General features: G+C 62.2%; 43 protein-coding genes and 1 pseudogene (1 of these 44 running past the window's edge). 30 read left to right on the plus strand and 14 right to left on the minus strand.

The window, feature by feature from the left end; all coding sequences use genetic code 11:
• Positions 1–241, minus strand: a pseudogene (locus tag ACIQ2A_RS07220) (SMP-30/gluconolactonase/LRE family protein); the annotation flags it as partial.
• 255 nt (positions 242–496) lie between these two features.
• Here ACIQ2A_RS07220 and ACIQ2A_RS07225 point away from each other — a divergent pair.
• Positions 497–1318 carry an NAD-dependent epimerase/dehydratase family protein gene (locus tag ACIQ2A_RS07225; RefSeq protein WP_398477328.1) on the plus strand — a complete coding sequence of 274 codons (822 nt, stop codon included), beginning with the start codon at positions 497–499 and terminating at the stop codon, positions 1316–1318.
• A gap of 178 nt (positions 1319–1496) precedes the next feature.
• Positions 1497–3203 (plus strand): IlvD/Edd family dehydratase, encoded by a 1707-nt coding sequence (locus ACIQ2A_RS07230; protein ID WP_398477330.1) that lies wholly within the window; start codon positions 1497–1499, stop codon positions 3201–3203.
• Between the two features lie 107 nt (positions 3204–3310).
• Here ACIQ2A_RS07230 and ACIQ2A_RS07235 read toward each other — a convergent pair whose 3' ends face one another.
• Complete coding sequence (locus ACIQ2A_RS07235) at positions 3311–4204, minus strand: sugar kinase (RefSeq protein WP_398477332.1); 894 nt, start codon at positions 4202–4204, stop codon at positions 3311–3313.
• Between the two features lie 246 nt (positions 4205–4450).
• Here ACIQ2A_RS07235 and ACIQ2A_RS07240 point away from each other — a divergent pair, with 246 nt between their 5' ends.
• Positions 4451–5293, plus strand: a complete 843-nt coding sequence (locus ACIQ2A_RS07240; RefSeq protein WP_398477334.1) for a VOC family protein — start codon at positions 4451–4453, stop codon at positions 5291–5293.
• On the opposite strand, the gene ACIQ2A_RS07245 is transcribed toward ACIQ2A_RS07240, so the two are convergent.
• The 3 genes from ACIQ2A_RS07245 to ACIQ2A_RS07255 all read right to left on the minus strand — a co-directional run bounded on the left by ACIQ2A_RS07245 (position 5290) and on the right by ACIQ2A_RS07255 (position 6633).
• The gene (locus ACIQ2A_RS07245) at positions 5290–5457 is read right to left on the minus strand and encodes a hypothetical protein (protein WP_398477336.1); all 168 of its coding nucleotides are present in this window, start codon (positions 5455–5457) and stop codon (positions 5290–5292) included. The genes ACIQ2A_RS07240 and ACIQ2A_RS07245 overlap by 4 nt on opposite strands.
• A 106-nt stretch (positions 5458–5563) precedes the next feature.
• Positions 5564–5791, minus strand: coding sequence for a hypothetical protein (locus ACIQ2A_RS07250; protein WP_398477338.1), 228 nt, complete (start codon positions 5789–5791; stop codon positions 5564–5566).
• An 80-nt stretch (positions 5792–5871) separates the two neighbouring features.
• Positions 5872–6633 (minus strand): sulfite exporter TauE/SafE family protein, encoded by a 762-nt coding sequence (locus tag ACIQ2A_RS07255; protein ID WP_398477340.1) that lies wholly within the window; start codon positions 6631–6633, stop codon positions 5872–5874.
• 266 nt (positions 6634–6899) lie between these two features.
• Between ACIQ2A_RS07255 and ACIQ2A_RS07260 the strand changes: the two genes are divergently transcribed.
• The 9 genes from ACIQ2A_RS07260 (at position 6900) to ACIQ2A_RS07300 (ending at position 16810) form a co-directional block, all read left to right on the plus strand.
• Positions 6900–7559 carry a TetR/AcrR family transcriptional regulator gene (locus tag ACIQ2A_RS07260; protein ID WP_398477453.1) on the plus strand — a complete coding sequence of 220 codons (660 nt, stop codon included), beginning with the start codon at positions 6900–6902 and terminating at the stop codon, positions 7557–7559.
• Positions 7560–7777: 218 nt separating this feature from the next.
• The gene (locus ACIQ2A_RS07265) at positions 7778–8587 is read left to right on the plus strand and encodes an ABC transporter permease (protein WP_398477342.1); all 810 of its coding nucleotides are present in this window, start codon (positions 7778–7780) and stop codon (positions 8585–8587) included.
• Positions 8588–8657: 70 nt separating this feature from the next.
• Entirely contained in the window at positions 8658–9647 is a 990-nt protein-coding gene (locus ACIQ2A_RS07270) for an ABC transporter substrate-binding protein (RefSeq protein ID WP_398477345.1), read from the plus strand.
• A gap of 146 nt (positions 9648–9793) precedes the next feature.
• The gene (locus ACIQ2A_RS07275; RefSeq protein ID WP_398477347.1) at positions 9794–10651 is read left to right on the plus strand and encodes an ABC transporter ATP-binding protein; all 858 of its coding nucleotides are present in this window, start codon (positions 9794–9796) and stop codon (positions 10649–10651) included.
• 119 nt (positions 10652–10770) lie between these two features.
• The gene (locus ACIQ2A_RS07280) at positions 10771–12162 is read left to right on the plus strand and encodes a hypothetical protein (protein WP_398477349.1); all 1392 of its coding nucleotides are present in this window, start codon (positions 10771–10773) and stop codon (positions 12160–12162) included.
• Positions 12163–12173: 11 nt separating this feature from the next.
• Positions 12174–13325 (plus strand): Gfo/Idh/MocA family protein, encoded by a 1152-nt coding sequence (locus tag ACIQ2A_RS07285; protein WP_398477351.1) that lies wholly within the window; start codon positions 12174–12176, stop codon positions 13323–13325.
• A 9-nt stretch (positions 13326–13334) separates the two neighbouring features.
• Positions 13335–14531, plus strand: coding sequence for a dihydrodipicolinate synthase family protein (locus ACIQ2A_RS07290; RefSeq protein ID WP_398477353.1), 1197 nt, complete (start codon positions 13335–13337; stop codon positions 14529–14531).
• Between the two features lie 2 nt (positions 14532–14533).
• Positions 14534–15397, plus strand: a complete 864-nt coding sequence (locus tag ACIQ2A_RS07295; RefSeq protein WP_398477355.1) for a sugar phosphate isomerase/epimerase family protein — start codon at positions 14534–14536, stop codon at positions 15395–15397.
• 351 nt (positions 15398–15748) lie between these two features.
• Positions 15749–16810, plus strand: a complete 1062-nt coding sequence (locus ACIQ2A_RS07300; RefSeq protein WP_398477357.1) for a dipeptidase — start codon at positions 15749–15751, stop codon at positions 16808–16810.
• A gap of 308 nt (positions 16811–17118) precedes the next feature.
• On the opposite strand, the gene ACIQ2A_RS07305 is transcribed toward ACIQ2A_RS07300, so the two are convergent.
• A complete protein-coding gene (locus ACIQ2A_RS07305) occupies positions 17119–18009 on the minus strand; it encodes a hypothetical protein (protein WP_398477359.1) in 891 nt (296 codons plus the stop codon).
• Between the two features lie 605 nt (positions 18010–18614).
• Here ACIQ2A_RS07305 and ACIQ2A_RS07310 point away from each other — a divergent pair.
• The 4 genes from ACIQ2A_RS07310 to ACIQ2A_RS07325 all read left to right on the plus strand — a co-directional run bounded on the left by ACIQ2A_RS07310 (position 18615) and on the right by ACIQ2A_RS07325 (position 24492).
• Positions 18615–19325 carry a TetR/AcrR family transcriptional regulator gene (locus ACIQ2A_RS07310; protein WP_398477361.1) on the plus strand — a complete coding sequence of 237 codons (711 nt, stop codon included), beginning with the start codon at positions 18615–18617 and terminating at the stop codon, positions 19323–19325.
• A gap of 1 nt (position 19326) precedes the next feature.
• Positions 19327–20520 (plus strand): efflux RND transporter periplasmic adaptor subunit, encoded by a 1194-nt coding sequence (locus ACIQ2A_RS07315; RefSeq protein WP_398477363.1) that lies wholly within the window; start codon positions 19327–19329, stop codon positions 20518–20520.
• An 18-nt stretch (positions 20521–20538) separates the two neighbouring features.
• Positions 20539–23628 (plus strand): MexW/MexI family multidrug efflux RND transporter permease subunit, encoded by a 3090-nt coding sequence (locus ACIQ2A_RS07320; RefSeq protein WP_398477366.1) that lies wholly within the window; start codon positions 20539–20541, stop codon positions 23626–23628.
• 120 nt (positions 23629–23748) lie between these two features.
• Positions 23749–24492: a hypothetical protein gene (locus ACIQ2A_RS07325; protein WP_398477368.1), complete on the plus strand. Its 744-nt coding sequence runs from the start codon at positions 23749–23751 to the stop codon at positions 24490–24492.
• A 122-nt stretch (positions 24493–24614) separates the two neighbouring features.
• Here ACIQ2A_RS07325 and ACIQ2A_RS07330 read toward each other — a convergent pair whose 3' ends face one another.
• Both ACIQ2A_RS07330 and ACIQ2A_RS07335 read right to left on the minus strand, forming a co-directional pair.
• Complete coding sequence (locus ACIQ2A_RS07330) at positions 24615–26078, minus strand: UdgX family uracil-DNA binding protein (protein ID WP_398477370.1); 1464 nt, start codon at positions 26076–26078, stop codon at positions 24615–24617.
• 149 nt (positions 26079–26227) lie between these two features.
• Positions 26228–27469, minus strand: coding sequence for a putative DNA modification/repair radical SAM protein (locus tag ACIQ2A_RS07335; RefSeq protein WP_398477372.1), 1242 nt, complete (start codon positions 27467–27469; stop codon positions 26228–26230).
• Positions 27470–27689: 220 nt separating this feature from the next.
• On the opposite strand from ACIQ2A_RS07335, the gene ACIQ2A_RS07340 reads away from it, so the two are divergent.
• The 7 genes from ACIQ2A_RS07340 (at position 27690) to ACIQ2A_RS07370 (ending at position 42090) form a co-directional block, all read left to right on the plus strand.
• Complete coding sequence (locus tag ACIQ2A_RS07340) at positions 27690–28490, plus strand: ImuA family protein (protein WP_398477374.1); 801 nt, start codon at positions 27690–27692, stop codon at positions 28488–28490.
• The gene (locus ACIQ2A_RS07345; protein WP_398477376.1) at positions 28378–29967 is read left to right on the plus strand and encodes a Y-family DNA polymerase; all 1590 of its coding nucleotides are present in this window, start codon (positions 28378–28380) and stop codon (positions 29965–29967) included. The genes ACIQ2A_RS07340 and ACIQ2A_RS07345 overlap by 113 nt, the downstream gene beginning before the upstream one ends.
• Entirely contained in the window at positions 29964–33296 is a 3333-nt protein-coding gene (locus tag ACIQ2A_RS07350) for an error-prone DNA polymerase (RefSeq protein ID WP_398477379.1), read from the plus strand. Before ACIQ2A_RS07345 ends, ACIQ2A_RS07350 begins: the two co-directional genes overlap by 4 nt.
• A gap of 90 nt (positions 33297–33386) precedes the next feature.
• Positions 33387–34784 (plus strand): CoA transferase, encoded by a 1398-nt coding sequence (locus ACIQ2A_RS07355; RefSeq protein WP_398477381.1) that lies wholly within the window; start codon positions 33387–33389, stop codon positions 34782–34784.
• Positions 34785–35040: 256 nt separating this feature from the next.
• On the plus strand, positions 35041–36177 hold the full coding sequence (locus ACIQ2A_RS07360; protein WP_398477455.1) for an efflux RND transporter periplasmic adaptor subunit: 1137 nt from the start codon (positions 35041–35043) through the stop codon (positions 36175–36177).
• A gap of 36 nt (positions 36178–36213) precedes the next feature.
• On the plus strand, positions 36214–39342 hold the full coding sequence (locus ACIQ2A_RS07365) for an efflux RND transporter permease subunit (RefSeq protein WP_398477383.1): 3129 nt from the start codon (positions 36214–36216) through the stop codon (positions 39340–39342).
• A gap of 195 nt (positions 39343–39537) precedes the next feature.
• The gene (locus ACIQ2A_RS07370) at positions 39538–42090 is read left to right on the plus strand and encodes an HWE histidine kinase domain-containing protein (protein WP_398477385.1); all 2553 of its coding nucleotides are present in this window, start codon (positions 39538–39540) and stop codon (positions 42088–42090) included.
• 118 nt (positions 42091–42208) lie between these two features.
• Here the strand turns inward: ACIQ2A_RS07370 and ACIQ2A_RS07375 are convergent, their stop codons facing one another.
• Positions 42209–43627: a TolC family outer membrane protein gene (locus tag ACIQ2A_RS07375; RefSeq protein ID WP_398477387.1), complete on the minus strand. Its 1419-nt coding sequence runs from the start codon at positions 43625–43627 to the stop codon at positions 42209–42211.
• A 300-nt stretch (positions 43628–43927) separates the two neighbouring features.
• Between ACIQ2A_RS07375 and ACIQ2A_RS07380 the strand changes: the two genes are divergently transcribed.
• Positions 43928–45769, plus strand: a complete 1842-nt coding sequence (locus ACIQ2A_RS07380) for an acetyl-CoA hydrolase/transferase C-terminal domain-containing protein (RefSeq protein ID WP_398477389.1) — start codon at positions 43928–43930, stop codon at positions 45767–45769.
• A gap of 70 nt (positions 45770–45839) precedes the next feature.
• Here ACIQ2A_RS07380 and ACIQ2A_RS07385 read toward each other — a convergent pair whose 3' ends face one another.
• Together ACIQ2A_RS07385 and ACIQ2A_RS07390 are read right to left on the minus strand one after the other, a co-directional pair.
• Positions 45840–46619 carry an enoyl-CoA hydratase gene (locus ACIQ2A_RS07385; protein ID WP_398477391.1) on the minus strand — a complete coding sequence of 260 codons (780 nt, stop codon included), beginning with the start codon at positions 46617–46619 and terminating at the stop codon, positions 45840–45842.
• 76 nt (positions 46620–46695) lie between these two features.
• Positions 46696–47376: a hypothetical protein gene (locus ACIQ2A_RS07390; RefSeq protein WP_398477393.1), complete on the minus strand. Its 681-nt coding sequence runs from the start codon at positions 47374–47376 to the stop codon at positions 46696–46698.
• A 232-nt stretch (positions 47377–47608) separates the two neighbouring features.
• On the opposite strand from ACIQ2A_RS07390, the gene ACIQ2A_RS07395 reads away from it, so the two are divergent.
• The 5 genes from ACIQ2A_RS07395 (at position 47609) to ACIQ2A_RS07415 (ending at position 53104) form a co-directional block, all read left to right on the plus strand.
• Positions 47609–48157, plus strand: a complete 549-nt coding sequence (locus tag ACIQ2A_RS07395; protein WP_398477395.1) for a sigma-70 family RNA polymerase sigma factor — start codon at positions 47609–47611, stop codon at positions 48155–48157.
• Positions 48158–48159: 2 nt separating this feature from the next.
• Positions 48160–48798: an NrsF family protein gene (locus ACIQ2A_RS07400; RefSeq protein ID WP_398477458.1), complete on the plus strand. Its 639-nt coding sequence runs from the start codon at positions 48160–48162 to the stop codon at positions 48796–48798.
• Positions 48799–48960: 162 nt separating this feature from the next.
• The gene (locus ACIQ2A_RS07405) at positions 48961–49941 is read left to right on the plus strand and encodes a hypothetical protein (protein WP_398477397.1); all 981 of its coding nucleotides are present in this window, start codon (positions 48961–48963) and stop codon (positions 49939–49941) included.
• A gap of 129 nt (positions 49942–50070) precedes the next feature.
• Entirely contained in the window at positions 50071–51804 is a 1734-nt protein-coding gene (locus ACIQ2A_RS07410) for a type I secretion system permease/ATPase (protein WP_398477399.1), read from the plus strand.
• Complete coding sequence (locus ACIQ2A_RS07415) at positions 51797–53104, plus strand: HlyD family type I secretion periplasmic adaptor subunit (RefSeq protein ID WP_398477401.1); 1308 nt, start codon at positions 51797–51799, stop codon at positions 53102–53104. Before ACIQ2A_RS07410 ends, ACIQ2A_RS07415 begins: the two co-directional genes overlap by 8 nt.
• A 125-nt stretch (positions 53105–53229) precedes the next feature.
• On the opposite strand, the gene ACIQ2A_RS07420 is transcribed toward ACIQ2A_RS07415, so the two are convergent.
• From ACIQ2A_RS07420 to ACIQ2A_RS07430, 3 genes are all read right to left on the minus strand, one after another.
• The gene (locus ACIQ2A_RS07420) at positions 53230–54213 is read right to left on the minus strand and encodes an NAD-dependent epimerase/dehydratase family protein (RefSeq protein ID WP_398477404.1); all 984 of its coding nucleotides are present in this window, start codon (positions 54211–54213) and stop codon (positions 53230–53232) included.
• Between the two features lie 171 nt (positions 54214–54384).
• On the minus strand, positions 54385–55497 hold the full coding sequence (locus tag ACIQ2A_RS07425; RefSeq protein ID WP_398477406.1) for a DUF2336 domain-containing protein: 1113 nt from the start codon (positions 55495–55497) through the stop codon (positions 54385–54387).
• A gap of 79 nt (positions 55498–55576) precedes the next feature.
• Complete coding sequence (locus ACIQ2A_RS07430) at positions 55577–56725, minus strand: GGDEF domain-containing protein (RefSeq protein ID WP_398477408.1); 1149 nt, start codon at positions 56723–56725, stop codon at positions 55577–55579.
• Between the two features lie 418 nt (positions 56726–57143).
• Between ACIQ2A_RS07430 and ACIQ2A_RS07435 the strand changes: the two genes are divergently transcribed.
• Positions 57144–57671, plus strand: partial view of a sigma-70 family RNA polymerase sigma factor gene (locus ACIQ2A_RS07435; protein WP_398477410.1) — the 5' portion only. Its footprint extends 42 nt past the window's final position; only the first 528 of its 570 coding nucleotides appear in the window; the start codon lies at positions 57144–57146; its stop codon lies off the right edge, out of view.

Consider the following 57671-nt stretch of genomic DNA (forward strand, 5'->3'; position numbering starts at 1 on the left):
CGGTGAAGCTGTTCTTCACCTCGTCGTACTTCATGATCCGGTTGTTGGGGATGTCGCTGACCAGGACATAACGCCCCTCCGGAAAATAGACCGGCCCTTCGGCCCAGCGCATGCCGGTGGCAATGCGCTCGACGGCGCCGAGCTTGATCCAGTATTTTTCGAAGCGGGGATCGAGCGCGGTGATGGCGGGGTCGGGATAGTGGGAGGCAGGCTGCCAGGCGCGGGATGACGTGTCGGACATTGGTGTCTCGTTTGCTGTCGTTTCCTCTGGTGTGTTTGCTAGCATCCACCGCAGAGGCGAGCAACGCCGGTGCACAGACACACGATTGTCGTCACCCGGCTTGACCGGGTGACCCAGTAAACACTGAGGCAACAATGTAGACTGGATCACCCGGTCAAGCCGGGCGACGACAATGTGAGGATGTGATGGCTTGTCGCCGTATCTTCATCAAGCCATACTCCCTGCAACGAACGATCAAAGTTGCGAGGGACGGGAATGCCAAGGATCTTGATGACAGGCGCATCGGGCGGCATCGGCACACGCTTGCGCGAATTGCTGCCACCGATCTATCCGGATCTCGTTCTGAGCGATCTCAACACGCCGCCAAATCTGAAATCCACTGAAACCTTCAAGCAAGCCGATCTCGCCGATCTCTCGGCTGTGGAAGCCATTTGCGAAGGCGTCGATGGCATTCTGCATTTCGGCGGCTTTTCGGTGGAAGGGCCATGGGACACGATCCTGCAGGCCAATATCATCGGCTGCTACAATCTGTTCGAAGCCGCAAGGAAGAAGGGCGTCAAGCGCATCGTGTTCGCCTCGTCGAACCATGCGGTCGGCTTCTATCCGCGCCACAGCAAAATCCCGGCCGATGTCACCGCGCGCCCGGATAGCCGTTATGGTGTCAGCAAGGTGTTCGGCGAGGCGCTCGGCGCGCTTTATGCCGACAAGCACGGGCTGTCGGTGACATGCCTCCGCATCGGCAATTTCGGCGACGCGCCGCTCGACAAGCGCCGGCTCTCGATCTGGCTGAAGCCGGAGGATCTGGTGCAACTTTGTCAGATCGGGCTCGCACATCCCGACATTCATTTCGAGGTGCTTTACGGCGCTTCCTATAACGAACGCGCCTGGTGGGATAACTCGCGCGCCTATGAGCTCGGCTATCGGCCGACGGGGAAGGGCGAGGATCATCTCGAACATGCCTTGGCGGAACAGGCGAAGTTGAAGCCCGATCCGGTCGGCGATTTCTATCAGGGCGGGGCGTTTTGCAGTGCCGAATTCTCGGGTGATTTCAGCAAGGTCTGGGCGCCGAAATCGTAGAATGGGTTGAGCGCAGGCGCGGAGCGCCGGAGAGATAACCCATCGGCGGAGCTTGCGGCGTAGTTCGGCTGATGGGTTTTCGCTCTGCTCAACCCATCCCGCGGCCGCGTGCCCCGCATTGACATCCTTCCCAGTCGCTCCATAAGAACCATTCAAAACAAGTGACGGGAATGCGACCATGGCCGACGGATTGCGCAAGGGGCTCACGAGTTATGGCGATGCCGGCTTTTCGCTGTTCCTGCGAAAGGCCTTCATCAAGGCCATGGGCTATTCCGACGACGCGCTGGATCGCCCCATCGTCGGCATCACCAACACACACAGCGACTACAATCCCTGCCACGGCAATTCGCCCCAGATCATCGAAGCCGTGAAGCGCGGCGTCATGCTGGCCGGTGCGTTGCCGATGGTGTTCCCGACGATCTCCATCGGCGAGAGCTTTGCGCATCCGACCTCGATGTATCTGCGCAACCTGATGGCGATGGACACCGAGGAAATGATCCGCGCGCAGCCGATGGATGCGGTGGTCGTGATTGGCGGTTGCGACAAGACGCTGCCGGCGCAGATCATGGCGGCGCTGTCGGTCGATCTGCCGACGGTGGTGATCCCGGTCGGCCCGATGGTGGTCGGCCATCACAAGGGCGAAGTGCTCGGCGCCTGCACCGATTGCCGCCGCATGTGGGGCAAGTTCCGCGCGGGCGAGATCGACCAGCAGGAGATCGACGCCGTCAATGCGCGTCTCGCGCCCTCGGTCGGTACCTGCATGGTGATGGGCACGGCGTCCACCATGGCCTGCATCACCGAAGCCATGGGCCTGTCGCTGCCCATGAGCGCGACCATTCCGGCACCGCATGCGGAGCGCTTCCGTTCGGCCGAAGCCAGCGGCAAGGTCGCCGCCGAGCTTGCGAAGAACAAGGGGCCGAAGCCGAGTGAATTCCTCACACCCGGTTCGTTCCGCAATGCGCAGGTAGTGCTGCAGGCGATCGGTGGCTCCACCAATGGCCTGATCCATCTCACCGCCATGGCCAATCGCACGCCGAACCGGATCGATCTCAATGCCTTCGACGATCTTGGTCGCGACGTGCCGGTGCTGGTCGATCTCAAGCCGTCCGGCGATCATTATATGGAGCACTTCCACCATGCCGGTGGCGTGCCCAAGCTGATGGAGCAACTCGGCGATCTCATCGATCTCGACGCGAAGTCGGTGAATGGCGAGACACTGCGCGAGATCGTTGCCAGGGCCGAGGACGTGCCGGGGCAGGACGTGATCCGCACCAAGGACAATCCGATCAAGCGCGAAGGCGGCCTCGCGATCCTGCACGGCAATCTCGCCCCGCGCAGCGCTGTCATCAAGCATGCGGCTGCGTCGCCGAAACTGCTGCAGCACACCGGCCGCGCCGTCGTGTTCGAGTCGGTCGAGGACATGACCAACCGCGTCGATGATCCCGATCTCGACGTGACCGCCGACGACGTGCTGGTGCTGCGCAATGCCGGCCCCAAGGGCGCCCCGGGCATGCCCGAGGCGGGCTATCTGCCGATCCCCATGAAGCTTGCGCGCGCAGGCGTGAAGGACATGGTGCGCATCTCCGACGCCCGGATGAGCGGCACGGCGTTCGGCACGATCGTGCTGCACATCACGCCGGAGAGCGCAGTAGGCGGCCCGCTGGCGCTGGTGAAGAATGGCGACATGATCCGGCTGGATGTGGCGAAGCGCAGCATCGATCTTCTGGTGGATGAGGCCGAGCTCGCCAAGCGCCAGGCTGCGCTGCCGAAACCGGTGACGCCGGATTGGGCCAGGCGCGGCTACGCGCATCTGTTTCACACCACCATCACGCAAGCCGATGAAGGCTGCGATTTCGATTTCATGACGGGTGAGGGGAAGGCGTAGTTTCAACTGTCGTCACCCGGCTTGACCGGGTGACCCAGTAAGCACTGGCCAGAGTATACTGGATCGCCCGGTCAAGCCGGGCGACGACAAGTGAAGTGTGCGGCGAACTAAACCTTCGCCTCATACTCCTGCTTCACCGCGGCAATATCCGCCAGCGTCGGCAATCCACTTTCATTCCCTAGCTTCTGGATCTTGAACGTCGAAGCCGCGCGCGCGAACTGGAAGTGCTCCGACCAGCTCGCACCGGGATTAGCGAGATACGAATACACATAGGCCCCGTGAAACACGTCGCCGGCGCCGTTGGTGTCGATCACCTTGTCGCGCGGAATTTTATAGGCGGGCTGTGTATGCACCGTGCCAGCTTCGTCATACCAGAGCAGTCCGCGCTCACCGAGCGTGACGCCGCCGACACGGCAGCCGCGGCCCTTGAGATAGTCCAGCATCTTCTCCGGCGTGAGATCCATCTGCTCGCACAGCCGTTCGGCTACGATGGCGACGTCGATATATTCCAGGAGCTCATGCGTATTGGTGCGCAAGCCGCCGCCATCCAGCGAGGTCAGGATGCCCGCCTCACGGCAAAGCTTTGCATAATGGATCGCCGCATCCGGCTGATGCCCGTCCACATGCAGCGCACGGCAGGCGCCGAGATTGAGCAGCGGGAAGGGATGGATATGCTCGTCGTCGCGGCAACGGACGATGGCGCGCTTGCCGTCCTTTGGCATGATGAAGGACAGCGAGGATGACGCCACCTTGCGCGGATGAATCTCGATATTGTATTTCGCGCTCATGTCCATGAACATGCGCCCGAGCCAGTCATTGGCGATGGTGGCGATCAGGTCGGGCACGACGCCGAGCTTGGCGCAGCAGAAGGCCGCGGTCACAGCATTGCCGCCGAACGACACCGCATAGTCGGAGGCAACATGCTTCTCGTCGCCGGTCGGCATATGGTCGGTGATGAAGGTGACGTCGATATAGGTCTGTCCGATAAAGAGCGCTTTCATGAATCCGTCCGTCGCGTCAGAGTGATGGCGGTGCGGCCGCCGGCATCGGCCGCGTCGACCAGCTTAGCAGCGCCGCGGCCGCCCGCCATCGAAATTGTGCGGTGCCGCAAGATCGTCCCGCGGCTCCTGTCTGTGCCCCGGTCGTGGCCACACTGGGGCAAATCGCGCATTGAGACTGCGTCGTCTTGACCGGTCCGCCGGAAAAGCTGCCATAGTGGCTGGATAAGAAACGGGAAGGAGCAAGCGATGATCACCGGGCTCGATCATGTCGTCATTCTGCTGGACGATCTGGAGGCAGGCATCGCCACCTACCAGACGCTGTTCGCGCGAAAGCCGTCCTGGCGCAGCACCAGCGAGGGCGCAGAGCTCGCGATCTTCACGCTTGCCAATATGTCCATCGAGCTGATGGCGCCGCATGGCGAGGGCACGGCCGCGACCCGCATCCGCGCGGTGCTGCCGGAAAGCGGCGCGACGCTGGCCAGCATCTGCTTCGCCACCTCTGACATCGCAAAAATGCATCGCCGCCTCGATCGCGTCGCGCTGAAACCCGATCCCATCTCCGAGGTTGAAAGCAAGGATCGCGACACCGGCGCGGTGCTGTCGTGGAAGCGCACCCGCGCCGCCACCGATCACACCCGCGGCGTGCGCCAGTTCTTTCTCGAACTGAACGGCGAGCGCGAGGTGTCCACAGCGACCGCCGAGACGCCGATCATCGGCCTCGATCACATCGTCGTCGCCACGCAGGATCCGGAGCGCGCCGCCGCACTCTATGGCGCGCGGCTCGGCCTCGATCTCGCGCTCGATCGCTCCAATCCCGATTGGGGCCACCTGATGTTCTTCCGCTGCGGCGATCTCATCGTCGAAGTGGTCAAGCGCCCGCACGATCAGGGCGACGTCAATCGCGATCAGCTATGGGGCATGACCTGGCGCGTCGCCGATATCGATGCCGCGCGCGAGCGCCTGCTCGCTGCCCATGTCACGGTCTCCGAGGTACGCAACGGCCGCAAACCCGGCACGCGTGTCGCGAGCTTGAAGGATGGGACGCTGGGGATTCCGACGCTGCTGATCGAACGGACGGAGAGGGATTAGGCTCGAGGCCGACGGGCGGCATGGCGGATGGCGTGAATAACGATCTCCGTCGCGCCGGCCCGATAGAGGATCGCGTAAGGATGAGGGTGCAGGTTGACGCGGCGAAAGTCGGGGCGATTGGTCGCTCGGCCGACACCGGGCTGCGCCGCAATCAGCGCAAGCATTTCATCGAGCCGGTCGAGTACGTTGCTGGCGCCTGAGGGGAGTGACCCGCAATATAGTCGAGGATCGCGTCAAGCTGCTTTGCGGCGGGTTTGGTGTAGCGGACGATCACCGGCCATGCTTCGCCCGGATCGCGCGGATCTCCTCATCCGTCGCGAATTCGCCGCGTGCCTCGGCTGCGATCGAGGCGTCGAGTTCGACTTCTTCCTCAGGCGTGAGCAGGTAGGGCGGCTGCTCCTGACCGGCGAGTTGCAGTAGCACACGCGCAAGCGCGTCCTGCTCTTCATCGGGGAGCTGCGCAACTTTCTCCACGGCTTGGTCAAACAAGCGTGTCATGCCGTCGTCCTTACCATCATCGGTTATGATGCACCCGCACCAAGAAAGTCGTCAAGCTCGTACAGGTTCAAGCTTCTGCGCTACCGCACGAAATGCGACACGCCCTGCCACAGCAGCACCAGCGAGATCACCAGCAGCATGGCATAGGCGATGTTGTAGAACAGGTTGGTCGGCGTGCGCTTCACCAGCCAGATGCCGGCGAAATTGGTCGCCACCGCGGCGGGCAACAGCAGCAGCGATGTCGCGAAATTGGCGGTGTTGAACTGGCCGAGCGCGAGATACGGCACGATCTTCAGCGCATTCACGATGGCGAAGAAGATGGTCATGGTGCCGACCAGCACGAGCTTCGGCAATCGCTGCGGTAGCACATAGACTTGGAACGGTGGTCCGCCGGCCTGCGTCATGAACGAGGTAAAGCCCGACACCGCGCCCCAGAAAACACCGGCCGCAGGGCCCATGCGGCGTGGTTCGAGTTGCGCGCGTTTGCGCCAGACATCGATGACAAAGATGAGCCCGATCAGGCCGACGGTAATGCGCACCGCATTGTCCGAAATGATCGATGCGAACAGCCATGCGATCGCCATGCCGATGATGGCACCGGGCAGCATGATCTTGAGGTTCGACGCGTCCCATTCGCGCCGATAGACATAGAGCGAGATCAGATCCTGCGTGATCAACACCGGCAGCAAAAGCGCGGCAGCCTCCAGCGGCGGCAAATACAGCGCCAGCAGCGGCGTGGCTGCGATACCGACGCCGGCAAAGCCGCCCTTGGACAGGCCAAGGAACAACACCGCCGGGATGGCGACGACGTAGAAAAACGGGTCGGTGATGATGGTGGGCACGGCGGGATCCGGTTGGGTCGCGCTGTGATAGCGATGCGATCGCTAAAAGGCGATGGATGTTTGTGCATACGCGCCAGACCGTGCCATTCTCAATGCTGCAACCTCATGCTACAGGCGATGAGGTTGCCGGCGTGATCGATCATGCCGGTCGGCGACAGGGACGACGTTTGGCCAAGAAACAAACAACCACACCAACAACCAGACAGCCGATCAAGAAAAGATCGACCAAGGGCAAGGCCGCGCGGTGGCAGCGCGACCCCGAAGGTATGCGCCTGCGCATCCTCGAGGCCGCCACCAAGGAATTCGCGACGCGGGGCCTCGCCGGCGCGCGTGTCGATCGCATTGCGGCCGCGGCCGGCGCCAACAAGCGCATGCTGTATTACCATGTCGGCAAGAAGGACGATCTCTATCTGGCGGTGCTGGAAGGCACCTATGCCAAGATCCGCGCCGAGGAGCGCACGCTCGATCTCGAACATCTCGATCCGCCGGACGCGATCGAGAGCCTGATCACCTTCACCTGGAACTACTTCATCCGTAATCCGGAATTTCTGGCACTGCTCAACACCGAGAATCTGGAGCGCGCCAAACACATCAAGCGCTCCGACAAGGTGAAGTCGATGCATTCGCCCTTCGTGGAGATGATCCGCCAGGTGGTGCTGCGCGGCGTGGCGTCCGGCGATTTCAAGGTCGCGATCGATCCGGTGCAGCTCTACATTTCCATCGCCGGTCTCAGCTTCTTCTACATCGGCAACAACGCCACTCTGAGCGTGATCTTCGGCCGCGATCTGCTGGCCAAGGACGCCAAGGACGAGCGTCTCGCGCATATGGTGGCGCTCATTCTTGGCGCGTTGACCGGGCGCTCCGCGGCGGAAATGCCCATGGCAAAATCTCAGCCTGTCATCCCCGCGAAAGCGGGGATCCAGTAGACACCGTCGCCCTCATTTACGCACATCCGCTGTCGCATACTGGATCGCCCGGTCGAGCCGGGCGATGACACATGGGCGGGTTTCCAACAGTCTATCTGACTGAATTCACTGCATAAAAATTTGTAATTAATCGCCCAATTGACAACGCAACCCGTCTGGCTAGTATTTATCCAACAAGTTAATTGCGACCGCGAAGCCGGCACAGGGAGACGAAACGCGTGAGTGAGAAGAAAGCGCCGGGTGCAGTGACCAGACTGCTGAATGCTGCCTGGCTGCGCCCGTTCATTTTCCTGCTGTTCATCATCGCCGCATGGGATCTCTCGATCCGCATCTTCGGCATTCCCGCCTATCAGATCCCGGCGCCGTTCGACGTGGTGAAGGTGCTCTACACCGACTGGCCCGAACTGCTGTCGCAGTCCTGGCCGACGACCTATGCGACGCTGCTCGGCTTTCTTGCCTCCGCCGTGTTCGGCATTCCGATCGCGATGCTGATCGCCGGCTCGCGCACGGTGGAGAGTTATGTCTATCCGCTGCTGGTGTTCTCGCAGTCGATTCCGAAGGTCGCCATCGCGCCGCTCTTCGTCGTCTGGTTCGGCTTCGGCATCATTCCGAAAATCATCTCGGCCTTCCTGCTCGGCTTCTTCCCGGTGGTCGTCTCGGCCGTGCAGGGCTTCAAGTCGGTCGATCCCGACATGGTCGATCTCGCCCGCGCCATGAAGGGCAGCCGTGTCCGCGTGTTCTGCGCCGTGAACCTGCCGCATGCGCTGCCGGCGATCTTCTCGGGCCTGAAGGTCTCGGTCACGCTCGCCGTCGTCGGTGCTGTGGTCGGCGAGTTCGTCGGCTCCAATTCCGGCATCGGCTATGTGCTGCAGCGCTCCATCGGCACCTTCGATCTGCCGACCATGTTCGCAGCCCTCGTCATTCTCGCACTGCTCGGCGTGATCCTGTTCTGGATCGTCGATCGCATCGAGCGGATTGCGATTCCGTGGCACGTCAGCCAGCGCGCTGATGTCTTCGTCGCGTCTTGATCAAGACGCCAAACTCCAAATGCGGCCGGACAAACCGGCCGCCTTCACCTGCTTCAATGGGAGGCTGACTATGCTGAAATGGGTTACTGCCGTGTCCACTGCCGCGATCGCCGCGACGATCGCCTTCACTGCGCCGGCCGCTGCCGCCGACAAGGTGACGCTGATGCTCAACTGGTATGTCTATGGCGAGCACGCGCCGTTCTATTACGGCAAGGCCAAGGGCATCTTCGCCGCTGAAGGCATCGATCTCGATATCCAGGAAGGCCGCGGCTCGGCCAACACGGTGCAGGCCGTCGCTGCCAAGACCGTGAACTTCGGCTATGCCGATGTCCCCACCATGATGCGCGCCGCCGTCAAGGGCGCCCCGGTGATCTCGACCGGCGTGCTGCTGCAGACCACGGCCATGTCGGCCATGGGCTTTGTCGAGAAGAACATCAAGAAGGCCGAGGACCTCAAGGGCAAGACCGTCGCCGTCACCCCGGCCGATGCGCTGAGCCAGATCTGGCCGCTGTTCCTCAAGAAGGCCGGCCTCAAGGAAAGCGATCTCAAGACGGTTGCCGGTGACGCGCAGACCAAGCTGAACGCCGTCATCAACGGCCAAGCCGACGTGCTGCTCGGTTACGTCATGGATCAGTCCATGAAGATCAAGGACGCCACCGGCAAGGACGTCAACACGATCAAGTTCGCCGATTACGGCATCCATCTCGTGTCGTCGGGCATCATCGCCAACACCGATTGGGCCAAGGCCAATCCGGATCTCGTCAAGCGCTTCATGAAGGCCTCAACCAAGGCCGTCGAGGAAGCCCAGAAGGATCCGAAGGCCGCCGCACAGGCGATCCTCGATGCCAATCCGAAGGGCGGCAAGATCGACACCCTGACCCAGGGCTTCGAGCTGACCACCCAGTTCTACAAGACGCCGGAAACCAAGGACAAGCCGGTGTTCCGTGTCACCGACCAGAACATGAAGGAGTCGGTGGAGCTGATGGTTGAGTATGGCGGTCTGGAAGCCAAGGCCAAGGACAATCCGAAGGCCTTCTACACCAACGACTACCTGAACTAAGCCCGCCCCGTCATTGCGAGCCCTGACGAATTGCGAAGCAATTCGTTTGGGCGAAGCAATCCAGAAGCAACAAGCGACGACTGGATTGCTTCGTCGCAAGGGCTCCTCGCAATGACGAACTTGAATACGGACCAGGGACTTTTGCGATGACTGCAACGATGAAAGCCACGAGCCACATGAGCGTCGATCAACCCAGCGCGCATCTTCGTGTCGTGTCGGAGCAGCCGCAAAACACGACGTCGGGGATCAATCTCTCCGGCGTCTCCAAGACCTACGGGACCGGCGACGGCAAGGTGCAGTCGCTGCGTCCCCTGGACTTTCACATCAATGACGGCGAGTTCTTTGTCGTGGTCGGCCCCTCCGGCTGCGGCAAGTCCACGCTGCTCAAGATGATCTCGGGCCTTCTCGCGCCGACCACCGGCGAAATCCGCGTCGATGGCAAGAAGGTCACCGAGCCCCACGGCGATGTCGGCATCGTGTTCCAGAACGCACTGCTGCTGCCATGGCGCAACATTCTCAAGAACGTGCTGATGCCCATCGATATGAAGGGCGAGTCGCGCGAGAAATATACGCCGCGCGCCAAAGAGCTGCTGAAGATGGTCGGCCTCGAAGGTTTCGAGAAGAAGCTGCCCTGGCAGCTCTCGGGCGGCATGCAGCAGCGCGCCTCGATCTGCCGCGCATTGGTGCATGATCCCAAGATCATGATGATGGACGAGCCGTTCGGCGCGCTCGATGCCATGACCCGCGAAAAGATGAATGTCGAGCTGTCGCGCATCCAGCGCACCACCGGCAAGACGATCCTCTTGATCACGCATTCGATCCCGGAAGCCGTGTTCCTCGCCGACAAGGTGCTGGTCATGACCGAGCGCCCCGGCGGCATCGCCGCGATCTATGACGTGCCGCTCGGCCGCGAGCGCAATCTCGATGTGATGTCGAACCCGATCTTCACCGATCTGGTCGCCCGCATCCGCAAGCACTTCATGACCACCAGCACGCTGGACTGATGATGCGCACCAACCCATTCCCGTCATTGCGAGGAGCGCAGCGACGAAGCAATCCAGCTCTTGCCTTTCTGGATTGCTTCGCTGCGCTCGCAATGACGGCTGAGAGGTCGTAGCTTCCCATGACAGCCCCACGCATCGCTTTGCGAGACATCACGCTGTTCGAGCGCCCGACGGCGTTCGTGCGGCCGTTTCGCTTCGGCAGCGTGACGGTGCATGCAGCACCACAGGCCTTTGTGCGTGTCGAACTCGACGTCGAGGGCCGGGGCGTCTTCGTCGGTGCCTCCGCCGAGCTGATGGTGCCAAAGTGGTTCGACAAGCGGCCGCATTTGTCGATCGACGACACGGTGAACGAGCTGCGCCAGTCGCTGGCGATTGCGAAGGATCTCTATCGCGCACAGTCCGGTTTCATCACGGCCTTCGGCCTGCATGCCGCCTGTATCGGCGCGCAGATGCAAGCCTGTGCCGAGCACGATATCCCGCCGCTGGCCGCCGCTTTCGGCCCGGCCGAAATCGACAAGGCCGTGCTCGACGCCTTGCTGCGCGGTCTCGGCACCGATTTCTTTTCCGGCATGAAAGCCAATGTCGCCGGTCTCACATCGCGGCTCGCGCCCGATCTCGGCGCCGATGACATCGCGACTTTCCTTGCCAGCCGAGAACGACTTCCGCGCGTCGCGCTGCGCCACACCGTCGGCCTCGATGATGTCATCGAAGGCGAGGGCGGTGTCGCCGATCCCGCGGAGAACAGCGGCGCGCGCTACTTCAAGCTGAAGATGAATGGCGATCCCGAAGCGGATGCCAGGCGCCTGACACGTATCGGCAACGCGCTGGCGACGCTGCCCTACGATTATCAGGTCACGCTCGACGCCAATGAGCAATATGCCGATCTCCAAGCGCTCTGCACGCTCGTCGATCGCCTCGACAAGGATGCCGCGCTTACGCCGATCGCATCAAAATTGCTCTATATCGAGCAGCCGATGCCGCGTGATATCACGCGCGAACAGCCGCTTGGTCTGCTCAGCTCGCGTTCCTTCATCATCGACGAAGCCGATGACAGCTGGGACGCGTTCCCCGCTGCGAAGGAACTCGGCTATCGCGGCATTTCCTCAAAATCCTGTAAGGGCTTTTACAAGTCCATCGCCAATGCGACGCGTGCCGCCGCATGGAGCGCGCAGGGCACGCCGCATGTCATCACCGGCGAGGATCTGACCTGCCAGGCTGGCCTCGGCGTGCAGCAGGATCTCGCGCTCGGCGCGCTGATCGGCGTGACCCATGCCGAGCGCAACGGCCATCATTACGTCGATGGCTTTGGCTTTGCGCCCGCAGGCGAGGCCGAAGCCTTCCTCAACGCCCATCCCGATCTCTACAGCCGCGATGAGGATTTCATCCGGCTGCAGGTCACCAACGGCGATCTCGTCACGGGATCGCTCACCGCTCCCGGATTTGCATCCGGCGCACATCCGGACTGGACGGCGCTTGCGCCGCTCGCAGTCCCCCAAACTAAAGTCCTCTAGGAGTCCTGACTATGGCTGTCCACCGCCTCGGCATTATCATGAACGGCATCACCGGCCGTATGGGTCTCAACCAGCACCTGATCCGCTCGATCGTCGCGATCCGCGCCCAGGGCGGCGTCACGCTGAAGAACGGCGACCGCATGATGCCGGATCCGATCCTGGTCGGCCGCAATGCCGAGAAGATCGAAGGCCTGGCCAAGCGGTTCGGTATCGAGCGCTGGACCACCGATCTCGACAAGGCGCTGCAGGATCCGAACGACACCATCTTCTTCGACGCCGCCACCACCCAGGCGCGTCCGGGCCTGCTGCAGAAGGCGATCGCCGCCGGCAAGCACATCTATTGCGAGAAGCCGATCGCGACCAATCTCGCGGAAGCCCTCGACGTCATCAAGGTCGCCAACGCCAAGGGCCTCAAGCACGGCACCGTGCAGGACAAGCTGTTCCTGCCGGGCCTCAAGAAACTCGCGATGCTGCGTGACTCCGGCTTCTTCGGCCGCATGCTCTCGGTGCGTGGCGAGTTCGGCTACTGGGTGTTCGAAGGCGACTGGCAGGAAGCCCAGCGCCCGTCCTGGAACTACCGCGCCGAAGACGGCGGCGGCATGATCCTCGATATGGTCTGCCACTGGCGCTACGTGCTCGACAACCTGTTCGGCGAAGTCGAGAGCCTGACCTGTCTCGGCACCACCGATATCCCGGCGCGCTGGGACGAGCAGGGCAAGGAATACAAGGCGACCGCCGACGACAGCGCCTATGCCACCTTCAAGCTGAAGGGCGGCGTCATCGCCCACATGAACATGTCCTGGGCCACCCGCGTCTATCGCGATGACCTCGTCACCTTCCAGGTCGATGGCACCCATGGCTCGGCCGTGGCCGGTCTCACCGAATGCATGATCCAGGCCCGTCAGGCCACGCCGCGTCCGGTCTGGAATCCCGACGAGAAGCGCACCCACGATTTCTACGGCGACTGGCAGAAGGTCCCGGACAATGCCGTCTATGACAACGGCTTCAAGGAACAGTGGGAAATGTTCATCCGTCACGTCTGCGAGGACGCGCCGTATAAATATACGCTGCTCGAAGGCGCCAAGGGCGTGCAGACGGTGGAAGCCGCGTTGCAGAGCTGGAAGGAGCGTCGCTGGGTCGACGTTCCCGCACTCAAGGTCTGAGGTCTCGTCATGAACAAGCCAGTCCAGTCCACCACCGGCTCATCGCTGTCGCTGAAACTGCCGACCGCCGATCGCAGCATCGAGACCTATCGTCTCGCCGCCTCGCGTTCGTTCCCGGCAAAGCTCAGCGGCACGCTCAATCGCGTCGCCTTCTCGGCGGCGCATGTGGTGGCCGATCCGCTCGCCGAATGCGATCCGTGGCTCAATCAGGCGATCGATTGGGACAAGACCATCGCATTCCGTGAGCATGTGTGGGATCTCGGCCTCGGCGTCGCCGAAGCCATGGACACCGCGCAACGCGGCATGGGTCTGGACTGGCCGACCTCGCTCGAACTCATCACGCGTTCGGTTGCGGCTGCGAAGCCGCGCAACGGCCTCGTGTTCTCCGGCGCCGGTACCGATCACCTCGCGGTGGAAGATGCCAAGTCGATCGATGACGTCATCAAGGCTTACGAGCAGCAGTTCGAAGCCATCGAGAAAGTCGGCGGTCGCATCATCCTGATGGCGTCGCGCGCGCTGGCCAAGCTCGGCAAGAATGCCGATGACTACGCCAAGGTCTATGACCGCATCCTGTCGCAGTCGCAGAACCCGGTGATCATCCACTGGCTCGGCGACATGTTCGATCCCGCGCTTTCAGGTTACTGGGGCACGTCGGATCTGGGCCAAGCGATGGACACCGCCACCGATGTCATCAATCGCAACGCCGCCAAGGTCGATGGCGTCAAGATCTCGCTGCTCGATGCGCAGCGCGAGATCGACATGCGTCGTCGCCTCGTGCCCGACGTGAAGATGTATACCGGCGACGACTTCAACTATGCCGAACTGATCGCCGGCGACGACAAGGGTTATTCCCACGCGCTGCTTGGCATCTTCGATGCCATCGCGCCGGCCGCATCCTATGCGCTGTCGCGTCTCGCAGCGGGTGACGAGGCCGGCTTCCATGACTTGCTCGGCCCCACGGTGCCGCTGTCGCGTCACATCTTCAAGGCGCCGACACGCTTCTACAAGACCGGCATTGTCTTCATGGCCTATCTCAACGGCCATCAGGATCATTTTACGATGATCGGCGGCCAGGAGAGTACCCGCTCGACCCAGCATCTCGCCGAACTGTTCAGGTTGGCCGACAAGGCCGGCCTGCTCGCCAATCCTGAGCTGGCTGTGGCGCGCATGAAGTCGGTCATGGCCACGCGCGGGATCGATGCCTGATCATGCGTGACTTTTCCAAGGACCATCGCTGGCTGTCGCTGAACACGGCGACCGTCCGCAAGCAGGGCGATTTCGTTGCGATTGCCGAGGCCTGTGCCCGCCACAAGATCCGCGGCGTCTCGCCCTGGCGCGATCAGGTCGCCCATGTCGGCCTCGACCGCGCCGTGAAGGCGGTGAAGGACCACGATCTCGAACTGTCCGGCTATTGCCGCGGCGGCATGTTCGTCGCCGATGCCGCGCATCGTCAGGCCGAGCGCGACGACAACAAACGCTGTGTCGATGAAGCCGTGGCGCTGGGCTCGCCTTGCATCGTGCTCGTGGTCGGTGGCCTGCCGCAGTATTCGCGGCCGGGCAGCGTGACGTCGAAGGACATCATCGATGCCCGCAACCAGGTCGACGACGGCATCGCCGCCATGTTGGACTATGCGAAGCAGGCCAAGATGCCGCTCGCCATCGAGCCGCTGCATCCCGCTTACGCCGCCGACCGGGCCTGCGTGAACACCACGGAGCAGGCGCTCGACATCTGCGACCGCCTCGATCCCAACCGCACCGGCATGCTCGGCGTTGCTCTCGATGTCTATCACATCTGGTGGGACCCGCAGATGCTCGGCCAGATCGAACGGGCCGGGCAGGATCGCCTCCACGCATTTCACGTCTGCGACTGGCTGGTGCCGACCAAGGACATCCTCAACGACCGCGGCATGATGGGCGACGGCGTGATCGACATCAAGGCCGCGCGTGCAGCTGTGGAAGCGCAGGGTTTTGCCGGTTACTCCGAGATCGAGATCTTTTCGGAGCACTGGTGGAGCAAGCCGATGGACGAGGTGCTGCAGACCTGCATCGAACGGCACAAGACGGTGGTGTAGGACACGTGCTCTTTCCTCTCCCGCTTGCGGGGGAGGGCAATCGCATATGGTTTCTGAGCGATAAAGATTGTGCTCGGCCTGCATGGTTCGAGACACCCGCTTCGCGGGCTCCTCACCATGAGGGGCGTCTATAGCGCCATACTCTTCCCTCATCCTGAGGAGCGGCCTACTTAGGCCGCGTCTCGAAGGATGGCCGCAAGCTGTTTGTGCAGCCATATGCGCTTCGCCTGCGCTTGCTGGAGACGGGACGTGAGCGCCGACGAAGGCGGGAAGACAAGCCGATACCGGTTGCTGCTTACTGATGCACCGCTATAGTCTCGCTTTGATCCTTCCCCTCGCGCGAGACTGTTCATGACCATGCCAATTCCGGTCTTCGATGGCCATAACGACGTCCTGCTGCGTCTCTACCAGTCGTCATCGGCCGATCCCGTCGCCGATTTTCTAGCCGGCGAGCGGGCAGGGCATATCGATCTTGTCAAGGCCAAAGCGGGATCATTCGCCGGCGGACTGTTCGCAATGTATTCGCCGGCCGCCGAAAAGACCGATGGTTTCTTCGACGCCATGAAGGGCGGCGCATATGCCGTACCGCTGCCAACGCCCTTGACGCTCGAACAGGCGCGGAAATCGGTGGAGGGTGAGCTCGCCATCCTGCTCCGGCTGGCGCGCGCGTCGCAAGGCGCGGTGGCGATCTGCACGACGACCGCCGAGATCCGCGCCGTCATGGCGCGCGGTGCGCTCGCGGTGGTGCTCCATCTCGAGGGCGCGGAAGCCATCGATGCTGATTTCAGGTTTCTCGAAATCCTGTATGCGGCCGGCCTGCGTTCGATCGGGCCGGTATGGAGCAGGAGCAACATCTTCGGCCACGGCGTCCCATTTCATTTTCCCGCCGGCCCTGATCTCGGCGACGGTCTTACCGCGGCCGGCGAGCGGTTGATCGCGGCCTGCAACGACATGAAGATCATGGTCGACCTGTCGCATATCACCGAAAAAGGGTTCTGGGATGTGGCGCGCCTGAGCAAGGCGCCGCTGGTCGCCACGCATTCCAATGCGCATGCGCTGTGTCCGTCGCCGCGCAATCTGACCGACCGGCAACTCGCCGCGATCCGCGATACGCAAGGCATGGTCGGCCTCAACTTCGCCACCTGCTTCCTGCGACCGGACGGCAGCATGAGCGCCGATACGGATATCGGGCTGATGGTCGCGCAGATCGATTATCTGATGACGAAGGTGGGCGAGGATCACGTCGGTTTGGGATCGGATTTCGACGGCGCCGTGGTGCCGAGCGCCATTGGCTCGGCCGCCGGCCTGCAGGCTTTGTTCGCAGCCTTGCGGAATAGGGGATATTCCGAAGCCGTATTGACGAAGCTCGGATCGACCAACTGGCTCGATCTGCTGCAACGGACAATTGGCTGAGGGCGTCGATGGAATGAGTGCTCAAGACCTGAGCGGCAAAAGACGATGGTGTGGTTAGGCGCGCCGCTGCCAATGGTCTCCCTCCCCGGAGCGAAGCGAATGGGGAGGGTGGCGCGTAGCGTCGGGTTGGGTCTCTCCCCGCGGTAGGACGGAGTTTGGGGAGAAGCCCCACCCGTCTCGATGCTCGCTGAACGCTCGCCTCGATCCATCCTCCCCACGGCGCCGCTTGGGGGAGGGATCAGAGGAGCGCTTCACACCATCGCGAAGCGCAGCTTCGTGACACGGCGGCTGTAATTGCGGGCTACGCTTTATCCATCCGGCTTACCTCGTCGCCTTGCAAGTGCGCCCTCCAGCAATCCGATCAGACTCGTCCCCAAATCCTCTGCTGTCTTGATTGTGATGGAGGCGGCGTAATAGCGGGCCACGTCAAAACCGATGCCGAGGGCAAACAACTCGATCTCTCCCTTGCTCTCGAGATCGGCGATCACCTCCTGCAAATGTGCAACTAGAATATCGGGGTCGTTTGCGAGTAGCGTGGAATCATCGACTGGCGCTCCGTCGGAGATCACGACGATGATCTTGCGCTTCTCTGGGCGAGCCAGGAGGCGCTCGGACGCCCAGATCAATGCTTCGCCGTCGACGTTCTCTTTCGGCAGGTCCGGCCGCAGCATCTGTCGAATGTTCCATGCCAGACGCGCTGCCTTGCTGTCATCGGCAGATCGATAGATGATGTGGAGTAATTCGCACAGCCGCCCCGGCGCTTTCGGGCGAAACCACCACTTCCAGAACTGCCTTGGATGTCCGCCTCTCCACGAGACTGTCGTGAAGCCGAGTATCTCGACCCGGTAGTCGAGATGGCTCAGAAAATCCTGCGCAATATCGACGGCTGCGGCGGCCAGCAACATCGATTGCCCGCGCATTGAGCCGGACTGATCCACCAGGAGGGTGATCACCGTATCGGCGCGATCATTGTCAGTCGTCACACCTCTCAATCGCTCGGATGCAGCCAGTGCATCAAGGTGGACGCGCATGTTCCAATCCATCAGACCTGTTTGAAAAATGTCACCGGCTTTCTCCAGAACGACTTTCGCTTCCGCGGAAAGCGGACCGAGCACGCTGTCGAGTTGATCGGCTGTGACGATGCGGTCGAACGCGCGCGTGTAAATGCGATAGCCTTGGTGTGTCGCTGACGCCGCCATCGCGGTCCCCCTGACGATCCGTGATTGCATCCTTAAGTTGCTGTACGTTAGTTCATGATTTGTTCTTGACAAGATGTTTCTTTCAGGAATATCCTCCGTCCCGCTTCATTCGTGAGGGGCGCTTCATGAGGCGTCATTGAGCGGGATGAAGCGCGGCGCCTGCGGGCAGGGGAGGACGTACCTCCTGCACTCGGGTGGTTGAGGGTCACCGTCCGACCCCACTACGGGGGTCTGCCGCTAGCGCGGCTGGACGCGGTGCGGGTGAAGGCAGGGAAACCTGTCGGATGGCTCCAATGGGAGCGCCCAGTACCCGGAAGAACGGTCCTTCGGCCAATGAAACGTCGCGGTGGCACGCCGTAAGGCGTTGCGCGGTCGCGGTTTTGTCGGCGATCCGGCAAGACGGGCTGCGTCAGTCCCACCACCTCGCGCCTTGCGGCGTGCTGCCTCCCCTCATGTCGCGAGGGGAGGAATACCTCACCCCTCGGACGCTTCGGCGCCGCGAGATCGCTGCACTGTGTCTCCTCCGCTACCACCCCCGGTAATTCCCCTGACGCGACGCACCAATTCATTGACAGGAACCAAGGTGAGCGCTTACTCACGCCGCTATGACGACTCTCCGCATGACCCATGATCTCCGGCGCGAACTGATCCTCTCAGCCGCGAAGCGCTGCTTTGCGCATAACGGTTTTGCCGGCACCACAACCAAGAGCGTGGCCGCGGCGGCGTCGATTTCGGAGGGGCTGCTGTTCAAGCATTTCCCCACCAAGTCGGCGCTTTATGCCGAGATCCTGGCCGAGGAGTGCAAGGCCGATCCGGGGCTGAACCAGTTGCTGGATCTGCCGCCGTCGACAGAGACGCTGGTGATCCTGATCCGCGAAATGGTGCGGCACTTTCTCGATATCGCACGCGAGCGCGACGATGATGAGGAAGCGCAGCGCCTGCGCCTGGTCACCATCAGCTATCTCAATGACGGCGAATTCGCGCGCCTGATGCATGAGAAAATCGAGGGCATCATCGGCTCGGCTTTCGTCGCGGCTTACGCGCAGGCGGTGAAAACCGGCGATGCACGCGCCTCGTCGCAGGCGCCGATGAATCTGTTCTGGTTCGCGCATCACGCGGCGATGACCACGTCGCTGTCGCTGCTGCCGACCGTGCCTTCGCTGTCTTACGGCAAGGCCGAAAGCCTCGATCTGCAACTCACCGAATTCATCCTTCGCGGGATCGGACTGAACGACGATGCCATCGCATCGCATATACACCGCGCGCTGCCGCCAGAACTGATGCAGGCCGCTGCGACCACGACAGAAAGCGCATAAGATGACCATGACCCAAAATCCGCACACCGCGCAGCAACAGCCGATCGGCGACAAGCCGCGCAAGAAGCCGCGTACGCTGAAGTGGTTCATCATCATTGGCGGCCTGCTGGTGCTGCTCGTTGTCGCCATTGTCGGCTTCAACGCGTTCCGCAATCACATGATCAAGCAGTTCTTCGCCACCATGAAGCAGCCGCCGATCAATGTGAGCATCGCGGAAGCGAAGTCCGAAGTGGTGCCGAACCTGATCGGCGCCGTCGGCGATCTCGCCGCCGTGCATCAGGTCAATGTCTCCTCCGACGTCAATGGCCGCGTCACCGAGATCATGTTCGAGGCAGGTGCGACCGTGAAGAAGGGCCAGCCGCTGGTGCAGCTGTTCGATGGTCCGGATCAGGGTGACCTCGCCAATTTCAAGGCGCAGGCCAATGTGGCCAAGCTTAATCTCGATCGCGCGCGTCAGTTGCTGGAGCGTCAGGTCGGGCCGCAATCCACCGTGGACAGCGCGCAGGGCATCTATGACCAGGCACAGGCCGGCATCGCCAAGACCGAAGCGACGATCTCGCAGAAGCTGGTGCGCGCCGCCTTCGACGGCGTGCTCGGCACGCGCCGCATCGAAGTCGGCCAGTATCTCACCGCCGGCACGCAGATCGTGTCGCTGACGGATCTGTCGGCGGTCTATGCCAATTTCACCGTGACCGAAAAGGATTCCGGCAAGCTCAAGGTCGGGCAGATCGTGCGCATCAAGGTCGACGCCTATCCGGGCCGTACGTTTGAAGGCAAGCTGACGACGATCGAGCCGCAGATCTCGGCCGATACGCGTAATATCCGCGTGCAGGCGACGATCCAGAATCCCGAAGGCATCCTGAAGCCCGGCATGTTCGCGACGACGACGGTCGTGCTGCCGGAGAAGCCGGCTGTCGTGACCGTGCCGGAAACCGCGGTCGACTACACGCTCTATGGCGACAGCGTCTATGTGATCCAGGAAAAGAAGCTCGACGACGGCAAGACCGAACTGCACGCCATCCGCACCTTCGTGCGCACCGGCGACCGCATCGATGGCCGCGCGGTCATCACGCAGGGCGTGAAAGCGGGCGACCGTGTCGTCGCCGTCGGCCAGCTCAAGCTGCAGTCGGGCGCTTTGGTGCAAATCTCGTCGGATCCGCCGCCGAAGATTCCCGCGCAGCCGCCGCTGAATTAAGACCGGGAGCACACACGCATGTCCTTCACGGATATCTTCATCAAGCGCCCCGTGCTCGCGGTGGTGGTCTCGCTGCTGATCCTTCTGATCGGCTTCAAGGCGGCCACCAGCCTGCCGATCCGGCAGTATCCGAAACTCACCAACACCGTGATCACCATCACCACGGTGTATCCCGGCGCGTCGCCGGACCTGATGCAGGGCTTTATCACCACGCCCATCGAGCAGGCCGTCGCGGCTTCCGAAGGCATCGACTACATGACCTCGGCCTCGACCCAGGGCCAGAGCCTGATCTCGGTCTATATCAAGCTCAATGTTGATCCGAACGCCGCGCTCACCGAAGTGCTGTCGAAGGTCAACTCGGTCAAATATCTGATCCCGCGTGAAGCCAACGACCCGGTGATCCTGAAGTCCACCGGCGAAACCACCGCGATCATGTATCTCGGCTTCTCCAGCGATGAACTCTCGGGTTCGGCGATCTCCGACTATCTGACGCGCGCCGTGCAGCCGGTGCTGTCAACGGTGGACGGCGTGGCCAATGCCGAAATCCTCGGCGGCCAGACCTTTGCCATGCGCCTGTGGCTCGATCCGCTGCGCATGAACGGCCGCGGCGTGTCGTCCGATGACGTCGTCGCCGCCATCCGCGCCAACAATTTTCAGGCGGCAGCGGGGCAAACGAAGGGCTACTACATCGTCTCCAACGTCGCGGCGAACACCGACTTGCAGAATGTCGGCGAATTCAAGCGGATGATCATCAAGGCGAAGGATGGCGGTTTCGTCCGCATGGAGGACATCGCCACCGTCGAACTGGCCGCGCAGAGCACCGACGCATCGGTGGCCTTCTCGGGCGAGCGCGCCATTTTCATCGGCGTGAAATCGACGCCGCTCGGCAATCCCTTGAACATCGTCAAGGGCGTGCGCGAGCTGTTCCCCGAACTCGAGCGCAACCTGCCGCCGTCGCTGAAGATGAAGGTGGCCTACGACTCGACCAAGTTCATCACCTCGTCCATCGAGGAGGTGCGCAATACGCTGATCGAAGCGGTGGTCATCGTCGTGGTCGTCATCTTCCTGTTCCTGGCGTCGCTGCGTTCGGTCATCATTCCGGTGGTGACGATCCCGCTGTCGCTGATCGGCGTCTGCAGTCTCATGCTGATGGCCGGCTTCAGCTTCAACCTGTTGACGCTGCTGGCCATGGTGCTCGCCATCGGCCTCGTGGTGGACGACGCCATCGTGGTGGTGGAGAACATCCACCGCCATCTGGAGGAGGGCAAATCGCCGGTGCAGGCGTCGCTGGAAGGCGCGCGCGAAATCATCGGCCCGGTCATCTCCATGACCATCACGCTCGCGGCGGTCTATGCGCCGATCGGCTTTATCGGCGGTCTTACCGGCGCGCTGTTCCGCGAATTCGCCTTCACGCTGGCGGGCTCCGTGATCGTGTCGGGCGTCATCGCACTGACGCTGTCGCCCATGATGTGCTCCGTGCTGCTGAAGCAGGAAGAGCCCGGCTGGTTCGCCAAGAAGGTCGACAAGGTGTTCGGCGCGGTGACGCGCTGGTATGGCCGCCAGCTCGATCGCTCGCTCGATTATCGTCCGATCACCGCATTGTTCGCGGTGGTCATCCTCGGTCTCGTCGCCTTCATGTACATGAATACGAAGAAGGAGCTGGCGCCTGAGGAGGATCAGGGCATCCTGTTCGCCATCACCAAGGGGCCGAAATACGCCAATATCGACTACTCCGATTATTACGGAGAGAAGATGGACAAGGTGTTCGCCAAGTTCCCCGAGACGGACCTGCGCTTCATCATCAACGGCATCAACGGCCCGAACAACGGCATCGCCGGCATGCTGCTGAAGCCGTGGGACGAGCGCAAGCGCTCGACCAACCAGCTCAAGCAGCCGGTGCAGGACGAACTGAGCAAGATCGAGGGTGTGAACGCCTTCGCCTTCAATCTTCCGGCTCTGCCGGGCGGTCCTGGCGGTCTGCCGATCCAGATGGTGATCAACACCGTCGGCAGCTTCCAATCCGTCTATGAGGAGATGGTGAAGCTGAAGGCGTCCGCGCAGAAGAGCGGCATGTTCATCGTCACCGACAGCGATCTCGACTTCAATCAGCCGGTGGTGCGCGTGAGCGTGGACCGGTCGAAGGCGAACGATCTCGGCGTCACCATGCAGAGCATCGGCAATTCGCTGGCGGTGCTGCTGGGTGGCAACTACATCAACCGCTTCAATCTCGAAGGGCGTTCCTATCAGGTGATCCCGCAGGTCCCGCGCGCCATGCGCATCTCGCAGGATTCACTGGCCAACTACTATGTGCCGACCGCGACGGGCCAGCAGGTTCCGCTGTCCACACTGGTGAAGGTGGAAACGGGGACTAATCCGAACGCGCTGTCGCATTTCAACCAGCTGAATTCGGCGACCTTCCAGGCCGTGCCGATGCCGGGCGTGACGGTCGGTCAGGCGGTGGATTTCCTCGAGGCGGAGGCGAAGAAGCTGCCGGCGGGCTTCAATCACGACTATCTCGCCGATAGCCGTCAATATGTGCAGGAAGGCAACCAGCTCGCGGTGGCGTTCGGCTTCGCGCTGATCATCATCTTCCTGGTGCTGGCGGCGCAGTTCGAGTCGATCCGCGACCCCCTGGTCATCATGATCTCGGTGCCGATGGCGATTTCGGGTGCGTTGATCCCGCTGTTCTTCGGCGTGGCGACGATCAACATCTACACCCAGGTCGGTCTGTTGACGCTGGTCGGCCTGATCTCGAAGCACGGCATCCTGATGGTGGAGTTCGCCAATGAGCTGCAGCTCAAGGAAGGTCTCGATCGCCGCTCGGCCATCGAGATGGCCGCCCGCGTTCGCCTGCGTCCGATCCTGATGACGACAGCGGCGATGGTCACCGGCCTCTTGCCGCTGCTCACCGCCTCGGGTGCGGGGGCGGCGAGCCGCTTCTCCATCGGCCTCGTGGTCGTGGCCGGCATGCTGATCGGCACGCTGTTCACGCTGTTCGTGCTGCCCGCGGTCTATGTGGCCATCGCCACGGATCACCGCGCCGGCAAGGAAAGCGAACGCGCCAAAGAGATCGCGGACTTCGACATGAAGCACGCAAAGACCACGTGACGCATTGGGTCTCGCAACGCTGAGCTTGCAGGGCCAGATGGATTGAGGTTGGATGGCGGATCGGCAATGTCGATCCGCCATTTCTTTTGAGGCGGACGCCCCCCGGAGGAGCCCCCCTCGATGACGCGCGATTTCACCGCCGGCAACTATCGTTACATTCCCGCGCTATTTCAGTATTCGAGCGGCGCTGCAGCACTGCCCGATTACGAGATCGAGCGCGTCCGCTTCGATACATGGTTGCCTCTCGGGGAAGGCTTTGCGCGCATCGCCGATTACATCCGCGCTGCAGGAAGACCGCTCACGTCATTCTGTGCCTGCGAATTGCGTTCGCCTGCGGTCGTCGATGAAGCCGGCTTTCGCACATTTAACGAACACTATGTGAAGACGCTCGCCGAATGGGGTCTCTTCGACGGCACCAACAATCCCGTCGCACGCAGCAATGTCTGTCTCGAAATCGATCCGCCGAGCGAACCGTCGTTCTACGCATTCTCGTTCGTGCGGGAAGCAAAAGGCGCGGGACCAAGCTTCGTGATCGCCGGCGGTGCCGAAGCGCGCAGTGGTCCCGGCACATATCCGGAGCGCATCGTGCGCTATCGCGAAACTTCGGCGGATGCCTTGCGCGAGAAAGCGCGCATGACGATGAATACGATGGAAGAGCGCCTCGGCGCATTCGGCTTCGGCTGGAAGGATACGACGGCGACACAGGTCTATACGGTGCAGGATTTTCACCCGGTCGTCGCCGATGAGCTGGTGAAGCGTGGCGCCGCACGCCAGGGCATGACCTGGCATTTTGCACGACCGCCGGTGGTCGATCTCGAATTCGAGATGGATACGCGACGCGTGATGCGGGAGATCGTAATTTAATCTCAGCCCCTCATGGTGAGGAGGCGCGAAGCGCCGTCTCGAACCATGAGCTGCTTGGCTCTGAGCGTACCACCATCCTTCGAGACGCGCGCTTTGCGCGCTCCTCGGGATGAGGGCGGAGTTTAGGCGGCTCTTGCCGACGCGCTCAAATGCGCCGCCACGATGCGCAAATCCTCAACGAAATTCGCATATTCACGCAGCCTTGCATCCTCATCCGGCAATCGCAGCAAATAGGACGGATGCACGGTCACGAGCACGCGCGTGCCGTCCTCCAGATCGATCACGCGGCCGCGCGTCTTGCCGACCGGCATGATCTTGCCGAACACGCTCTGCGCAGCTGTTGCGCCCATCGCGACGACAAGCTCCGGTTTCACCAAAGCCTTTTCGCGCTCATACCAAGGCCGACACGCCTTGATCTCAGGCGTCGCCGGTTTCTGATGCAGCCGGAATTTGCCACGTGGCACGAATTTGAAATGCTTCACCGCATTGGTGACATAGACCTTGTCGCGAATGATGCCGGCTTCCTTCAACGCCTTGTCGAGCATCTGGCCGGCCGGACCGACAAATGGCTTTCCGGCCAGGTCTTCCTTGTCGCCGGGCTGTTCGCCGACCATCATCACCGAGGCCTGTTTCGGCCCTTCGCCGAACACGGTCTGGGTCGCATCCTTCCAGAGCGCACAGGCGCGGCAATCGGCGGCCTCATCGCGTAACGCGGTGAGGCTGTTGTCGTTCGAAGGCTCTGCCGAAGCCGTGGTGTGTGACCTGGCCATGATGTCCTCGCGACGCTGCGGCTTCTTCGGCTCCAGCGCTTCCGCGGCAATCATTTCGCCCGTAACTCGTTCCGCCTTCTCGATCAGCGGCTTGATCAGCGCCGCTTCGGGCAGATTGCGCCAGTACTTCTTCGGCATCTCCTTCTGCATCGCCTTGGTCTTCAAGCGCGCCGGATTGAAGATGTTGGCGTAATAGGTCAGCCAGACCTCCTCGAGCCGATCGCTCGATGGCGCCATGGATTTATCAACACCGGGCGAGAATGACACTGTGTGCCCGTCCCAATGCGCGCAGAGATCAGGCGTCAGGATCGACCACGCCATATCGGCAAAACGCCGCGCGAAAAACGGCGCCCCGAGTTCGACGATGTGATGTTCCGGCTCGAACCAGGCGACGAAATGCGATTTTGGCTCGCGTCCGATTTCGCGGAACCGCACGAAGGCATGCATCTTGTGCTCGTCGCGGCGGATCGCCTTGGCCATGCTTTCCAGTTTCGCGGTATCCGGATCGGTAGCGAGCTGCAGCAGGTCGTGATGGCTGCGTAGCCGCCACAACATACGATAGAGCAGGGCAAAGCGCTGGGGATCGCGGTGCAGGATGACGGATTTGGCGAGATCGACGAATTGCGCGGGAACGTTGAAGGTGCCGCGGACCTCGTTGAGCGGCGTATCATGTATGGCTGGAAACAGCTCCGGCTCATCGTCACCGGCAACGATCCAGGTCACATCCGCGGGCGCAACGCCATTCATTGCCAGCAGCCGCGCGGCCTTGCGCCAGCCGTCGAAATCGGTTTCGCCGTCGAGCGTGATGGTGTGCATTTATGATCCCTTGCAACAATCTCCGTCCTCATCCTGAGGAGCCGCAAAGCGGCGTCTCGAAGGATGCTGGCCTGGCACTTGTGGCCCATCCTTCGAGACGCCGCGCGATGCGCGGCTCCTCAGGATGAGGGCGGAGTGTGTTGCGCTTGCTAGAAAGCAAAGCCCAATTGCTTCGCCTTCGGCTTGAACCGCTCCGCCAGATTCGCGCTATCGAGCAGCGCGGTTGTCGGCCGGTGATCGGGAAGAACGATAAACGGCAGCGCCTTGTTCCGCGGGATATGCAGGGCTGCAAGATCGCCCACGCGGATCGATGAAATCCGCCGCGTCTCGATGATCCGCTGCACGGCGCGCGCACCAAAACCGGGCACGCGGAGCAGGTCCTCGCGGCTGGCGCGGTTGATGTCGAGCGGGAAACGGTCGCGATGGCGCAGCGCCCAGGCGAGTTTCGGATCCATGTCCAGCGACAGCATGCCGTCATTGCCAGCCACGATCTCGTCGGCATCGAAGCCGTAGAAGCGCATTAGCCAGTCGGCCTGATACAGCCGATGCTCGCGCATCAGGGGCGGCGCGCGCAGCGGCAGCGAACGGCTGGCATCGGGGATCGGGCTGAAGGCCGAGTAATAGACGCGCTTGAGATTGTAGGAGCCATAGAGATTGGCTGAGGTCTTGATGATGGTGGCGTCATTGGCGCTGTCGGCGCCGACGATCATCTGCGTGCTCTGGCCCGCTGGCGCAAAACGCGGCGCAGTTCGGCCGCGCGGCGTCGGTTTGGCGCCCTCGCGTGCTTCATCCAGCTTCAGCCGCAAACGTCCCATCGTGCGGCGGATCGCACGCACGTCCTTTTCCGGCGCCAGTTGCTTCAGGCTGCCTTCATCGGGCACCTCGATATTGATCGAGAGCCGATCCGCATATTTGCCGGCCTCGGTAATCAGTGCCTCATCCGCTTCCGGAATGGTCTTCAGATGAATGTAGCCGCGAAAGTGATGCTCTTCGCGCAGTTTGCGCGCGACGGCGACCACTTGCTCCATCGTGTAATCCGCGCTGCGGATGATGCCCGATGAGAGAAACAAGCCCTCGATGTAATTGCGTCGATAGAAATCCAGCGTCAGCTGCACCACTTCATCCACGGTGAAGCGCGCCCGCGTCACATTGCTGGAGGCGCGGTTGACGCAATAAAGGCAATCGTAATTGCAGGCATTGGTGAGCAGGATTTTCAGCAGCGAGATGCAGCGGCCATCCGGCGCATAGGAATGACAGATGCCCATGCCTGCATCGGTCGAACCCATGCCCTTGCCGTCGCGGGAATCCCGCTTCTCGGTGCCGCTCGATGCGCAGGAAGCATCGTATTTGGCGGCATCCGCAAGGATCTCCAGCTTGCGCTTCACGTCCATTCCAAATCCTTTCAAGTCCGCCGCAAAAATTTGGGTCGCGGTCCCCATCACAACCAAGTGGTTGTGATCCCCATACGCCCGCAAAATTTGAAACGCGGCCGCAATGATCCGATTGACTCAGCCGAGCCTCTGGGCGTTATATAGAACGTATCATGAACAAATGAGCCAGTCACGGGTTCATTGAAAACCCGTCACTGGCAAAGATTTTGAGGAGCGGCGCATGATCGGCGCACGCACGGACACGCTTGCGCGCCTTCGCGGCAGCATCGAACGGATCGAAGGGCATGAAGATACCACGCGCCTCGATCGCGTGGCGCTCGGCCATGCCGAAGCGGATGAGGTGCTGCAAGGCGGCCTCATCAGCGGAACCCTCCATGAGGTGTTTGCGCTGGAGACACGGCAGGTTGGCGCCGCCACAGGCTTTGTCGCCGGCATCGCCCAGCGCCTGAGCAAGAGCAAGCCGCTGCTCTGGATCCGGCAGGATTTTGTCGCCCGCGAAGCAGGTGGCCTGTCGATGAGCGGGCTCAATGAACTCGGCCTCGATCCGCGCCGCATCGTGCTGGTGCAGGCGGCCGATCACGAGATGGCGCTGCGCGTCGGCGCCGATGCACTGGCCTGTGATGCGCTCGGCGCCGTGGTGCTCGACCTGTGGGGCGAGGTGCGCGCCTTCGATCTCGTCGCCAGCCGCAAATACACGCTGGCTGCGCAAAATTCCGGCGTCAGCTGCGTGATGCTGCGCACCTCCGCTTTGCCAATAGTGAGCACGGCGGAGACGCGCTGGGTGGTGCAGGCCGCGCGTTCGCCGCCGACAGCGCCATGGGAAGCCTGGGGCGCACCGATCCTCGACACGCAGCTTGTTCGCAATCGCCATGGCCAGACCGGCCGATGGATCATGGAATGGAAATGTGATGAGTGCCTTTTCCGTGAGACGGCGCATTCTCAGCCTGTGGCTGCCGCGCCTGCCGACCGACCGCATCAGGCGCCAGCGCGCCCGCAGCGGCGCGTTGCACGACGCGCATAGACCGCTGATATCAGCCGCCAAGGAGAGCAATGCCTGGCAGATCACGGCGGTAAACGATGCGGCAGCAAAGCTCGGCCTCGAGATCGGCCTGCCGCTCGCCAATGCGCGCGCGGTGTGTCCTGATATCGATGTCTGCGATGCCGATCCCGTCGCTGATGCCGAGTTGCTGAACGCCATCGCCGACTGGTGCGATCGCTTCACGCCACTGGTCGCGCTCGATGCGCCGCACGGCCTGTTTCTCGACATCACCGGCTGCGCGCATCTGTTTGGCGGCGAGGCCGGCTTGATGGACCAACTCTGCGCCACGCTGACCAAGCAGGGCTTTATCGTCAGCGCCGCGATCGCCGGCACCTCGGTCTGTGCGCGCACGCTCAGTCGTCACCGGCATGGCCGCATCGTTGCGGCCGGTGATGAGGCGAGGGCCGTAAAACCATTGCCCCTGCATCCGCTCGGCGCCGATGAGGCGATCATTCGCGGGCTGCGTCGCGCCGGCCTCAAGACCATCGGCGATGTCGCCGCACGCGGCCGTGCCGAAATCACCGCGCGTTTTGGCGCAGCTTTTACGGCGTTGCTGGAAGCGGCACTCGGGCAGGGCGACAGCCCGATCAGCCCGCGAAAGCCGCTGCCGGATTACATCGTCGAGAAACGCTTCCCCGAGCCGATCGCGACCGACACCGTCATCACGGCAACGCTGACGTCACTGGCCGGCATGCTGATCGCCGCGATGGACAAGCAGGGCAAAGGCGCGCGCCATCTCCAAGCAGCCTTCTTCCGCACCGATGGTGTGGTGCGCGTGATCACGGCGCAGACCGGGCAGGCGGTGAACCGCGTCGAGGTCGTCGACCGTCTCTTTCGCGAGCGCCTCGACGCCATCGCCGACCCGCTCGATCCCGGTTTCGGCTTCGACATGATCCGGCTCTCGGCCAGCCACACCGAAGTGGTAGTGCAGCAGCAGAGCGATCTCGATAGCCGCGCCCAGGACAATGACGAGGTGATCGGCCTCGTCGATCGTCTCTCGGCACGGATCGGCCCGCGCCGTGTATTCGTGCATCTGCCGGTGGATACGCATATCCCGGAGCGCGCGGCCGATCCGATGCCGGCGCAATGGGGCCTGATCGAAGCGTCTCTCGCGCCATGGCCGCTGCGCATCACCGGCGAACCGCCGCTGCGACCATTGCGTCTGTTCGAGCGGCCTGAGCCGATCGAAGTGGCGCTGGCCGAATTTCCTGACAAGCCGCCCAAATATTTCACATGGCGACGTGTCAATCACATCGTGCGCCGCGCCGAAGGTCCGGAGCGCATCGCCATGGAATGGTGGCGCACGCAGGAGCCACAGCCGACCCGCGATTACTTCCGCATCGAGGACGATATCGGGCAGCGGCTCTGGATTTTTCGCGATGGGCTTTACGGTGAAATCCTGGACGAGGAGGAAAAGCGCGTCGATCCGAAATGGTTCGTCCACGGGATGTTCGCATGACCATTCCGGCCTATGCCGAACTCGGCATCACCACCAATTTCTCGTTCCTGCATGGCGGCTCGCATCCGGAAAGCTATGTGCATCAGGCAAGCAAGATCGGTCTGCCGATCATCGGCATTGCCGATCGCAATACGCTGGCGGGCGTGGTGCGTGCCTATAGTGAGCTGGACAATAAGGATGTCGCGGATCCTCCGCGTCTGCTGATCGGTGCGCGTCTCGTCTTTATGGATGGCACGCCTGACATCATCCTTTATCCCCGGGATCGCGATGCTTATGGGCGGCTATGCCAGCTCCTCAGCCGTGGAAAGCTGAGGGCGGATAAAGGCGACTGTCATCTCACGCTGGCCGATCTGACCGATTTTGCCGAAGGGCAATTGTGCATCCTTTCTTTGCCGCATCGTTTCGACAAGGTCACGGCACTCAAAACGCTGGATCGTCTAACGCGCACATGTCCCGACAATGTCTGGCTCGCTGCGAGCTTCCTGCATCACGGTGACGACAAGCGGCGTCTTGCACGGCTCGAACGTATCGCAGGCACGGCCCGCGTACCGCTGATCGCGAGTAATGAGGTGCTGTATCACGCGTACAGCCAGCGACCCTTGCAGGATGTGCTGACCTGCATTCGCGAGAAGACGACGATCGACAAGGTCGGCCGTCGGCTGCAGGCCAATGCCGAGCGCCATCTCAAATCGGCATCCGAGATGGCGCGGCTGTTTCGCGATTATCCGGATGCCATTGCGGAGACGATCAGGTTTTCGGAGCGGATCAGCTTCACGCTCGCTCAGCTCAAATACCAGTATCCTGACGAACCCGTTCCGCCGGGAAAGACCGCGCAGGGGCATCTCGCAGACCTGACATGGGAAGGGTATCGCCGGCATTTTCCCAACACCGTTGATGAGGTTCTGGAAGCTACCTTGCGCAAGGAGCTCGCTCTGATCAGGGAGCTTAAATACGCCCACTATTTCCTGACCGTTCACGACATCGTCCAATATGCACGCAGCCAGAACATTCTCTGCCAGGGGCGTGGCTCGGCAGCGAATTCCGCCGTTTGCTACATGCTCGATATCACCTCGGTCAATCCTGCCGAAGTCGATCTCCTGTTTGAGCGGTTTATCTCCAAGGAACGCCTTGAGCCGCCGGACATCGATGTCGATTTCGAGCATGTCCGGCGTGAAGAGGTGATGCAATATGTCTATGAACGTTACGGCCGCCATCGCGCAGCAATCATTGCCACCGTCATTCATTATCGCCCGCGCTCGGCGATCCGCGATGTCGGCAAGGCGCTCGGGCTGACCGAAGACGTCACGTCATCGCTGGCCGACACCGTATGGGGAAGTTGGGGCAAGGGCCTCAACGAAATGCAGGTGAAACAGGCGGGGCTCGATCCGTCCAATCCGGCGATCGTACAGGCGGTTGCGCTGGCAACACAGTTGATCGAATTTCCGCGCCATCTCTCTCAGCATGTCGGCGGCTATGTCCTCACGCAGGATAATCTCGACACCTATGTGCCGATCGGAAATGCGGCGATGGATGATCGCACCTTCATCGAATGGGACAAGGACGATGTCGATGCGATGAAGATGATGAAGGTCGATGTGCTGGCTCTGGGCATGCTGACCTGCATTCGCCGCTGCTTCGAGCTGATCTTTCGGCACAAGGGGCTACGTTATGAGCTGAAGGATATCAAGTCGAAGGACGACGATCCCGTCTATCAGATGCTCCAGCGCGGCGAATCGCTCGGCGTCTTCCAGGTCGAGAGCCGCGCGCAGATGAACATGTTGCCGCGGCTAAAGCCACGAACATTCTACGATCTCGTCATCGAAGTTGCGATTGTGCGACCTGGTCCAATCCAAGGCAATATGGTGCATCCCTATTTGAAGCGAAGGGAGATGCGCGAAGAAGATATCGAATATCCTTTTCCGAAAGATGGCGAAAAAGACGAACTCAAGAATGTCCTGAAAAAGACCCGTGGCGTTCCGCTGTTTCAGGAACAGGCGATGCGCATCGCCATCGAGGCGGCCAAGTTTACCTCGGAAGAAGCCAATGGATTGCGACGTGCGATGGCGACGTTTCGCAATGTCGGGACTATCGGAAATTTCGAGGAGAAGATGGTCAATCAGATGATTGCGCGTGGTTACGATTCTGTCTTCGCCAAGAACTGCTTCGAGCAGATCAAGGGATTTGGCAGTTACGGCTTCCCTGAAAGCCACGCGGCGTCTTTCGCTCGGCTCGTCTACGTGTCGTCATGGCTGAAACACTATCACCCCGATGTCTTCTGCTGCGGTCTTTTGAATTCCCAGCCGATGGGGTTCTACGCGCCGTCGCAGATCGTGCAGGACGCACAAAAGAATCGTGTGGTGGTTCATTCCATCGATATAAGTCACAGCTATTCGCAAAATACGCTGGAGGATATTGGCGCGGAGTATCACGCCGTTCGTCTTGGTTTTCGCCAGATCGATGGTTTCAAGTGGGCCGATGCGGATGAGGAGCGCGAACGAAAGCGATTAGGCAGGAGGCCGGGTGAAGACTGGGGCGCCCGCATTGTCGCTGCGCGTGAGAAACGCGCCTTCACCACCCTCGAAGATTTTGCCCGCGACACCGCATTGCCGAAGCGCGCGCTGATCATGCTGGCTGATGCCGACGCATTTCGTTCCATCGGGCTTGATCGCCGCGCGGCCCTGTGGGCCGTGCGACGCATGCCGGACGACGTGGCGCTGCCGCTGTTCGAAGTGGCAACCGCACGCGAACTGTCCGATGAGAACGCGGCGCCGCTGCCGCAGATGCCACGTGCCGAAGAAGTTGTTGCGGATTATCAAACAATCCGGTTGTCGCTTAAAGGCCATCCGATGGAATTTTTGCGTACGATGTTTGCGGCGGAAAAGGTGATGACCTGCGCGACAGTTGCTGCGTCGCCGAACAACACGCCGGCCCGCTGTGCCGGCGTCGTGCTCGTGAGGCAGCGGCCCGGCAGTGCCAAGGGGGTGATCTTCATGACGCTGGAAGATGAGACCGGCATCGCCAATGTCGTGGTGTGGCCAAAGGTGATGGAGACATTCCGCAAGGAGGTGATGGGCGCACGGCTGATCTGGGTCGAGGGGCGCATCCAGAGCAGCAAGGAAAACGTCGTGCACCTCGTCGCCGAACGGCTGGTGGATCGATCGGACGAGCTGAAATTCCTCGCCAATGATGCGCTCGGATCACCGCGCCGCATGCTGCCAGGTCCTGAACCGCTCAATGACGATCGCCGCGAACATCCCGACAATCCCGCCCAGCGCATCCGCCATCCGCGCGACGTCCGGATTCTGCCGCGCTCGCGGGACTTTCACTGACCTCGTTCAGCAACCGTTCAGCCGTTGACCTGCACGATGCGAATACGGTCTGCTGGGACGCACCAGCCACCGTCCTTCAGGCTCAACATAATGCAGACGCCGCGCGCAATTCTTGCCGAGCTGTGGACCGATCTGGGCGGTGATCGCACCGCGCTGGAGCGCGTCACGCTGACCGGCGCGGAGCCGGCGCTGCCGTCCTCGTTCCGTACCGGTGCTGCCGCGCAGGTGTCGATCGCAGCCGCTGGTCTCGCTGCTGCCGAGATCTGGCGCGCGCGCAGCGGGCAGGCGCAGACCGTCAGCGTCGATATGCGTCACGCCGTCGTCGAATGCCGCAGCGAGCGCTATCTGCGCTGCGATGGCCATCCGCCGCCGCCCGCCTGGGATGCGATTGCCGGCGTCTACAAGACCGGCGATGGACGCTTTGTCCGGCTGCACACCAATTTCCCGCATCACCGCGATGCCGTCTGCCAGGTTCTGTCCTGCACAGCAGAACGCGAAGCCGTGCAAGCTGCGCTGATGCAGTGGAAGGGCGAGGCTTTCGAGACCGCAGCCTATGCTGCCGGCGGTGTCGTCGCGCTGATGCGCAGCCACGATGAATGGATGGCGCTGCCGCAGGCAAAAGCCATCGCCGGGCTGCCGCTGATCGAGATCACCAAAATCGGCGACGCCGCGCCAAGACCATGGCCCGCAGGCGAGCGCCCCCTCGAAGGCCTGCGCGTGCTCGATCTGTCGCGTGTCATCGCCGGCCCGGTTGCGGGACGCACGCTGGCCGCCCACGGCGCCGATGTGATGCTGGTTTCCAGTCCCAATCTGCCGGCGATCCCGTGGCTCACCATCGACACCGGTCGCGGCAAGCGGTCATGTTTCGCCGATCTCGACACCGGGCAGGGCAGGGAGACGCTGCGTGATCTGCTCACCAGCGCCGATATCTTCTCGCAGGGTTATCGCCCGCAATCGCTGGCCGCACGCGGCTTCGCGCCGGCCGATGCGGCGCGCATCAGCCCCGGCATCGTTTACGTCTCGCTCTCCGCCTATGGTCGCAGCGGTGATTGGGCGCAGCGCCGTGGCTTCGATTCGCTGGTTCAATGCGCGACGGGCTTCAACGATGCCGAAGGGAAAGCCGCAGGTGTCGAAGGTCCGAAGGAGTTACCCGCGCAGATGCTCGATCATGCCACCGGCTATCTGATGGCCTTCGGCGCCATGATGGGCAGGCTGCGCCAGGCAAGTGAGGGCGGCAGCTGGCACGTTCAGGTGTCGCTGGCGCGCACCGGCAAATGGCTGTGGGATATGGGGCGCCTTGAAAATGGCTTGAAGGCGCCGGATATCCCGGGCGACGCCGTGGCCTCATGTGTTGAGGATATGCCGTCGGGCTTTGGTGCCCTGTCGGCTGTTCGTCATGCAGCCGTGTTAGGCGGCACTCTGGCAACCTGGGCCCGCCCGGCGGTCCCGTTAGGGACAAACCCGCCGGTATGGGGGTCCGCGCCATGACACTTGTTTGCATGATAACGAAAGTTTAAACAAAAATGCGGGTCAGACCTGCGTTTTTTGATTGTCTCAACGTCCATATGCGCACTAATAGCGGCGCGTATGGGACAAAACGCCGCGGCATAAGCGGACTCGTATTCTAAGGGCTCGGCAGGTGACGAACGTGAACCAGGGATCTTCGAAATTCAGCCGCAAACAGCTGGCCATCAGCGTCTGCGCGGCCGTCGTTCTTGTCGGCGCCGGCTATGCCTATACGCAGATGACCGCGACGCCGCAGAAGCATTCGGACGTCTCCAGCCAGTCCCGCAAGAATCCGCAGCGCTACACGCCGAGCGCATCCGAATGGGCGAGCCTGACCATCGAGCCGGTCAGCGTGAAGTCGTTCCGGTCGGAGTCGGTCACCGAAGGCAAGATCGCCGTCGATGAAGACAAGTCCACGCCGATCTTCTCGCCCTATGCCGGCCGCGTCACCAAACTGCTCGCCAAGCCCGGCGATCAGGTGGTCAAGGGCCAGCCGCTGTTCGTGGTGGAAGCTGCCGATACCGTTGGCGCGCAGAACGATTTCGTTGCCGCTGTCACCGCTGCTAATAAAGCGAAGTCACAGTTTGACCTCGCCACCATCCAGGACAAGCGCGCCAAGGATCTGTTCGAAGGCAAGGCCGTGCCGCTGAAGGATTATCAGCAGGCCCAGGCCACGCTGCTCCAGGCCCAGAACGATCTGCGCACCGCCGACACCGCGCTGGAGGCTTCGCGCAACCGCCTGCGCATTCTCGGCCTCACGGAAGATGCGATCACCGCCTTCCAGGAGAAGGGCCGCATCAATCCGGAAACCACCGTGTTCTCGCCGCTTGCCGGCACCGTGGTCCAGCGCAAGGTCGGTCCGGGCCAGTTCATCAGCGCCGGCGCCAGCGATCCGGTGTTTGTGATCGGCGATCTCTCCACCGTCTGGCTCAATGCCTTTGTGCGCGAGACCGAGGCGGCATCGGTGCAGATCGGCCAGGAAATGACCTTCTCGGCGCTGGCATTGCCGGGCCGCATCATGACCGGCCGCATCGACTATGTCGCCACCGCGCTCGATCCGGCCACGCGTCGCCTGCTGGTGCGCGCCACGCTGAATAACAGCAACGGCCTGCTGAAGCCGGAAATGTTCACCACGGTCACGATCTACGCGCCGGGCGAACAGCCGACCGTCGGCGTGCCGAAGACCGCACTGATTTATGAAGGCGATCAGGTCCGCGTCTGGGTCGCCAATGACGACAAGACCATCGAACTGCGCACCATCAAGACTGGCATGACCAATGCTGGCCTGGTGGAAGTGTTCGGCAACCTCCGGCCGGGCGAAAAGATCATCACCCGCGGTAGCCTGTTCATCGATCGCGTGGCGTCTGCTAGCTAAGTTCCAGCTTCGGCTTCTCTGAAAGGTCCGATCTGGATGGATCGTCTCGTCTCTATTGCCGTCGACCGTCGCTTCCTGATGGTTGGCATGTTCCTGGCCGTGTTTATCGGCGGCATCTTCGCCTTTCAGCAGCTGAACATCGAAGCCTATCCCGATCCGACGCCACCGATGGTGAACATCGTGACGCAATCGCCAGGCCTGTCGGCCGAGGAGATCGAGCGTTACATCACCATTCCGATCGAGACGCAGGTTGCCGGCATCAAGAACATGAAGATGATCCGTACAATTTCCTTGTACGGCCTGTCGGACGTCAAACTGCAATTCTCCTTTGACTACACCTATGATGAAGCGTTGCAGCAGGTGCTGAACAGGCTGGCGCAGCTTGGTCCGCTGCCCAACAATGCGCAGCCCGGCATTTCGCCGCTGTCGCCGGTCGGTGAAATCTTCCGTTATCGTCTGGTCGGTCCGCCGAATTACAGCGTGCTCGATCTCAAGACGTTGCAGGACTGGGTGCTGCAGCGTCGCTTCCGCGCCGTGCCGGGCGTCATCGATGTGGTCGGCTGGGGCGGCAAGACCAAGACCTATGAAATCCAGGTCGATTTCAACAAGCTCGTCGCCTATGGCCTGACGCTGCCGCAGATGCTGACGGCCGTCGGCAACGCCAACATCAATGTCGGCGGCAATACCGTCAATATCGGCCCGCAATCGGCCGTCGTGCGCGGCGTCGGTCTGATCCGCTCCATCGACGACATCTCCAACACAATGATCTCGCAGACCAATGGCAATCCGGTGCTGATCCGTGACGTCGCCTCGGTTACGGTGGGCGAGAAGCCGCGGCTCGGCATTGCCGGTCTCAACAATGACGACGACATCGTCCAGGGTATCGTGATGATGCGGCGTGGCGAGAAGAGTTCGCCGACCATCGTCAATGTCGAGAAGGCCGTGCGCGCCATCAACAATGGCAATGTATTGCCGCCCGGCGTGCGGATCGAGCGCATCTATGACCGCAAGGATCTGATCGATCTCACGACGCATACGGTGCTGCACAATATGGTGGTCGGCATCCTGCTGATCGTCTTCCTGCAATGGCTGTTCCTCGGCAATCTGCGCAGCGCATTGATCGTCGGCGCCACGATTCCGTTTGCGCTGTTCTTCGCCGTCATCATTCTTGTCGCGCGGGGAGAGTCCGCAAATCTGCTCTCGGTCGGCGCCATCGATTTCGGCCTGATCGTCGATGGCACCGTGATCATGGTGGAGGCGATCTTCCGGAGATTGACGCAGACGACGCCGCTATCGGACGCCGAGAAGAGTCACATCTCGCCCGAAACCATCATGGGGATGAAGAAGCACGGCATCCTCAGCGCCTCCGCGGACGTCTCGCGATCGATCTTCTTCGCCGCGGCGATCATCATCGCGGCCTTCCTGCCGCTGTTCACGCTGTCGGGCGTGGAGGGCAACATCTTCGGCCCAATGGCGCGCACCTATGCTTACGCGCTGGCCGGCGGCCTGATCGCCACCTTCACCATCACGCCGGCGCTGTCGGCGCTGATCCTGCCCGCGCATGTGCAGGAGACCGAAACCTGGATCGTCCGCAAGCTGCACCACATCTATGTGCCGGTTCTGAACTGGGCGGTGAAGAGCCGCGCCGTGGTCATGGGGCTCGCCGTTGCGCTGCTGGTGGCCACCGCCATCATGATCCGGCTGCTCGGCCTCGAATTCCTGCCGAAGCTGGAAGAAGGCAATATGTGGATCCGCGCCACGCTGCCGCCGACCATCTCGCTGCAGGAAGGCAATACGTACGTCAACGAGATGCGCCGCTTCATCCGCCAGCAGCCCGAAGTGGAATCGGTGGTGTCGCAGCATGGTCGTCCCGATGACGGCACCGACGCGGCCGGTCTCTTCAATGCCGAGTTCTTCACGCCGCTGAAGCCCGTCGCCCAGTGGCCAACGACGCAGGACAAGGACGTGCTGACGGCGCGCCTGCTCAAGGATTTGCAGACCAAATTTCCCGGCGTCGAATTCAACTTCTCGCAATATCTGCAGGACAACGTCTCCGAAGCCGTGTCCGGCGTGAAGGGCGAAAACTCGATCAAGCTCTATGGCAGCGATCTCGAAACGCTGACCAAGACGGCGAATGAGATCAAGGACGTGCTCTCCACCGTGCAGGGCGTCACCGATCTCGCGGTGTTCACCTCGCTCGGCCAACCGACCATCCAGATCGACATCGACCGCGCGAAGGCCGCGCGTTATGGCCTGGCACCGGGCGATATCAATGCCACCATCAAGGTCGCGATCGGCGGCGACAGCGCCGGCGACCTCTATGAGGGCGGCAGCGATCGTCACTTCCCGATCGTGGTTCGTCTCGCACCAGAATTCCGCCGCAGCGCCGAGGCGATCCAGAATCTGCGCATCGGCGCACCCGGCCCGAATGGCACCATCACGCAGATCCCGCTCAGCGAGGTCGCCTCCATCAACTTGATTTCCGGCGCGGCTTACATCTATCGCGAGAACCAGGAGCGCTATCTGCCGATCAAGTTCTCAGTGCGTGAACGCGATCTCGGCAGCGCGATCCAGGAAGCGCAGGACAAGGTGAATGCGCTGGTCAAGCTGCCGCCCGGCTCGCGCACCGAATGGGTCGGTGAATTCGGCAATCTGCAGGATGCCATCGCGCGCCTGTCCATCGTGGTGCCCATCAGCCTGCTGCTCATCGGCGTACTGCTCTGGTTCAATTTCGGCTCCATGGCTGACACATTGCTGGCCATGAGCGTGATTCCCATGGCGGTGTTCGGTGGTGTGCTCGGCCTGTATATTTTCGGCATCCCGTTCAGCGTCTCGGCCGCCATCGGCTTCATCGCGCTGTTCGGCATCGCCGTGATGGACGGCATCCTGATCATCTCGCAATACAACCAGCTCATCGATGAGGGCATGGAGCGCATCAAGGCGGTCATCAAGACGGGCGAGCTGCAGCTGCGGCCGGTACTGATGACATGTATCGTGGCGGGCATCGGCCTGTTGCCAGCTGCGCTGTCGGAGGGCGTCGGCTCGCAGGTGCAGAAGCCGCTGGCCGTGGTCGTGGTCACCGGCATGATGCTGGCGCCCCTGGTCATCCTCATCACGTTACCAGTGCTGATGACCTTCTTCGCCAAGCGCTCGCGGCAGGGCTAAGATCTGACATAGGTGGCAAAGCGCAGCGTGCCCACCTACGGGTGCGCATGAGCGTGGACCCAAATCGCATCTCGATTGTTATCCTGATCGTGCGTTAGCGCGCCTTGGAACTATTCGCGCCAAGGGTCGTGCCGTTGTTTGTCAAAGTCTCCGGACGTGGCATTCTCCCGCTTATTGCCGTTCCCGAGACACTTGATGCTAACCACCTCCGATACCGTCGATCTCACCAATTGCGACCGCGAGCCGATCCATATCCCCGGCAGCATTCAGCCCCATGGCTGCCTGCTGGCTTGCGATGGCTCAGTCGGCATGGTGCGGCGTCATTCGGCCAATGCCGGCGCGATGCTTGGGATCACCGGCGAGATCAATGACCGCCGCCTCGACGATCTGATCGGCGAGAAGCCGGCCCATGACATCCGCAATGCCATCGCGAAATGGGGGAGCCAACAGCGCGCCGGGCTCCTGATCGACTTCAAGGTCGCCCACACCGACATCTCGTTCAACGTTGCGGTGCATCGCCATCACGGCGTCAACATCGTTGAATTCGAGCCGGTCGATCCCGTTGAGGCGACTCCGCCGCTGGAATTGTCGCGCCTGCTGATCGGCCGCATCGGGCAGTGCAACGATCTCGACATTCTGTTCGACAACGCATCGCGCCTTCTGCGCGGTGCGCTCGGTTATGACCGGGTCATGGTCTATCAATTTGCCCAGGACGGCTCCGGCCGTGTGATCAGCGAAGCCAAGCGCAGCGATCTCGAGAGCTTTCACGGTCAGCATTTCCCCGCCAGCGACATTCCGCAACAAGCGCGCATTCTCTATGTGCAGAACACCGTGCGCATCGTGTCGGACTCGTCCGGCGCGCGCGTGCCGATCGTGCCAGAGCGCGACAGTTCGGGCGAGCCGCTCGATCTATCCTTCGCGCATCTGCGCAGTGTGTCGCCGATCCATTGCGAATATCTGCGCAACATGGGCGTCGGCGCATCGATGTCGATCTCGATCATTCTCGATGGCGCGCTGTGGGGCCTGATCGCCTGTCACCACTATTCGACGCGCGTCCTGTCGATGGAGAAGCGCGTCGCCGCCGAAATGTTCGGCGAATTCTTCTCCATGCAGTTGGCGTCGCTGATCCAGAAGCGCAAGCTCGCCGCCAGCGAACGCGCGCGCCGCTATCTCGATCAGCTGCTGCACAATGTCTCGCATCACGGCAATGTCGAGGATCTGCTGAAGAACAGCATTCGCGATTTTCGCGAACTGATGCCCTGCGACGGTGTCGGCCTCTTCTTCAACGACAGCTGGACCGGGTTTGGAAAGGTGCCGCCGCCGGACGCCGTGCCGGCGCTGATGGCCCTCGTGAATTCGGCCGCTGAAGGACGCGTCTGGGCCACCAGCGCCTTATCGGATCGTTTGCCGGAAGCGGAAGACTACAGCGAACTGGTCGCGGGCGTGCTGGCCATCCCGCTGTCGCAATTGCCGCGTGACTATCTGCTGTTCTTCCGCAGCGAAGTCGCGCAGACGGTGAACTGGGCCGGCGATCCCAACAAGACCTATGAGACCGGCCCGCTCGGCGATCGCCTGACGCCGCGCAAGAGTTTTGAAATCTGGAAGCAGACGGTCGAACACCAGTCCGAGCCGTGGCTGCAGAATGAGCGCGACACCGGTGAGGCCACGCGCGCCGCGCTGGTGGAAGTCGTGCTGCGTCACAACGAACTGCTGGCCGACGAACGGCATAAAGCCGACCTGCGCCAGAAGATGCTCAATGAGGAGCTCAACCATCGCGTCAAGAATATCCTGGCGCTGATCAAGTCGCTGGTTTCGCATCCGGTGGACGACGGTCGCAGCATCGAGGATTACGTCGCCTCGCTGAAGGGGCGCATCCAGGCGCTGTCGCTCGCCCATGATCAGGTGATCCGTGGCGCTGGCGGCGGGGCGCTGAAGAGTCTCATCGATGCAGAGCTGTCGCCTTACCGCGAAGCGGTGAAGGAGATCGAGGTCGCTGGTCCCGACGTGATGCTCGATGCGCGCGCCTTTTCGGTGCTGGCGCTGGTGCTGCACGAGCTCGCGACCAATGCCGCAAAATACGGCGCGCTGTCGGCCAGTCCCGGTCGGCTGTCGCTGACATGGCAGCGTCTCGATAGCGGCGACTGCGAGATCCGCTGGCTGGAGCGCGGCGGCCCCATCGTCACACCGCCGAAAACACCCGGCTTCGGCTCGACGCTGATCGGCCGCAGCATTCCCTATGATCTCGGCGGCGAGAGTGATGTCGATTACGATCCTGCCGGAGCGCGCGTCCGCCTGCTGATCCCGGCGCGCTTCGTCACCTGGCCTGCGGCTGCGGTGACGCGCACGCGGCAGACCAAGCGCAGTGACGACAGGCCGATGGCCTCCATGCGTGGGCTCGATGTGCTGATGGTCGAGGATCAGTTGCTGATCGCCATGGATGTCGAAACCATGCTTGCGGGCGAGGGCGCCGCGCGCGTGGAAACGGCAGCATCCACCAAGGAAGCGCTGGCGCTGCTAGTGAGCTTCAAGCCGGATGTTGCCATTCTGGACGTCAATCTCGGCAACGGCACATCGATGCCGGTGGCGCATATGCTCAGCGAACTCGGCGTGCCCTTCGTCTTCGCGACCGGCTATGGCGAGACGAGTCTCATTCCCGCGGCGCTGGATGCCGTGCCGGTGATCCGCAAGCCGTATGATCTGATGTCGCTGGTGACGGCGCTGGGCGCCGCGATCGCGCGCAAGAAGTAGCAATCGTAGGATGGGTTGAGCGCAGCGAAACCCATGCTGCCCTTCGATCGCGGCAAGCTCCGCTGATGGGTTGTCGCGCCGGCCTTCGGCCGCCGCTCAACCCATCCTACATCCGTGCTTACTTCCCGTCCGGCGTGCGCAGCCCGTGCCAGGCATCGCGCACCTGGTGATAATGCACTTCCGGCAGATAGTCCGGCGTTTTCAGGCCGAGCGTCTTGACGTCGAGGCGGCCGATGGCGCTAAGGAGCGCATAAGAGGCGATCACGCGATCGCGTTGCGCACCGATCAGGCGCGCTTTCGCCTGGATCAGGTCCTGCTGGGCGTTCAGCACTTCCACGGTGGTGCGCTGGCCACCTGCGGCCTCGCGCTGCACGCCCTGCAGGGCCACGCCGGCGCCGCGGACTTCGGCCTCGGCAGCGGTCACAGCGGTCTTGGCGCCTTCATTGGAGACCCATGCGCCGATGGCCGCGGTGCGCGCCTGGTTGCGCACCATTTCAAGCACCAGCCGGCTCACAGTCGAGAGCTGCTTGGCCTGACGCGTCTGCGCAGCACCGAGACCGCCATCATAGATCGGCGCATTGAGCTGGCCGATGATGGAGGCCTGATCGGTGCCATAGGTGCCGAGCGTCGAATCCGACTGGCTCGATTTGCTGGCGCTGCCCTGCACGGTGAGGGTCGGCAGCAGGCTGCTTTCGGCGACCTTGATGGTGGTCGTGGCCACATCGACGTCGTAGCCGGCCGCAAGCACGGCCGGGTGGCCCTTGAACGCCTGCGTGACCGCATCTTCGCGGCCGCGGGGCAGCAGGCGATCCACCGGCTCGGCAGGGGTCAGCCGGCTCGGCAGCACGCCGACGACCTGGGCATAGGTGGCCTGGCTGATCGACAGCGCGACTTCCGCGGCATTGAGATCGGCCTGGCCGCGGGCGAGACGTGCTTCCGCCTGTGCGGTATCGGTCGGCGTCACGTCGCCGGCATTGAGGCGCTTCTTGGCGATGTCCAGCGTCTCGCGCAGCGCGGTGACGTTGGAGCGCTGCGCTTCCACCAGCGACTGGTTGGCGAGCACATTCATGTAGACGGTGACGGCATCGAGCAGCACGCCCTGGCCGACATTGCGCAGTGCCTCGCGGCCGGACTGCACCTGGAATTCGGCGACGCGCACGCTGTTGGCTGTCTTGTTGCCGTTATAAAGCGTCTGCGTCACGGTGACGCCGATGGTCCATGGCTTCAGCGTCGCGCCCTGAATCGTATTGTCGACCTGCAGGTTCCGCACGGCCTGGAGGCCGGCGCTCAGCGTGGCCATGACCTGCGGCCGATAACCGGCCATCGCCTGCGGCACGTTCTCATCGGTGGCGCGCTGGCGGGCGCGCTCGCTGTTGAGTTGCGGGTTGGTCTGGTAGGCCTTGACGAGTGCATCGGAGACGGTTTCAGCGCGTGCGTCCGCGATGGCGAAAACGCTGCAGCTCAACAATCCCAGGGCCGTTCCGGTCCGAAGCACGTTTCGTGCGACGCGGCCCATTCTTACGCGATGACTGGTCATTTTGTCCCAAAGCGATCTTCGGATATCCGCCCCCGCTGACATCCACTCGTATGTTTAGAGGGCGTTGCCTACAGTGGCAAACCTTCCGGCGAAGAACCTCCGGGCTTTCACGCGTTCCCCACAGGGCATTTCAAGGCCCTGATCTTCTTGCTTGATCAAGACCCTAGCTGCATCGGGCAGACGATGGAATGCGACCACGTGACCGCGCAATTCGCGCGCGGCTGTTGCATCATGGGCACATTCGCAGTTACTCGCAGAGTGGTACCCAATTCCGGTCCGCGCTGTTCAATCGGGATCATCATGCCGAAGATTTTTTCCGACCCTGATGCCATCGCCGAGGACATCATCCGCGATGTCGGCACCAAGCTTGTGGTCGGATTGCCGCTCGGTCTCGGCAAGGCCAATCACGTCATCAATGCGCTGTATCGGCGCGCGGTTGCCGATCGCAATATCAATCTCACATTCTTCTCGGCGCTGACGCTGGAAAAGCCGCGGCCATCGAATGAGCTGGAAAAGCGTTTTATCGGCCCGGTCATCGATCGCCTGTTCGGTGGCTATCCCGATCTCGATTATGCGAGCGCCATTCGCAAACGCGAGCTGCCGCCGAATATCCAGGTCAACGAGTTCTTCTTTCTCGCCGGCAAATGGCTGCGTGTCCCCGATGCGCAGCAGCACTACATCTCGGCGAATTACACCCATGCCGCATCCTATCTTCTGGCGCGCGGGCTCAATGTGATCACACAGCTGGTCGCCAAGCGTGTCGTCGATGGCACTGCGCGCTACAGTCTAAGCTGCAACACCGACACCACGCTCGACCTGATGCGCACCCGTGCTGAAGGCCGCGCGTCGTTCAAGCTGATCGGGCAAGTGAATTCCGAGCTGCCTTATATGCCGGGGCAGGGCGATCTTGCCGGCGATGAATTTCATGCGTTGCTTGAGAGTCCGGACACGGAGTTTCCGCTCTTCGCACCGCCATCAGAGCCGGTGAGCGACACCAAATACGCCATCGGCCTGCATGCCGCGGGTCTGATCCGTGATGGCGGCACGCTGCAGATCGGCATTGGCCAGATCGGTGATGCGCTGGCGCAGGGATTGATCGCGCGCCATCGCGACAATGCGGCGTTCAAGCAAGTGATGCAGCGGCTGTCACCGGCCGTGCAGGTGCAGAGCGCGCCATTCACGCAAGGCCTCTATGGCATCAGCGAGATGCTGTTCGAGGCGTTTCTTGGTCTGATCGAAGCGGGCATCCTCAAGCGCGAGGTCGATGGGACCATCCTGCACGCGGCATTCTTCCTCGGACCGAAAGCCTTCTATACGGCCTTGCGCGACATGCCGCCGGAGCGGCTGGCAAAAATCCAGATGATGGCGGTGTCGTTCACCAACGAGCTCTATGGCGAGGAAGCCGACAAACGCCGCGCCCGCGTGGACGCGCATTTCGTCAACAACACCATGATGGCGACGTTGATGGGAGCTGCGATTTCCGATGGCCTCGAAGACGGGCAGGTGATCAGCGGCGTCGGTGGCCAGTATAATTTCGTCGCGCAGGCCTTTGCGCTCGAAGGCGCACGCTCTATCCTCACGCTGGAAGCCACGCGTCCGGGCAAGAAGGTCGCATCGAATATCCGCTGGTCCTATGGCCACCAGACAATTCCGCGTCATCTGCGTGATGTGTTTGTGACGGAGTATGGCGTCGCTGACCTGCGCGGCAAATCTGATGCGGACGCGATTGGCGCGATGCTCGCGATCGCCGACTCGCGCTTCCAGCCGGAGCTGATGCGGCAGGCCAAGGATGCCGGCAAACTGCCGAAGCAGTTTGAAATCGGAGCTGCGCATCGCGACAATACACCGGAACGGATCGTGTCGGCATTGAAGCCGGCGCGCGATGCCGGCCTGTTGCCGATGTTTCCGTTCGGCAGCGATTTCACGGATGTCGAGCAGCGCTTGATCCCGGCACTGCAGATATTGAGCGCGGCCGTGAAAGCGCCGTCGAAACTCGCCGGATTGTTTTGGGAGGGGCTGACAGCGGTGCCGGATGTGCAAGACGAAGCATGTCTTGCACGCCTGAAACTCGATAGGCCGACCACGATGAAGGAGCGGGCCTATCGATTACTGGTTATGGCAGCGTTGAAGCACCGTCGATAAATATCAAACCAACAGCGACGCTCGATCGACCTCTCCCCGCCGGGGAGAGGTGAACGAAGTGCCGTCGCTCTTACCGATTCTTATTCACCGGCTTCCGCTTCTCGATGAACGCCGCCATGCCTTCGCTGCGGTCTTCAAGCGCAAACGTCGCGTGGAACAGGTCGCGCTCGACCTTCAGGCCTTCGGCGAGTGACGTTTCCAGCGAACGATTGACGGCGTTCTTGGCCATCGCGGCCACAGGGCGCGACATGGCGGCGATCTTCTCGGCCATGGCCAGCGCTTCTTCCAACAGCTTGTCGGCAGGCACCACGCGGCTGACGAGGCCGGAGCGCTCAGCTTCTGCGGCATCCATCATGCGGCCGGTGAGGCAGAGATCCATCGCCTTGGATTTGCCGATGGCGCGTGTCAGGCGCTGGGTGCCGCCGATGCCGGGAATGGTGCCGAGGGTGATTTCCGGCTGGCCGAATTTTGCGGTGTCCGAGCAGATCATGATGTCGCACATCATCGCCAGTTCGCAGCCGCCGCCGAGTGCGTAGCCGGACACGGCCGCGATCGTCGGCTTGGTGCAGGTAGCGACACGATCGCCGCCGATCTTGGTAAAGTCTTCGGAGAACATGTCGATGAAGCCCTTAGGCTGCATCTCCTTGATGTCGGCGCCGGCGGCAAAGGCCTTCTCGCTGCCGGTGACGATGATGCAGCCGACCGAGTCGTCGGATTCGAGATCGTCGATAGCGACTTTGATCTCGCTGAAGACGCCGAAGGACAGTGCATTGAGCATCTTCGGACGGTTCAGGGTCACGATGCCGACGGCGCCTTTGCGCTCGACGAGAATGTGTTCGAAGCTGCTCATGTTTCATCCCGCGGTTTATTGCTGCAGCCGCCGGACCCGGCGACCGCGCGCAATTTGCCCGCTCAGGGGATGAGGTTCAAGCGATAAACATCCGCGCTGCAGACGCCAGCGTGAGCAGTCCGCCGAGCGCGATGAAGACCTTGCCGATCAGCGAGGTCTGCTCCCACGGCTTGCTGTTCTCGACCGTCGCGGAAGGGATGGCTGCAGGCGGCGTATCGATGGTGGCCTTCGCAAGCGTCAGCGGCGGCTGTTCCTCGGCGGCGCGGTCGAGATCGTTGAACTGATCGGGGGCAACCACCTGTTCGGCATGCGCGCTGTCGGCTGCGGTTGCCTGCGGTTCAGGCTGTGCGCCCATCTGGCTCAGCACAGTCCCGGCCTGGGCGGACATGTTGTAGGTGTCGGTCGGTTTGGCCTCATTGGCCCACTGCGCATTCGCATTGGCGACGGCCGGCGACATCGTGTCGTCCTGCGTCGGCTTCAGCTCTTCCGCCTTGGCGGTCTCTTCCTGGGCCGGCTTCTTGGCCTTGGCCTGACGCTCCGCCTTGCGGGATTTGCTTGCCGTCTTTTTCGGATGCAGGCGGGTCGGCTGGGCTGGGGCGGCGGTGACACCTGTGGCGCTGCCGACGGCAGCGGCGGGCTGTTCGGGCGCCTGGGCTGCTTCCTGCGCTGCGGCATGGGTGGCAGGGAACAGGGCTGCAGATACGCACAATCCCGCCGCAAGAATCCAGGCGGCGTGCCCGGTGGTGCTGAATTTCATTTTAGTCTCCCCAAGGATACCCGCCCCAACGGGTCCATAAGGAAACTGCGCGCGTGACCACATGGGGGCAAAAAAGGGGAATCTTCGGGTCCCTTCGCGCCGCAATGGTGCTATGAGCCGGAACACAGGGCAGGCTCCGGCAGCGCGCAGCGCAGCGGGTCACGCTTCTGTGATCTCTCGGGCGCGGGCGTAACATTCTGATCCCGCCGCCGAAATGCCTTCAGGAGCGCGCGTGCGCGGACGTGACGACGAGGAATGGACCGATCTGATGCGGTCGGCCAATGCCGGAGACGGCGCGGCCTATCACCGCCTGTTGAAGTCGATCACGCCCGTGCTGCGCGCGGGTGCGCGGCAGGGGTTGTCGCGCGCCGGACAGCCGCCTGACCAGGCCGAGGATATCGTGCAGGACATTCTACTCGCGGTGCATCTGAAGCGGCATACATGGGACGCCAACGCGCCCTTTGCGCCGTGGCTGTTCGCGATCGCGCGCAACAAGCTGATCGATGCCCTGCGCAAGCGCGGCCGCCGCATCTTCGTTGATATCGAGGATTTCTCCGAGACGCTGCCGAGCGAGCCGCAGGCCGAAGCTTTGCCGAGTGTGGATATCGCCAGCCATCTCGGCGATCTCTCGCCGCGCCAGCGCGATGTGCTGCAATCCATCGCGGTGGAGAATGCGTCGATCCGGCAGACAGCAGAGAAACTATCGATGACCGAAGGCAATGTGCGCGTCGCTCTGCATCGCGGGCTTGCGAGCCTTGCTGCAAAATTGCGGGAGGATTGATGATGGATACCGACCGCTTGCTCCTGGCGCTCGCCGCCGACAATGATCACCGGCCGCAGCCGGTACGCACGCAACTGGCCGTGGCTCTACTCATCGCACTGCCAGTGGTCGCAGCGATGATGCTTGTCACCATCGGCCTGCGTCCGGATTTCATGGCCGCGATGCGCAATCCGTTCTTCGATCTGAAATTCGTCATCGCGCTGGCGCTGGCGATTCCCGCCATCGTCATCAGCGTGCATCTGTCGCGGCCCGAGGCCGTGCTCGGCCGCTGGGTGTGGATGCTGCTGCTGGCACCTTTCATCCTGATCGGCGCCATCATTGCCGAGATGATGATGCCGCAGCGCTCGCCGATGATGACGCGGATGGTGGGCAAGGGCGCGATGCTATGCACGGCGGCGATCTCACTGCTGTCGCTGCCGATCCTCGGCGCCGCCTTGTGGGCGCTGCGACAGGGTGCAACGGCGCGTCCGGCTTTTGTCGGCGCACTGGCAGGCCTGATGTCGTCGGGATTGGCAGCCACCGTCTATGCCACGCATTGCACCGACGACTCGCCGCTGTTCGTCGCGGTCTGGTACACGATCGCGACGGCGGCCGTGACGGCGCTTGGCGCGTTCGCCGGCACGCGTGTGCTGCGCTATTGATAGAACACGACGGCGTTCCATCTATCTAAGACTTTCACAAACTCCGCTCGATCCGCGTAGCGGTGCGTTACCCAACGAGCCCGTAGGTAGCATCCTCCCTGCAACAACCCGCACGACTTGTCGTTCTCGTTTCACGTCTGACCAAGCGTGGAGCTGCACCTCATGACGACACCTCTGAATGGAAGCGATAACAACCGGCTGGCCGAAGTGCTTGCCGGATCGGCCGCACTGTTATCAGGAACCAGCGCCGATGCCGCGTCTCACTTGTCTCTCACCGCATTGCTGAATGACGACGCCATCTCAGCAGACGCGAGCCTGGATGCCACGGCGTCGACCACGGACACGCATCCGCTCCTCGATCCGATCCAGCTTGATCTCTCTGCAGATGCGAGCGCCGATGCGTCGAGTCCCGATCTGTCTCACCTGCTCGGCATCGGCGACATCCTCAACGCGGAACCGGATTCGCAAATCGACCTGACGCACCTCCTGCAGCCGGCCTCCGACACCGTGCAAAGCGTCGTCAGCGACCTGCACCTGCCGACCGATCTGCTCGGCGATCAGGGCGATCTCATCCAGTTGCCCCTCGATCTCACCCAGCAACTCACCGACACTGTTGCGCAAGGTGGAAGCCTTCTGCCAGCCGCCACAGGCAGTCACGCCGATCCAATCGGTGGCCTGCTCGGCGCGCCGTTGGGATTGTTGAGTGGCGGACTTCTGAATGGCGGCCTCGGCGACACCATCGAGCATGTCGGCGAGACCGTGGGCTCCGTCGTTCACGCCCTCGATGATCTGCTCGGCAATACCGGCCTGTTGGATCCCGTCGCCGATCTGGTCACCGGCCTGACCGGCAGCCTGCATGAGCTGCCAATCCTCGGTAACCTGCTCGGTGGCTCCAGCGGCGACGGCGGTATCCTCGACATCCCCGGCCTCGGCGGTGCAGGAACGGACGCGCTGACCGGCACGCTGCTCGGGCCGCATGGCCTCGTGGGCGGTCTGCTCGGCGGTGAACTCCTCGGCGGCGAAGCGGCGTCCGACACTGCAACATCCGCTCACGCGGCCGCGCCGCTCGATCTCGGCGGCATCACCGATGCCCTGATCGGCGATCACGGCATTCTCGATCTGCACGGCACCCACATTCTCTGAGCCGCAATACACCGGCAGGGGCAGCGATGCCTCTGCCGGTGCCGCGCACATCCCCCATCACCCGGTGCGTCAGCCGAGAGGATGTCAATGAGTAGCCTGCGTTTTCGGCCGTCAGCGTTGCCGGCCCCCATGCGTTCTGCCCTTGGCGAAACACGTATTGCATTGATTGCGGTTGCGAGTGCGAGCTTCATCGTCAATCTGTTGATGCTGGTCGGCCCGCTTTTCATGCTGCAGGTCTATGATCGCGTGCTGCCGAGCCGCAGCCTGTCCACGCTGATCGGCCTGTTGCTGATCGCGGTCACGCTGCTGCTGATCCAGGCTGCCGTGGATGTCATGCGCAGCCGCCTGCTGGCGCGCATGGGCGATGGATTCGATCAGTCCATCCGCGGTGCCGTGTTCGATTGCGTGCAGCACCAGGCGCTGACCAAACCCGGCACCGATGGCCTGCAAAACATTCGCGATCTCGACACGGTGCGCGGCTTTATGTCCGGCAGCGGTCTCATTGCCGCCTGCGATCTGCCGTGGACGCCGCTCTACATCCTCGTCTGCACGCTGTTTCATCCGCTGATGGGCGCCGCCGTCGCTATCGGTGCGATCATGCTTGGCGCCATCACCTGGGCATCGGAGACTTTCAGCCGCAATCCCACGCAGGCGCTGGTCGGGCTTGCCTCGGCGCGGCGCAGCATGTCGGAGACCGTGTTCAATCATGCGGAGGTCGTGCATGCGCTCGGCATGAAGCGCCGCATGGGCGATCTCTGGGCCGCGCGCACCGATGCGTTTCTCGACGGCCAGCGTGCGACGTCGGATCTCACCGGCGGCTTTGGCAGCGCGTCGCGTTTCCTGCGCATGATCCTGCAATCCGGCGTGCTGGCGCTCGGTGCCTGGCTCGTCATCAATCAGCAGGCCACACCGGGCGTGATGCTCGCTGCCACCATCCTGTCGATCCGCGCGCTGGCGCCGATTGAACTGGCCATCGCCAATTGGCGCGGCTTCATTGCAGCACGCGCCAGCTTCGAGCGCCTCAGCGACGCGCTGGCATCGCTGCCGGCGAAGAAAGAGCCCGTCGATCTGCCAAAACCCACGCGACAGCTCCGTGTCAATTCCGTCAGCCTCACGGTGCCGCGCGCCGAAGCGCTGATCCTGCATGATGTCTCCTTCGCCTTGCAGGCGGGCAGTGCGATGGCGGTGGTTGGCCCCAGTGGTTCCGGCAAATCCACGCTGGCGCGCGCGCTGGTCGGCATCATGCCGCCGGTCCGCGGTGTCATCCGCATCGATGGCGCGGCACTGGCGCAATGGGATCCGCAGGCGCTCGGCGCGTGGATCGGCTTTCTGCCACAGGATGTCGCGCTGTTTCGCGGCACCGTGGCGCAGAACATCTCGCGCTTCGCCGCTGAGGGCGATGCCGAGCGCCTGCTTGCGGCCGCCCAGCAGGCCGGCGTGCATGATCTGATCCTGCGGCTGCCCAATGGCTATGAAACGGAAGTCGGCGAGGGCGGTCTGATGCTGTCAGGTGGTCAGCGCCAACGCATCGCGCTGGCGCGTGCGCTTTATGGTGATCCCTTCCTCGTCGTACTCGACGAGCCCAATTCCAATCTCGACAGCGAAGGCGAGCGCGCCTTGGTGCGGGCCATTGCCGGTGTGCGGCAACGCGGCGGCATTGTGGTGGTGATCGCGCATCGGCCGGCGCTGCTGGCGGTGGTGGATCACATGCTGGTGCTCAATGAAGGCCGGCAACAGGCTTTTGGAAAGACCGATGCAGTGTTGCCGCTGCTGGCACCAAAGCCTGTAGCGCAGCCGGTCGCAGCCAACGAACAGCCCGCGGCAGAGCACAAAGGCAGAAAGCGTGCGGTAGCCCATGAGTAGGGATGTGGCGCAGACCAAGCAGTCGATCCGTCGCCATATGTTCGCGGTGGGTGGTGCGGCCGTCTTCATGGTCGCCAGCATGGGCATCATGGGCGCGGCAACGGACATGTCGGGCGCGATCATTTCGAATGGTTCGCTGGTCGTGGAATCCAGCGTCAAGAAGGTACAGCATCCCGCCGGCGGCGTGGTGAAGAACCTGCTGGTGAGCGAAGGCGCGCAGGTGAAAAGCGGCGATCTGCTGATCCGCCTCGACGAAACCGTGGCGCAAGCCAATCTCTCCGCCGTCACCAAGAGCCTGTGGGAGCTTGAAGCACGCCGTGCGCGGCTGCAAAGCGAACGCGACGGGCTTGCCGAGATCGGCTTTCCCGAGGAGCTGACATCCTTGCCCGAGGATTCCCCGGCGCGCGTGATCATGTCGGCGGAGCAGCGTTTCTTCCAGCTCCGGCACAATGCATCGGATGGGCAGAGGCATCAGTTGCGCGAGCAGGTGTCGCAGCTTAAGGAGCAGATCACCGGTCTCGACGATCAACTGACTGCGAAGAAGCAGGAGGCGGAGCTGCTAGCGAAGGAACTCGTCGGCGTCGAGCAGTTATGGGAGCAGCGGCTGGTTTCCATCACCCGCCTCGTCACCTTGCAGCGCGACTCCGCGCGGCTGCTGGGCGAGCGCGGCCAGCTCACGGCCTCCATCGCGCAAGCCAAGGGCAAGATCTCCGAGACCGAGTTGAAGATCATGCAGATCGATCAGGATTTTCGCAGCGATGTCGCCAAGGAGCTGGCAGATGTCCGTGCCAAATATGCCGAGACTTTCGAGAAGAAGGTCACCGCGCGCGATCAGGCCGAGAAGCTGGAAATTCGCGCGCCGCAGACGGGGCTGGTGCATGATCTCAACGTCCACACCGAAGGCGGCGTCATCGCCGCTGGCGAGACCGTGATGATGATCGTGCCGGACAGCGACAGCCTGATTGTCGAGACCCGCGTGCCGCCGCAGGAGATCGATCAGGTCAAGCTCGGCCAGAACGCCGTGCTGCGCTTCACCAATTTCAACCAGCGCACCACGCCGGAGATCGATGGCGTGGTCTCCCGCATCGGCGCCGATGTGTCGCGCGAGGACAAGAGTGGGCCGACTTATTTCGTGGTCCGTATTGCCATCGGCCAGGACCAGATCAGGAAATTCAACGGCACGAAGCTGATGCCCGGCATGCCGGTGGAAGTGTTCATCCGCACAGGCGAGCGGACGCTGCTATCCTACCTGATGAAGCCGATGGCCGATCAGATGCACCGGGCGTTCAGGGAGAAGTGATACTCTAACCCTCATCCTGAGGAGCGGCCGAAGGCCGCGTCTCGAAGGATGGCCGCAAGCTCCGAGCCAGGCCAGCTCATGGTTCGAGACGGCGCTTATGCGCCTCCTCACCATGAGGGGCGGCGCTAGGCCGCCGAGATCTTCGCCTGCGCCCCCAAATGCCGCTGATAGCTCATGATGATCTCGTCAAACGTCTTGTCTGCGACCACACCAACGAGTGGCGCGCGTGTCGAGACAAAACCCTTCGGCCAGCCATCGACGATCCTCTTCAAATCCGCATCTGGCTCGAACGTCACGCGCGGCGCCACCTCTGCCACGATGTTCAGCGCAGTGACGATGTCGTCCATGCTCACCGTGAGCGCCGGCTGATTGAGCACGCGCTTGCCGCGCAGGGCCGCCGTATCGGCATCATGCAGCGTGATCAGGTTGCGCACCACCGTATCCACCGACACAACCGGCACTTTGGTATCCGGCCGCAGCGGACAAACCGACGGCTTGCCGGCGACGCTGTCGCGCACCAGGCCGGCGATGCGGTCGGAAACCGAATTGGTGGGCGGGCCCGGATGCACCAGCACGATCGGCAGCCGCAATGCGCGGGCATCGATCACGCCATGCCGCGTCGCATCGGCCAGCATCAGCTCGGCAATGGCCTTGTGCGTGCCATAGGAGGTCTGCGGTTTCTGCAGGTGATCGTCATCGACATTGTCGGGCAGCAGCCCGCCGAATACGGCGATCGAACTCGGGAAGATGAAGCGCGGCGGTGACGTGTCGCTGCCGACCGTCTCGATCAAAGCAGCGAGAGACGAGACATTGACGGCGAGGGCGGCGGCAGGATCTTCCTCGGCAGCACTGGTCAGCACGGCAGCGAGATGAAACACGCTATGCGGTTTCCAGGCCGCGATCTGCGCACGCGTATCGCGATCGGAAATATTCGCCTGCATGCGTGTGAGGCGCGGATCGGATGTCGCGGGCAGATATGTATCCAGCAACAGGATCTCGTCGATCCGCTCGCTCTCGCCTTTGGCATTCTTTAGCGCACCGCCTTGCAACAGCGCTGCGGTGAGTGTCGTGCCGATGAAGCCACCGGCGCCTGTAATCAACACACGCATGGAGTCCGCCCTGTTGTCGTTGCGCTCTTGCGGCGTTGATCGCCGCGACGGCATCACTATCAACGCCTACCGAGGCAAGTCGATGCCTGCTGGGCGAATGGCAGCTCAGCGCAATTGGTGTTGCTGTCGATGCGGGCGATGGCACAGACTGCCGCGCGGAGCGGCGCGTGATCAGGCGACGGATGTATCCGCCGTCGCCTGCTGCATGCGGTGGAAGCGCAGCACCTGCTGGGCGGTCGACGGCCGCAGGCGTTCATAAGTGTCGCGCTCGGCAATGTTTTCGGACAGCGGCTGGTTCGCCAGTCGTTGCCTGAGGTCGATGATCGCCTTGACGGTGGGCCATGAGAAGTTGGCGACCTTCGACAGGATGAGGATGCCTTCGTTGCTGGCCTCGATCATCATCGCTTCGACAACGGATACCGGCACATGGGCCAGGCATGCGATCGCTGCATTGGCCTCGTCGAATTTGTCATTGATGGCGAATTTGAGCACCTCGTTCTCGTCGAGGCGGCCGTCCTTGTAGAGCAGGCGCACCAGCTCATGGGAGATTGCGGCTTCCTCGCTCAGCGTGGCCGATGCCGAGCGTGTCTGTCGCGTAGCCTTCTGGATCGCGGCGGAGATCTCGCCGGCGAGCTTCGGATTGGCGGCTGCCATCCGCGCGCGCACCGATGCCGAGGCGCGGCTGATCAGTTTCAGCAGATGATGGCGCGGGATCGACGGACGCAAGGCGACGCAGGAGGCGATGCCGTCGCTGGTTTCGGCGCGTTGCACCAGCCGGTTGTAGCCCAGCTCGGAAAAGGATGCGCCCTGATTGTTGACGGTGCTCATGACCACCGCGTCATTGCCGCGCTCGACCAGGATCTCGGTGACGGCGCCGCTCAATGTCTTGCGCGTCGAAATCGCCATCAGGTGCCCCTGGCTCTTGGTGCGGGCATTCTCGATCAGCGCATTTTCGTCGAGCTGGCTGGACTGTGACAGCAGCGGGGCCGCCACTTCGACCAGATCGTCGAAAGCGAGGCTGCGCACCACGCGCGGCGGCGCACTGCTGGCAAGGCCGAGACGTTGGGCGAGCAGAATCTTGGTATGGGATTCCAGATGCTCGATCAGGCATTCGAACACATCGTCGAACACGGCGATCTGTGCCGCCGAGTATTCCGCGGCATGATCGATGAACAGATCGGTGACCTGGCGCAGCATGTCGACACGGCGTGCGACATTTCCATGCGCTAATGCGGTCTGCAGGTCATCCAGCAGATTGGCCGATAACGGCGATTTGAAAACCATGACTCTGTCCTAGAGCATTCAAAACAGGCGCCCGTTCTCGGTCGCCCAGGGGTGGTCAAACAGTGGTCGTCAAAAAAGATCAGGCGGCTGCAATACGGTTCCGGCCGCGCTCCTTGGCTGCGTAAAGGGCAATGTCGGCGCGAGCAAGCAGGGATTCCGATGTCTCGCTTGCGCGAAGAGTCGCAACACCCGCCGAGATGGTGACGGTCAGCCCGTCGGAGAACGCGCTCCAGTCGAGCGTCTCGACAATGACACGCAACCGATCGAGCATCCGCGTGGCGCTGTCATGCGAGGTCTCCGGCAGCAACATCAGAAATTCTTCGCCGCCGAAGCGTCCGAATTTGTCGATGCCGCGGATATTGGCGAAGATGCTGATGGCAAAGGTGCGCAGCACCTCGTCGCCGGTGAGATGGCCGAACCGATCATTGATCTGCTTGAAATGGTCGAGATCGATCAGCGCGATGCTGCAGGGCAAATCGTTCTGCTGGCAGCGGGCGATCTCGTCGTCGAGCAGCTTCATGATGCTGCGGCGGTTCAGCGCGCCGGTGAGCTCGTCGACTTCGGCCAGCTCCTCGATGCGCTTATAGGCGGTCTCCAGTGCGGCGCTGCGACGGAACAGACCATCGCGCACGCGGCTCGCGAAAATATTGATGAACATGATGCGCGCCAGCGTTGCCGCGAAGGTCAGCAGCGTCGCAAGCCGTTCGAGCGCATTGCCCGATGGCGCGACCAGCGGCAGGTCTGCCAGCAGATAGAGCGCGATGACGCCGCCGCTGATCATCATGCAAGCAATGGCACCCCGCAGCGGCTCGGCGCGGAAGGCGATGACATTGGCGATGAGAAAGAAAGCACAAAGAAAAACGACGGCGACCTGGGGCGCAGCATAGATGAAGCCCAGCATCATCGCGCAGGTCACGGCCGTATAGGGGGCTGCGAGGAAGTGATCCTTCCAGCGGTCGCTCAGCCCGCTTTCGGAAACCGCCATGAAGGCCGCAACCTTTGCGATCGCGCAGCAGGTGAACACCATCACCAGCGTGATGGAGATGGTGCCGGCTGCGGCGAAGACCGCAAGCAAGGCGATATTGATGACGTGGCTCGCGCCGGCCACGATGAAGGTCTGGCGCCGACGTCGCAACCGGCGCGCGCGCATCAGCGGCAACGACTCGCCGTCGACGGCTTCGAAATCGCCGTTTGCGGGATCGTAGAGTGAGCCGGCGATTACTGTCATCGATCCCAGTCATTGGGTTTCATAGATGGAACATTAGGTTCCAAAGCCTTTAAGTTTGGTATCTATGGACGCGCAACCGTCCTCGATCATTGGGCTATGTCACTAGATTGTCGAGAGAATTTCCCGTATCTGAGTAGGGGCGCCAGGCAGACCGCCGATCTGCGAGACTGAATCCGGCAGCAGATCGGGCAGGGTCGCTTGCCGCTGTCGATTTCGTAAGCTTGTTTGGGTGAATGATGCGGACATACTCGGAAACGAACGAGCTCTATGGTACCCATCCACCCACGCTTCCCAGCCGGAACGTCCCGCCGCCACCTTGTCGGCAGCCTGTGGTGTATTCCGCGCGATTTTGAGAAGAATTTGCCTTGCCAGTCGAACCTCTTGTGATTTCAACCCGACCAACCTTGCGAGACGGAAAGTGAGCGCGACCCAGGCGACATCAGATGAGACCCTGATCAGCCGGATTGCGCAGGGCGACCGTCTCGCGATGCAGGTGCTTTATGGGCGCCATCACGTCCGGGTGTTTCGCTTCGGCCTCAGGCTGGTGCGGAACGAAGCGATTGCGGAGGACCTTATCAGCGAGGTGTTCCTGGATGTGTGGCGTCAGGCCGGCAAGTTCGAGGGGCGTTCGGCCGTCTCGACCTGGTTGCTGGCCATTACGCGGTTCAAGGCGCTCTCCGCATTACGGAAGCGCAAGGATGCCGAACTGGACGACGAAACCGCCAATGCGATCGAGGACACGTCCGACGATCCTGAGGTGACCGTCCAGAAGAAAGATAAAGGTGACGCGTTGCGACGTTGTCTGTCGTCGCTGACCGCAGATCACCGCGAGATCGTTGACCTCGTCTACTACCACGAGAAATCCGTGGAGGAGGTGGCCGAGCTGATAGGAATTCCAGAGAACACCGTGAAAACGCGTCTGTTCTATGCGCGCAAGAAATTGGCC

This window comes from Tardiphaga sp. (assembly GCF_044336785.1).
GTDB lineage: Bacteria > Pseudomonadota > Alphaproteobacteria > Rhizobiales > Xanthobacteraceae > Tardiphaga.

Coding starts and splice junctions, on each gene's coding strand:
- ACIQ2A_RS07225 (WP_398477328.1), top strand. CDS start 497: ATGCCAAGGATCTTGATGACAGGCGCATCGGGCGGCATCGGCACACGC.
- ACIQ2A_RS07230 (WP_398477330.1), top strand. CDS start 1,497: ATGGCCGACGGATTGCGCAAGGGGCTCACGAGTTATGGCGATGCCGGC.
- ACIQ2A_RS07235 (WP_398477332.1), bottom strand. CDS start 4,204: ATGAAAGCGCTCTTTATCGGACAGACCTATATCGACGTCACCTTCATC.
- ACIQ2A_RS07240 (WP_398477334.1), top strand. CDS start 4,451: ATGATCACCGGGCTCGATCATGTCGTCATTCTGCTGGACGATCTGGAG.
- ACIQ2A_RS07245 (WP_398477336.1), bottom strand. CDS start 5,457: ATGCTTGCGCTGATTGCGGCGCAGCCCGGTGTCGGCCGAGCGACCAAT.
- ACIQ2A_RS07250 (WP_398477338.1), bottom strand. CDS start 5,791: ATGACACGCTTGTTTGACCAAGCCGTGGAGAAAGTTGCGCAGCTCCCC.
- ACIQ2A_RS07260 (WP_398477453.1), top strand. CDS start 6,900: ATGCGCCTGCGCATCCTCGAGGCCGCCACCAAGGAATTCGCGACGCGG.
- ACIQ2A_RS07270 (WP_398477345.1), top strand. CDS start 8,658: ATGCTGAAATGGGTTACTGCCGTGTCCACTGCCGCGATCGCCGCGACG.
- ACIQ2A_RS07275 (WP_398477347.1), top strand. CDS start 9,794: ATGACTGCAACGATGAAAGCCACGAGCCACATGAGCGTCGATCAACCC.
- ACIQ2A_RS07280 (WP_398477349.1), top strand. CDS start 10,771: ATGACAGCCCCACGCATCGCTTTGCGAGACATCACGCTGTTCGAGCGC.
- ACIQ2A_RS07285 (WP_398477351.1), top strand. CDS start 12,174: ATGGCTGTCCACCGCCTCGGCATTATCATGAACGGCATCACCGGCCGT.
- ACIQ2A_RS07290 (WP_398477353.1), top strand. CDS start 13,335: ATGAACAAGCCAGTCCAGTCCACCACCGGCTCATCGCTGTCGCTGAAA.
- ACIQ2A_RS07295 (WP_398477355.1), top strand. CDS start 14,534: ATGCGTGACTTTTCCAAGGACCATCGCTGGCTGTCGCTGAACACGGCG.
- ACIQ2A_RS07300 (WP_398477357.1), top strand. CDS start 15,749: ATGACCATGCCAATTCCGGTCTTCGATGGCCATAACGACGTCCTGCTG.
- ACIQ2A_RS07305 (WP_398477359.1), bottom strand. CDS start 18,009: ATGGCGGCGTCAGCGACACACCAAGGCTATCGCATTTACACGCGCGCG.
- ACIQ2A_RS07310 (WP_398477361.1), top strand. CDS start 18,615: ATGACGACTCTCCGCATGACCCATGATCTCCGGCGCGAACTGATCCTC.
- ACIQ2A_RS07315 (WP_398477363.1), top strand. CDS start 19,327: ATGACCATGACCCAAAATCCGCACACCGCGCAGCAACAGCCGATCGGC.
- ACIQ2A_RS07320 (WP_398477366.1), top strand. CDS start 20,539: ATGTCCTTCACGGATATCTTCATCAAGCGCCCCGTGCTCGCGGTGGTG.
- ACIQ2A_RS07325 (WP_398477368.1), top strand. CDS start 23,749: ATGACGCGCGATTTCACCGCCGGCAACTATCGTTACATTCCCGCGCTA.
- ACIQ2A_RS07330 (WP_398477370.1), bottom strand. CDS start 26,078: ATGCACACCATCACGCTCGACGGCGAAACCGATTTCGACGGCTGGCGC.
- ACIQ2A_RS07335 (WP_398477372.1), bottom strand. CDS start 27,469: ATGGACGTGAAGCGCAAGCTGGAGATCCTTGCGGATGCCGCCAAATAC.
- ACIQ2A_RS07340 (WP_398477374.1), top strand. CDS start 27,690: ATGATCGGCGCACGCACGGACACGCTTGCGCGCCTTCGCGGCAGCATC.
- ACIQ2A_RS07345 (WP_398477376.1), top strand. CDS start 28,378: ATGAGTGCCTTTTCCGTGAGACGGCGCATTCTCAGCCTGTGGCTGCCG.
- ACIQ2A_RS07350 (WP_398477379.1), top strand. CDS start 29,964: ATGACCATTCCGGCCTATGCCGAACTCGGCATCACCACCAATTTCTCG.
- ACIQ2A_RS07355 (WP_398477381.1), top strand. CDS start 33,387: ATGCAGACGCCGCGCGCAATTCTTGCCGAGCTGTGGACCGATCTGGGC.
- ACIQ2A_RS07360 (WP_398477455.1), top strand. CDS start 35,041: ATGACCGCGACGCCGCAGAAGCATTCGGACGTCTCCAGCCAGTCCCGC.
- ACIQ2A_RS07365 (WP_398477383.1), top strand. CDS start 36,214: ATGGATCGTCTCGTCTCTATTGCCGTCGACCGTCGCTTCCTGATGGTT.
- ACIQ2A_RS07370 (WP_398477385.1), top strand. CDS start 39,538: ATGCTAACCACCTCCGATACCGTCGATCTCACCAATTGCGACCGCGAG.
- ACIQ2A_RS07375 (WP_398477387.1), bottom strand. CDS start 43,627: ATGACCAGTCATCGCGTAAGAATGGGCCGCGTCGCACGAAACGTGCTT.
- ACIQ2A_RS07380 (WP_398477389.1), top strand. CDS start 43,928: ATGCCGAAGATTTTTTCCGACCCTGATGCCATCGCCGAGGACATCATC.
- ACIQ2A_RS07385 (WP_398477391.1), bottom strand. CDS start 46,619: ATGAGCAGCTTCGAACACATTCTCGTCGAGCGCAAAGGCGCCGTCGGC.
- ACIQ2A_RS07390 (WP_398477393.1), bottom strand. CDS start 47,376: ATGAAATTCAGCACCACCGGGCACGCCGCCTGGATTCTTGCGGCGGGA.
- ACIQ2A_RS07400 (WP_398477458.1), top strand. CDS start 48,160: ATGGATACCGACCGCTTGCTCCTGGCGCTCGCCGCCGACAATGATCAC.
- ACIQ2A_RS07405 (WP_398477397.1), top strand. CDS start 48,961: ATGACGACACCTCTGAATGGAAGCGATAACAACCGGCTGGCCGAAGTG.
- ACIQ2A_RS07410 (WP_398477399.1), top strand. CDS start 50,071: ATGCGTTCTGCCCTTGGCGAAACACGTATTGCATTGATTGCGGTTGCG.
- ACIQ2A_RS07415 (WP_398477401.1), top strand. CDS start 51,797: ATGAGTAGGGATGTGGCGCAGACCAAGCAGTCGATCCGTCGCCATATG.
- ACIQ2A_RS07420 (WP_398477404.1), bottom strand. CDS start 54,213: ATGCGTGTGTTGATTACAGGCGCCGGTGGCTTCATCGGCACGACACTC.
- ACIQ2A_RS07425 (WP_398477406.1), bottom strand. CDS start 55,497: ATGGTTTTCAAATCGCCGTTATCGGCCAATCTGCTGGATGACCTGCAG.
- ACIQ2A_RS07430 (WP_398477408.1), bottom strand. CDS start 56,725: ATGACAGTAATCGCCGGCTCACTCTACGATCCCGCAAACGGCGATTTC.